The organism is Pelagibius sp., from assembly GCF_028289705.1.
Lineage (GTDB): Bacteria > Pseudomonadota > Alphaproteobacteria > Kiloniellales > Kiloniellaceae > Pelagibius.
The window spans coordinates 54135-95025 of sequence record NZ_JANQOI010000104.1 but is presented as its reverse complement, the minus strand read 5'-3'; the positions used below and the strand labels follow the sequence as shown (position 1 = coordinate 95025).

Genomic DNA, 40891 nt, shown 5'->3' with positions numbered 1-40891 from the left:
AAGAGCCCGGCTCGTAAGACGGCGGCCAAGAAGCGGGTTGTGCGTAAGAGCACCGCTCGCAAGACCACGGCTCGGAAGAGCCCGGCCCGTAAGACGGCGGCCAAGAAGCGGGTTGTGCGCAAGAGCACCGCGCGCAAGACCACGGCTCGGAAGAGCCCGGCCCGTAAGACGGCGGCCAAGAAGCGCATCGTTCGCAAGAGCACCGCGCGCAAGACCACGGCTCGGAAGAGCCCGGCTCGCAAGACGGCGGCCAAGAAGCGGGTTGTGCGCAAGAGCACCGCTCGCAAGACCGCCACTCGTCGGAGCCCGGCTCGCAAGACGGCGGCCAAGAAGCGCGTTGTGAGGAAGAGCACCGCGCGGAAGACCACCGCTCGCAAGAGCCCGGCCCGTAAGACGGCGGCCAAGAAGCGGGTTGTGCGCAAGAGCACTGCGCGCAAGACCGCCACTCGTCGGAGCCCAGCCCGGAAGACGGCGGCCAAGAAGCGCATCGTTCGCAAGAGCACCGCGCGGAAGACCGCTGCTCGCAAGAGCCCGGCCCGGAAGACCGCCGCTCGCAAGACGGTGGCCCGTAAATCGACGACCCGTAGGACCACGGCTCGCAAGTCGATCGCCCGCAAGGCGCCTTCCCGTAAGGCCATTGCGACGCGTCGCCTGATTGCGTCCCGCCTGGCCTCTTCGCGTCCGTCGACGGCCAATCGCATGGCTGCGATTGCCAAAGCGACCCGCATGAGTTCCTATCGGAACGGCATGGCGCGCCGCTGACAACTGACGCGATTTCGGCTTTACTGGTGCAATGCATCCGGAGGCGGGTACCCAGCGGTACCCGCCTCTTGCATTTGGGCTGTCGGCGCTGCGCGCATGCCCGTCTTGTCGGTATTCCAGCTACCTCCAAGGATCCATTTTCAGGCGTTGACCAGCGCGCCGGGTTCGTTTGTCATAGACCGCAACAGGCTGTAATAAGCGGCAACATTTGTTGATTTGCTGCGGAAAATCGGCCTGTGGCAGTCTCCGGGCGGGTTGGAAGAAATCGTACCGGCCATACTGCCGTTTCATGAAATCTCATAGTCCTGGTTCGCCGAATTAACCATGTCAGAACGCAATCTCGCCGTCGTGATTCTTGCAGCGGGCAAGGGCACCCGCATGAAGTCGGATCTGCCGAAGGTGCTGCATCCGGTCGCCGGTAAACCGATGCTCTGGCATGTGCAGGCATCGGTCGCCTCCCTGTCGCCGGAAGAGACCATTGTCGTCGTCGCCCCAGGCATGACCGATGTCGAGGCTGCGGCGGCGCCCAGCCGCTGTGCGGTCCAGGCCAAGCCGCTGGGGACCGGGCACGCCGTGGCGGCGGCGCGCGAGGCGCTGCAGCCGCTGCTCAGCCTCGTCGAGACCGACGTCCTGGTGGTCTTTGGCGACACCCCGCTGCTGACCGGCGATACGCTGCGCCGCATGGTTGACGCGCGCTCTGAGCCGGCTGCGCCGGACATCGTGGGCCTGGCCTTTCGCCCTGACGATCCGGCCCACTACGGCCGCGTGATCCTGGACGCGGCGGGCAGGATCGAGAAGATCGTCGAGTTCGCCGATGCGGACTCCGCCCAGCGCCGGATCGATCTTTGCAACGCCGGCATCGTCATCGGCTCCGGCCGCCGGCTGTTCGACCTGATCGAACGCCTCGGCAGCGACAATGCGCAGGGCGAGTACTACCTCACCGACATCTTCGGCCTGGCGCATGAAGAGGGGCGTCCGGCGGGCGTGGTGGAATGTCCGGCCGAGGAGGTGCTGGGGGTCAACTCCCGCGCCGACCTGGCGCTGGTGGAATCGGTGATGCAGGATCGCCTGCGCCGCCGCGCCATGGCCGAGGGCGCCACGCTGATCGACCCGTCAACGGTCTGGCTTTCCGCCGACACGCGCCTGGGGCGCGATGTGACGGTGCATCCCTCGGTTTGTTTCGGGCCGGGGGTCAGCATCGGCGACCGGGTGGAGATCCGCAGTTTCTCTCATCTGGAGGGGGCGAAGGTCGCCGACGGTGCGGTCCTCGGACCCTTCGCGCGGCTGCGGCCCGGTGCCCGGGTGGGCGAAGATGCCCATGTCGGCAACTTCGTCGAGATCAAGAACGCCGAGCTCGGCACCGGCGCCAAGGCCAACCACCTGAGCTATATCGGCGACGCCAGTGTCGGCGCGGCGGCGAACATCGGCGCCGGCACCATCACCTGCAACTACGACGGCTTCGCCAAGCATCACACCGCCATCGGCGCCGGGGCCTTCATCGGCTCCAACACCGCGCTTGTCGCGCCGGTGTCGGTGGGGCCGGGGGCGCTGGTCGGTGCCGGCAGCACCATCACCCGCGACGTGCCCGGCGATGCCCTGGCGGTGGAACGCAGCGAACAGAAGAACCGTGACGGCCTGGCTGCCCGCTTGCGTGAAGAGCGGCGGGCCGCGAAGAAGAGCAAGGCGGGCTGAGGCCCGCCGCCTAACGGCAGACGACCGCCGACGACCGGCGGCGGAGAGGAACGTCAGACCATGTGCGGCATCATCGGCATCATCGGCACGGCCCCCGTCGCCCCTCTGCTGATCGACGGATTGAAGCGTCTGGAATACCGCGGCTACGACTCCGCAGGGATCGCGACCCTGCAGAACGGCGCCATCGACCGCCGCCGCGCCGAGGGCAAGCTCTTCAACCTGGCCAATCTGCTGGAGACGCAGCCGGTCGAGGGAACCATCGGCATCGGCCACACCCGCTGGGCGACCCATGGACGGCCCAGCGAGACCAATGCCCATCCCCATGCCAACGAGCGGGTCGCCGTGGTCCACAACGGCATCATCGAGAACTTCAAGGAACTGCGCGCCGAACTGGAGGCTGAAGGCCACGCCTTCGAGACCGAGACCGACACCGAAGTGGTGGTCCATCTGGTCCGCGATTTCCTGGAAAAGCAGATGAGCCCGCAGGAGGCCGTCGCCGCCAGCCTCAAGCGCCTGGAAGGGGCCTTTGCCCTGGCGATCATCTTCGCCGGACGGCACGATCTGATGATCGGCGCGCGCCGCGGTTCTCCCCTGGCGGTGGGCTATGGCGACGGCGAGATGTACGTCGGCTCCGACGCTCTGGCTCTGGCGCCGCTCACCGACCGCATCTGCTATCTCGAGGAGGGCGACTGGGTCGAGCTTACCCGGGACGGCGCCCAGGTGCACGATGCCCAGGATCACCAGGTGACCCGCGAGGTCAAGCAGACCGCCCTTTCCGGGGCCATGATCGGCAAGGGCGAGTACCGGCATTTCATGCAGAAGGAGATCTTCGAGCAGCCGGCGGTGATCGGCGACACCCTGCACTCTTTCGTGGACCCGCTAAGCGGGAGCGTCCAGCTCCCGGACCTGCACATCGACCTCTCGGCGATCCCGCGGATCACCATTTCCGCCTGCGGCACGGCGAGCTTCGCGGGCCTGGTGGCCAAGTACTGGTTCGAGCAGATTGCCCGCCAGCCGGTGGAGGTGGACATCGCCTCCGAGTTCCGCTACCGCGAGGCGCCGATGCCTGACGGCGGCCTCAGTCTCTTCATCTCCCAGTCCGGCGAGACCATCGATACCCTGGAAGCGCTGCGTTACACCAAGCGCTGTGGACAGACGGTCCTCTCCCTGGTCAATGTGCCGGAGAGCGCCATCGCGCGGGAGTCCGATGCGGTCCTGCAGACGCTGGCCGGGCCGGAGATCGGCGTCGCCTCGACCAAGGCCTTCACCACCCAGTTGACCGTTCTCGCCTGCCTCGCCCTGGCCACGGCCCGCGCGCGGGGGACCATCGATGCCGCCCGCGAGGCGGCGTTGTCCCAGGCGCTGCTGGAGGTGCCGACGCGGGCGGCCGAGGTGCTCAATCACGACAGCGCCATCCGCGCCATCTCCGTCGATGTGATGGAGGCGCGCGACGTGCTCTACCTGGCCCGCGGCGCGCTCTATCCCATTGCCCTTGAGGGCGCCTTGAAGCTGAAAGAGATCAGCTACATCCATGCCGAGGGCTACGCCGCCGGCGAGATGAAGCACGGGCCCATCGCCCTGATCGACGAGGACGTGCCCATCGTCGTCTGCGCGCCCTCCGGCCCGCTGTTCGAAAAGTCCGCCGCCAACGTCCAGGAGGTGGTGGCCCGGGGCGGCAAGGTCATCCTGATCTCCGATGCCGAGGGCCTGGCCCAGGCCGGCGACCAGGCCGCTCATGTGGTCGAACTGCCGGCGGTGGACCCCTTCGTCGCGCCCATCCTCTACACCCTGCCGGTGCAGCTTCTCGCCTACCACACGGCGGTGCTGAAGGGCACCGACGTGGACCAGCCGCGCAACCTCGCCAAGGCGGTGACGGTCGAGTGAATCTACGGTCCGGCGATGGGGATTGACAGGCATCTGGTCAACGCAAGCGATTTCGCTTCCGGAAGCCTTGTTCCCACCGGCCGGACTCCCGCAAACTCATCATTTAACAGGACGTTAAGGGTATTGGCCGAGCGCCTTAGGCGGGCAGGAGAATTCACCCTGGGATAGCGCATCCTAAGGCGTTGTTAAGCCATTCCGCTTAAAACTAAGGGACATTTTTTGGGGGCTGTCGCGGCAGGTATGCCCGGCGATTGAAACTATTCGGGTCTCTCCTTGGGCGCTGCCCAGGGGCGGGGCCGGGGTCCGTATCCATAGGTAGGAACGATGGCTCTCTCCACCATGTCCTGGGCATCGCTGCGCCGGCAGATCGTGATTCTGACCGGCGTGCTGCTTTTCGCCTTCGCGGTCGCCGCGCTGATTCGCCCGGAACCCGCGGTTTCGGGGTCCGATTGGACGGTTCTGGCAACACAGGGCGAGGCCAAGTGGCGCGAAGACGCGGGGCAGGGCACCTGGCGGCACCTCACGCGCAACGCCCGCCTGCCGGATGGCTCGGAAATCCGCACCGGCAGCGATGGTCGGGCGGTGGTGGCCAAAGGACTCGATCGTATCGAGATCCGCGCCGAAAGCACGCTGGTGGTGGCGGCGCGGGTTACCGCGCGCGGGGCGACGGAGGTCGATCAATCCCGCGGCAGCGCCACCTATACCATCGAGAAGCGCCCGGCGGGCACCTTCTCGGTGCGCACCCCCTATGTGGTCGCGGTGGTGAAGGGCACGCAGTTCAGCGTCGATATCGGCGAAGAGGAAACCAACGTCTCTGTGGACGAAGGCCGTGTTTCGGTTTCGGATCAGCGCAGCCGGGATTCCGTCGATGTGACGCCCGGGCAGACGGCCCGCGCCTCGCGCAACGCTGCGGGCATCGATGTCGGAGAGACCCCGGCGGGTGCCAAGCCGCAAAGCGCCGTCCCCAATGCCGCGCCCACCACGACCACCACGACCGCCCCCACGACGGCGCCCGCTACCGACGCGAAGGTCGGCGCGGAGGCCAGCCCTGCCAGAGGATCGCTTGGCGGTGCGGCAGCCGACGCCGACAGCGGTGCCAGGGGTAACCTCGACGATGCGGACAACGCACGCGACCGGGCCGGGCCCGATCTCGATAAGGGGTCTACTGAAAAAGAATCGGCCGGCCAGGGCGCTACCGACCGGAGTGACCTCGATCGCGGCGGCCTTGACCGGGGTGAGCGCGACGACGGCAGGGCCGACAAAGCGGTCGGTGACAGCAACAAAGACATCAGCGTCGGCGACCGGGAGCCGGCCGGCGCCTCCACGGCGTCCGATGGTGAATGAAGCGGCGATGCGGCGCCCGGTTGACCCGGTGGGCCTATGCTGTCCCTGAATGGGCATTGGCGCGCCTGTGTCCTCGCGGCGGCCGGTACGGTCGCTGCTTTCGCGCTCGGGGCCCTGGAACCTCTTGAGCGGCCCCTGATCGATCTGCGCATGCGCCTCTTGGAACGGCCCGCGGACCCGCGGCCGATCCTGATCGACATCGACGCTAGGTCGATACAGGAGATCGGGCGCTGGCCCTGGCCGCGCTCACTCCATGCCCTCTTACTCGACCGCCTGACGGCGGCCCAAGCCGGCGATGTCTTCTTCGATGTCGATTTCAGCGTCGCCACCGACGAGGCCGAAGATGCGGCGCTTGAAGGTGCGCTCAGCCGCCGTGAGGGGCGTACGGTTCTCGCCGCCTTCCGGCAGTGGAGCGAGACCTCCTCGGCTTACATCGACCTGGGGCCCTTGCCGCGCTTTGCCGAACACGCGCGGCTGGCTTCGGTCAACGCGATTCCCGGCACCGATGGCCGGATCCATGAGATGGCGCGAAGCTACCCCTGGCGCGGCACCCGCTTGCCAAGCCTCGCGGCGGCCATTGCCGCCGCCCCGGCGGCCGAAGAGGGCAGCTTCTTCATCGATTTCGGGATCGATCCGACGACCATTCCCCGCATCTCCTTCGTCGACGTGGCGCGGGGCGATATCGATCCGGCGGTGCTGCGCGACCGCCCGGTGGTCGTCGGGGCAACGGCGATCGAACTGGGCGATATGCTCTCGGTCCCCATTCACCGGGTGCTGCCGGGGGTGATGGTGCAGATGCTGGCGGCGCAATCGATGATGCTCGACCGGGCGCTCTGGCGGCTGCCCTTGTGGATCATCGCCCTCGCGGTGCCGCTCTTTGCCGCGCTTCTCGCTTACTGCAGCCTGAATTGCCGGGCCGGCACGAGCCTTTTCATCATCGCCCTGGGCAATCTGGTCTATTGGGGCGGTGCCCTGGGGGTGCAGCTGACCGCGCCGGTCATCCTGGATGTCGTGCCCTTTACGCTCGCGTCCTTTGGCGCATGCATTCTGTCCTTTCTGATACGCTTTCGCATCGTGGCCGCCAACCTGGTTGCCGAAAGCCTGGCCCGGCGCCGCACCGAGAACTTCATGGGCGCGGTCGCCCAGAACGCCTTCGATGCCCTTGTGACCACCGATCCGAAGGGCCGGGTCCGCTTCATCAACACGGCCGCCGGGCGCATGTTCGGCGTGAAGCTCTCCGAGGCGACCGGCCTGTCCATCGCCGACTTCACGGCGCGCCCCGAGGCCCTTGCCGAACAGGATCCGGGTGAGGTTCTGCAGCGCATCGTCCGTTCCGGCCGTCCCCGTCGCCTCACCTGCCGCAGGTCCAACGGCGAACTTTTCTACGCCGACCTGACGGTCTCTGCCCTGACGGAAGGGGCCCGGCAGATGTTCATCCTGCTGGTGCGCGATATCGACAGCCGGGTCAAAGCGGAGCGGCGCCTGCGGGCGCGCGAGCAGGAGCTGCGCCGGGCCAAGACCGAGGCCGAGCTCGCCAACAAGAGCAAGACCGAATTCCTCGCCAACATGAGCCACGAGCTTCGCACGCCGCTGAACGCGATCATCGGGTTTTCCGAGATGATGAAGCAGCAGGTTCTGGGGCCCATGGGCAACAAGGGCTACCTGACCTACGCCGACGACATCTACGAGAGCGGCCGGCGGCTGCTGGAGACAGTCTCGGACGTGCTGGAATTCTCCCGTATCGAGACCGACGGCACCAAGCTGCAGGAGGCGGAGTTCGACCTGGTGGCGCTCTGCCGGCGCCTGGCCGAGCGGCTGGCCCCGCGGATTAAGGAAAAGGGCCACGGCTTCAACGTTTACCTGCAGGCCGATGAGGCCCGCTACTTCGCCGACGAGCGCCTCATCATGCTGGCGATGGGGCACATCCTGGGCAATGCCATCAAGTTCACGCGGGAAGGCGGGGAGATCTCCTTCATCCTCAACCTGGAAGACGATGGCGCGGTCTCGATCGTGATCGAAGACGACGGAATCGGCATCGAGGCTTCTGAGATCGCCACCTGCTTCGAGGCCTTCGGGCAGGCGGACCGGGGGCTCAACCGCAGCCATGAGGGCGCCGGCCTGGGCCTGACCCTCGCCAGGCGCTTCGTCGAACTGCATCAGGGCCACCTCGATCTCGAGTCCGCGCCGGGCAAGGGCACGCGCGTCCGGCTTTCCCTGCCCGCTGCCCGCGGCCGCCGGGCAGCCGCGCGGAAGTCGGCCTGACGCATCTGGGCCGCATTCCCAAGCGCTGCCGCCGATTTTCGGTGCTGGCTCAGTGGCCTCTTCCACCGACCCCTAAGACGCCGCGTTAACCAGTTCTTTTATTTGCCCCTTCTCACCCCAGGATTGACGCCCGATAGTTCTGGCAAGTCCTCATGGTCGGCTTGGTGCCGGGCCGATGCACTTGCGCTGTTTGCGAAGGGCCCCCTGTGCCGCCGTGGCCGGCGCGCGGGGCTTCCCGGAGGCGGGCAGGAAGGACGCAGGCATGAGGTATCGAGATGGGGTCGGTGCGGTTGGACAATCACCCTTGTGTCGAAGGGGGAAGACCATGCGCTACGCCCGGACGGACCTTTGGCCCCTTGTCGCCATACTCGCCCTCAGCCTTGGTGCCTGTGCGACCGCGGAGCCGCCGCTCACGGAAGCCTTGCCGATTGCCGAGGACCCGCAGGTCGGTGTGCTGCAGCCGCAGCTCAGCGCGCTGCGCGAAGAAAACGGCACTCTCAAGCCAGAACCTGCTGTTCTGGAGGCAGGCCCATCCGTCCCTCGGGAGCCGGCCGAGAGTGCACAGGAGGATGCGCTCTTGCCGCCGCCTGCGCAGCCCGGAGCGTGCCATGCCCGGGTCTTCGTTCCACCGACCTTTCGGACTGTCGCCGAGCAGGTCCTTCAGAGCGAGGCTTCAGAGTCGGTTGAGGTGATCCCCGCGCGCTACGCGATGGTCGATGAGACAATCCTGATCCGCGAGGAAAGCGAGCGGATCGAGGTGATCCCGGCGACCTTCAAGACCGTCGAGGAACGCATCCTGGTTCGAGAGGCCTATGAAAAGATCGAGATGGTCCCGGCCAGCTACGAAACGGTGACGGAACGGGTGGTGGTGAAGCCGCCCTACACCGCCTGGCAAGGCAAGCGGGGGCCCTTCGCGTGCATCGAGGAGACAATCAGCGGGTTCATGTGTCTGGCCGAGGTGCCGGCGGAATACCAGACCGTCACCAGGCAGGTGATGGTCTCGCCCGCCACGACCCGGAAGGTGACGGTCCCCGCCGAGTACCGGACGGTGACCCGCAGCGTCGTCGACCAGCCCGCTCAAACCCGGATCGTCAAGGAGCCGGCCCAATACAGCACCGTCCAGGTGCGCAGGCTGCTGGAGCCGGCAAAGGAGAAACGCCTGGTGATTCCCGCGCGCTTCCAGAAGGTCGCCAAAACGCAGAAGGTCCGGGAAGGCCGGATGGAATGGCGGCCGGTCCTCTGTGAAGCCGATATCACGCCAGACCTCGTATCACGGATCCAGTCGGCCCTGCTGGCAAGAGGCTACCTGCCCGGGGTGGTGGACGGCATCCTCGGCCCGCGTACCCTGGCAGCGGTCACCAGCTTCCAGCAGGACAACAACACGAGCAGCGGCGCCCTCACCATCGAAACCGTAAGGGCCTTGGGCGTGCAGTGACCGGGAGATCCAGAGCCTACCGCACTCAGTAGTTCGGCATGCCGCTGACATTACAGTTGCCTGCGGTGTAGGTATCCTGCACATGGCAAGTGTTTCTCATGAGCACCATGACGTAACCGCTGCAGGAGTTGAGGCGGATCCAGGCGTCCAGATCGTAGTTCGACCCGGACTTTGCGCCTTTGGCGCGGCGGGTCACCTTGATGGACTTCACGTCCTCCTTTGGCACCGACATATCCGCCAGGGCTTTGTTGATCTGGGTTTCGCAGGCGACCGCCTGGGCCGGGGTGCTTGGCGCCACGACGACGGCACCGGCAGTGAGGGCGAATACAATAGCGGGAACGAGCAGACGCATTGGCATGGCTATGCTCCGAAACAGCAGTGTCTGCTTAAGCAAATAGGGCAGGCGGCCCCTCTCCCAAGGGGTCGCAACCCAGCCATGCGCAACTTTCACAGGTAGGCGACGATCTTAACAAAACCGACAAGAGTCTGACATCGGCCTTAGCCCTGACCGCCCGCTTGACGGGTTCCGCCCACCCGCTCCTCTCTAAATCGCTTAGTAGTTCGGGACCCCGGCAATGGAACAGTCGCCGCGGGTATAGCTTTGGCGCACAAAGGCCGCGCGGGTCATCTCGACCACCAGCCAGCCACTGCAGGAATTCAGGCGCACCCAACCTTCCGCACCGATGATGTCGGGTCCGCGGTCGTTCTTGCGGCGGCGCACGACGATGCGGATCGACTTCACATCGCCCTCTTCGACCCCGAGTTGGGCCAGGTGGGCCCGGGTCTTGTTCTCGAATCGATCGTTGCTGCTCTGCGCGCTGGCTGTGGGTGCCGCGCCGAGGGTGGCGGCCAGCAATGCGGCCGCGGCGAAGGTCATGGTAATCGATTTACGCATAAGTTTTGTCCTCAATGACTGTCGCAGTTTCGCTGACAGATAGGGCGCCGGCGCGAAAAGCCCAGTCACGTATGAGCGGAAGCCGCTTCACGCTTCTGTGTGACAGGATATGCGGGAGAGCGGTGAAGGGCGCCGCGCCGCAGGTCAATAGCGGGTCACGCCTTCCACGGAGCAGTCGCCCCGGGTGTAGCTCTGCCGCACGAAGCACGAGCGTGTCATGTCGATCACCAGCCAGCCGGTACAGGACTTGAGACGCACCCAGGCGCGCACGCCGAGGACTTCCGGCCCCTGGTCCGTAGGGTTGAGCTTCCGCTCATAGCGGATCGCCGTCACCGCATCGTCGCCGAGGGGCAGGCGCTGGATCTCCGCATCGGCTTCGGCCGCGCAGCCGCGAAAGATCTGTGCCTGGACCGCCGCCGGTGCAAGGGCGAAAAGCAGCGCGGCGAGCCCAACGGCGGTAAGCCGCCGGCCGCAGGTTGCGGCGGTGAGGCGGCTGCCTGGTTGAACTCTGCTGCGGGTCTCGGTTTGCGCTGACATCAGTATTTGGCGAGGCCTTCTATCTGGCAGTCTCCGCGGGTATAGGCCTGGCGGACGAAACAGCCTTTGCTCATGTTGAGGACCAGCCAGCCGCTGCAGGAGTTGAGCCTGACCCAGGCATCGACGCCGAAGATATCCGGACCGAAGTCGTCGGCGATGTTGACCTTTTCCATCAGGCGTACGCTCTTGATTTCACCTTCTGCCAGCGGCAGCTCCTCAAGGTATTCCGCTGCCTCCTCACTGCACCGCTCTGTGGCCTGCGCCTGCTGAGCCAGAAGCGCGGCAACGAGCAGACAGGCCAACACCAATGGCCCGGTCCGTGGGCCGCGCCACCTCTGTGGGCCCTGGTGGAGGCCCCGGTGGAGGCGCTGATCGCACCCTTGGACCGCGACGGTCATCCCCTCGTTTCTCCCCTTCCGCCACCCCGATCCCGCTCAGGTATCGGCGCTTCCCGGTGGCCGGCCGCCAGGCAATTGTTCTTTCCCCCGACAGGTCTATACTCCGCGCCAAGATCTGACAATGCCGGGGTTGAGACCCGGCTCCGGAGGAGGACCAGCAAGATGACCGCGCAAGCCCAGACCGTCGCGGCCGCCACGCCGCGGCTTTCCGATCCCAAGCTGTTTCGCCAGCTCTGCTACGTCGACGGCCGCTGGAGCGATGCCGACAACGGGGCGGCCATCGAGGTGACCAATCCCGCCAGCGGCGACGTTCTGGGCTCGGTGCCCAGGATGGGCAGCTCGGAGACGCGGCGGGCGATCGAGGCGGCGGAGAAGGCCTGGCCGGCTTGGCGAAATCTGCTGGCCAAGGAGCGCGCCACGATCCTGCGCCGCTGGTACGAACTGATCCTGGAGAACCAGGAGGATCTGGCGCAGCTCATGACCCTGGAGCAGGGCAAGCCACTGGCGGAATCCCGCGGTGAGGTGGTCTACGGCGCCAGCTTCATCGAGTGGTTCGCCGAGGAGTCCAAGCGGATCTACGGCGATACCATCCCCCAGCATCAGCCCGACAAGCGCATCGTCGTGGTCAAGCAGTCGGTGGGCGTGGTGGCGGCCATCACCCCCTGGAACTTCCCCAACGCCATGATCACCCGCAAGTGCGCGCCGGCGCTGGCGGCCGGCTGTCCGGTGGTGATCAAGCCGGCCAGTCAGACGCCTTTCTCGGCCCTCGCCCTGGCCGAACTGGCGGAGCGCGCCGGCATCCCCGCCGGGGTGATCAACATCGTCACCGGCTCGGCCAAGGAAATCGGCGGCGAGATGACCGCTAGCCCCATCGTGCGCAAGCTCTCCTTCACCGGCTCGACCGAGGTCGGCAAGCTGCTGATGGCCCAGTGCGCCAGCACGGTGAAGAAGATCTCCCTCGAGCTCGGCGGCAACGCGCCCTTCCTGGTGTTCGACGATGCCGACCTCGACGCGGCGGTGGAAGGGGCGATCATCTCCAAGTTCCGCAACACCGGCCAGACCTGCGTCTGCGCCAACCGCATCCTGGTGCAGGACGGCGTCTACGACGCCTTCGCGGCCAAGCTCTCGGAAGCGGTGAAAAACCTGAAGGTCGGGGCCGGGATCGAAGACGGCGTCAGCCAGGGCCCGCTGATCGACGTGGCGGCGCTGGAGAAGGTGGAGGAGCATGTCGCCGACGCCACAGGGAAGGGCGCCAAGATCGCCCTCGGCGGAGCCCGCCACGAACGCGGCGGCACCTTCTACCAGCCCACGGTGCTGACCGAGGTCACCACGGATATGAAGGTGACCCGGGAGGAGACCTTCGGCCCCGTCGCCCCGCTGTTCCGCTTCCAGACGGAAGAAGAGGGCGTGGCGCTGGCCAACGACACCGAGTTCGGCCTCGCCGCCTACTTCTACGCCCGCGACCTGGGCCGCGTCTGGCGGGTCAGCGAGGCGCTGGAAAGCGGCATGGTGGGCATCAACACCGGCCTCATTTCCACCGAGGTGGCGCCCTTCGGCGGCGTCAAGGAATCCGGCATCGGCCGCGAGGGCTCCAAGTACGGCATCGAGGAATTCCTGGAGACCAAGTACCTCTGCATGGGCGGGGTGTAGGGCTGGCTGAGCGTCCCCATTCCTGACGGCAGACTCTCGCGTCTCGCCCCCTCACCCAGCTCCGCCTAGGCTCGCTGCGCTCACCAAGGCTGCGCAACCCTCTCCCACGGCGGGGAGAGGGTTTGATGGAGGCGGCTTCAGCGCTTTTTTCCCTCTCCCCAGCGTGGGAGAGGGAGGGGCCCACGTAGTGGGAAGGTGAGGGGGTGTTGCGGCCGGAGGGCAGAGCCCCCCGGTACACTCTCTTCCTTCCGTTACTCCGCTGCCTGGCTGGTCTCGCGGCCGCGTTTGTGTTCCCACTCGTAGATGTAGTCGCGGGTCTGGGGCAGGGCGGTGATGGTCTTGGTGATCTGGATCTGGAACACCATCAGGCCCTGGTAGCGGAAGCCCATTTCGCAGCCGAGCAGGTAGGCCTCCCACATGCGGCAGAAGCGCTCGTCGTAGAGTTTGCGCACCTTCTCGCGGTTGGCCTGGAAGCGCTGCGCCCAGTTCTTCAGGGTCTCGGCGTAGTGTAGGCGCAGCACCTCGACGTCGTTGACGACCAGTTTGCAATCCTCGATCACCGGCAGCACCTCGCTCAGGGCCGGCACGTCGGTCCCTGGGAAGATGTATTTGCGGATGAAGGGGTTCACCGGGCCGCGTTCGTTCACGCGGCCGACGGAGTGCAGGACGAAGACGCCGTCTTCGTCCAACAGCTCGCTGACCTTCTGAAAGAACTCACGGTAGTTCTTCTTGCCGACATGCTCGAACATGCCCACCGAGACGATGCGGTCGTAGCGCTGTTCGTCCTCGCGGTAGTCGCGCAGGTGGAACCCAACATGGTCCGCCAGGCCCGCCTTCCGGGCGCGCTCCCGGCTGACCTTGTGCTGTTCGGTGCTGAGGGTCACGCCGGTGACCTCGCAGTCGCCGGTCCGCGCCAGATAGAGCCCCAGCCCGCCCCAGCCCGAACCGATGTCCAGCACTTTGAGGCCCGGCCGGTTGAGATAAAGCTTGGCCGCCAGGTGCAGCTTCTTGTCGGCCTGGGCCTGCTCCAGGCTCTCCCGGCCGGTGCGGAAGTAGGCACAGGAGTATTGCCGGTCGGCATCGAGGAAGAAGTCGTAAAGCCGGCCGGACAGATCGTAGTGGTGGGCGACGTTCCGCTGCGCCTTGCCGATGGGATTGTATTGCTTCAGGCGACGCGTGTTGCGGCCCAGGGCGAAGCCCAGGGTTACCAGCCAGTTGTCTTCGATGCGGTGATAGGTCCGGGCCATGGTCTCGACGAAGTGGCGCAGGTTGCCTTCCTCGATGGTGAGCGACCCGTCCATGTAGGCTTCGCCGAGATAAAGCGGTGGGTTGAAAGCAAGTGTGTATTCGAGCCGGCGAGAATGAAGGCGCATCGTGCTGCGCGGGCCCGTACCGTCGCCGTACTCATAAGTCCGTCCCGCGGCGTCAATGAGGCGCAAGTTCCCCGTCTTGACGACCGCCTGCAACAGCTTCTGAAACAGCATGGTTCAACTCCGGATGTCCATTCCTTCCGTTAGAGTTCCTTGCCCAGTCAATCTGTTTAGGCGCCTCCCCAGGCGTACCTTCGGTGCAATTGATCGCACCCTTATGAGTATCTTGGCGGGAACCTCGGGCGCGCGCAACTCCCCCAGGCGCGCGCTCCGGTTGAGGCGCTAGAGGGGTCCGGGGGCTCCCCGGAAAGCCCCCCAGAAGGCCCACGGAGGAGCCCCGAAGGACCGTGAAAACCCTGGAACCTTGCGGGCTGTCACGACGCTGCCTAGATTGAGCCTAACCATGCCAGGCCCGCCCCCGGGGCGCTTCGAAGGACGAAAAATGGCCGGATACGACTATGACCTTTTTGTGATTGGCGGCGGCTCCGGCGGGGTTCGGGGCGCGCGGATGGCCGCGGCGACGGGCGCCAGGGTGGGGATTGCCGAGTCTTACCGCTATGGCGGGACCTGCGTGATCCGCGGTTGTGTTCCCAAGAAGTTACTCTCCTATGCCAGCCACTTCCACGAGGACTTCGAGGACGCCGCCGGCTTCGGCTGGTCGCTGCCGGAGCCGAGCTTCGACTGGGCGCGTCTGATCGCCAACAAGGACAAGGAAATCGACCGGCTGGAAGGCATCTACCAGCAGCTCCTGAATGGGGCCGGGGTCGACATCCACAATGGCCACGCGCGCCTGCTCGACGCCCACCGGGTCGAGGTGGGCGAGGCGGTGTTTTCGGCCGAGACCATCCTCATCGCCACCGGCGGCAGTCCGACCTTCCCCATGGAGCCGGGCTGGGAGCACGGCATCTCCTCCAACGAGGCCTTTCACCTGGAAGACCTGCCGAAGCGGGTGGTGATCGCGGGCGGCGGCTACATCGCCGTGGAGTTCGCCGGCATTTTCAACGGCCTCGGCAGCCGGGTGACCCAGATCTACCGCGGCCCGCAGATCCTGCGCGGCTTCGACGACGACGTGCGCAACACCCTGGCCGCGGAGATGACCAAGAAGGGCATCGAGATCATCGTCGAGACCGTCATCGACCGGGTGGAGAAGCGCGAGCACGACCTGTTGCTGCATCTCTCCGACGGTTCGACCCTGGAGACCGACCTGGTGATGGCCGCCACCGGCCGCAAGCCCAACGTCGCCAACCTGGGGCTGGAGACAGCAGGGGTCGAGCTGGACGAACGCGGCGCTGTCAAGGTGGACGCCTATTCCCGCACCACGGCGGAGAACATCTATGCCGTGGGCGACGTCACCGACCGGATCGCGCTGACCCCCGTGGCGATCCAGGAGGCCATGGCCTTCGTCGACACGGTCTACCGCGGGACGCCGCGGGCCATGGACCACGCCGATGTGCCCTCTGCGGTCTTCAGCCATCCGCCGGTCTCCACCGTCGGCCTCACCGAGCTGCAGGCGCGTGAGAAACACGGTGCCCTCGACATCTACCGCTCCACCTTCCGCCCGCTGAAGCACACGCTTTCGGGCCGCGACGAGAAGACCATGATGAAGCTGATCGTCGAACGCGCCGGGCAGAAGGTGGTGGGGGTCCACATGGTGGGTTTGGATGCTCCGGAGATCGTCCAGGGCATGGCCGTCGCCATCAAGGCCGGCGCCACCAAGCAGATCTTCGACGCCACCGTCGGCATTCACCCCACCGCCGCAGAAGAGTTCGTCACCATGCGCGAGCCGGTGCCGGAGCCGGAGGCCAAGGCAGCGGAGTAGGGGGCGGGTAGCTCCCCCTCACCCAGCTCCGGCTAGGCTCGATCTGCGATCTCACCAAGCCTGCGCAACCCTCTCCCGCGCTGGGGAGAGGGATTTCTGAGGCGGCTTGAATTTGGTCCCCTCTCTCCAGCGTGGGAGAGGGAGGGGCCCGCGTGAGCCGGAGCAGGTCTTCGACGCCACCTTCGGCATCCACCCCACTGCCGCCGAAGAGTTCGTCACCATGCGCGAACCCGTCCCGGAATCGGAAGCCAAGGCGGCGGAATTTGGGGGCGGGTAGCTCCCCCTCACCCAGCTCCGGCTAGGCTCGCCCCATGGGCTCACCAAGCCTGCGCAACCCTCTCCCGCGAGGGGAGAGGGGTTTCTATTTGGGGCGCTGCGTTTGCCCTCTCCCCAGCGCCGGAGAGGAAGGGGCCCGCGTGAGCGGGAGGGTGAGGGGGGCCTCAGTCCGCCCGCTTCCAGGTGGTGCCGGCGGGGCCGTCGTCCAGCAGGATGCCCTGGGCCGTCAGCTCGTCGCGGATGCGGTCGGCCTCGGCGAAGTCCCTGGCTTTGCGCGCAGCGGCGCGCGCTTCGATCATGGCATCGATGGCCTCGACCGAAAGGCCGTCTTCGGCCTCCCCACCCTTAAACCAGGCCTCCGGGTCGTCCCACAGCAGGCCGAGCAGAACGCCACCGGCGAGCAGTGACCCGGCCAGGGCCTTGCGTTCGCTTTCATCCGTCGCCTTGTTCAAGGCGCCCGCAACCTCATGCAGTTCGGCCAAGGCCAGCGGCGTGTTGAGGTCGTCGGCGAGGGCCGTCACCAGCTTCGGCGGCGGTTCCGAGGCAGTCGCCTTCACGCCCCGCAGCGCGCCGTAGAGGCGGTCGAGCTGCGCCTTGCACTCGGCGAGTTTCTCGCGGGTGATGTCCAGCGGCGCGCGGTAGTGGCCCGACAGCAGCGCGAGGCGGATGGCCTCGCCGCGGAAGCCCTCCTCCAGCAACTGCCGCACGGTGAAGAAGTTGCCCAGGGACTTGGACATCTTCTCGCCGTTCACCACCACATAGCCGTTGTGCATCCAGACCTTGGCCATCATCGCCGTGCCGTGGGCGCAGCGGCTCTGGGCGATCTCGTTCTCGTGGTGCGGGAAGACCAGGTCGAGGCCGCCGCCGTGGATGTCGAAGGTTTCGCCCAGGTGCTCCGCCGCCATGGCCGAGCACTCGATGTGCCAGCCCGGCCGCCCGCGGCCCCAGGGGCTCTCCCAGCCCGGCTGCTGGTCGTTGCTGGGCTTCCACAGTACGAAGTCCGCCGGGTCCTTCTTGTAGGGCGCCACCTCGACCCTTGCGCCGGCGATGATCTCGTCGCGGTTATGGCCGGAGAGGCGGCCGTAGTCGGCCATGGAGGCCACTGCGAAGAGCACGTGGCCCTCGGCCTCGTAGGCGTAGCCCTTCTCGATCAGGGTCTCCATCATGACGATCATCTGGCCGATGTGCTGGGTCGCGCGGGGCTCCACCGTGGGGGAAAGTGCGCCGAGGGCCGCCATGTCGTCGTGATAGGCCTGGGCGGTGCGGCTGGTGACCTCCTCGATGGTCTCGCCGGACTGCTTGGCGGCCTCGATGATCTTGTCCTCCACGTCGGTGATGTTGCGCGCGTAGGTCACCTTGTCGGCGCCATAGACGTGGCGCAGCAGGCGGAACAGCACGTCGAAGACGACGACGGGCCGTGCGTTGCCGATGTGGGCGAAGTCGTAGACCGTGGGGCCGCAGACGTAGAAGCGGATGTGCTCGGGGTCGAGGGGCTCGAAACGCTCCTTGCGGCGCGTCAGCGTGTTGTGAAGCTGCAGGTCCATGGGGAAGTGATCCGGATCGTCAAGGGACGCGGCCCGCTTGCCGGAGCCGCATGCAAAAAGGCTGCCTCAGGCCGCGGGGGCCCGGCAGCAGCAACATCGCGCAACAGCGCCGATCTGGATCAAGATAGTCATGGCGTGCAATCTACGGCCCTCCCGGCTGGGGTCAAGGGGTCTTTAGGGTCAGGCGCTTTCCCCCGAAAGGCGGGCCAGGGCCCGCGCGCGCCCGATCAGCGGCAGCAGGGCCTTCAGCTCCGGCCCGTGGTCGAGGCCGGTGAGCGCCTGGCGCAGCGGCAGGAAGAGGGCCTTGCCCTTGTGGCCGGAGGCCTCCTTGACGGCGCCGGTCCAGGCCTGCCAGGTGGTCTCATCCCAGGGCTCCGGCGGCAGCAGCTCGGCGGCCTGGCGCGCGAAGGCGGCATCGGCGATCACCGGGGCGACCGGGCCACGGCAGATGGTCTGCCAGACCTGCGCCTCGGAAAGCCGGGTCAGGTTGGGCCGCACCGCCTCCCAGAGCGTGGCGTCGAAGCCCTCGGGCAGGCGCGCTACCGCGGCCTCGAAAGCCATGCCGTGGAGGATGCGGGCGTTCAGATGCTCCAGGTCCTTGGGGTCGAACTTCGGCGTCGCCCGGCCGAAGCGCGAGAGATCGAAACCGGCCACCAAGTCGTCCAGGCTCTGCAAAGCCTCCACCGGGTCCGGCGTGCCGAGGCGGGCGAGATAACAGGTGAGCGTCATCGCCTCCAGGCCCTGCGCGCGCAGGGCGGCGACGGAAAGCGTACCGAGGCGCTTGGAGAGGGTTTCGCCAGCGGCCCCGGCGATGAGGGAGAGATGACCGAAGGTCGGGACGGCACCGCCGAGCGCTGCGAAGAGTTGGACCTGCACTGCCGTGTTGGCGACATGGTCCTCGCCGCGCAGGATGTGGGTGATCGCCAGTTCGATGTCGTCGACCACCGAGGTCAGCGTATAGAGCGGCCGCCCGTCCTCGCGGATCAGCACCGGGTCGCTGAGGTTTTCGCCCTCGAAGGCGACGGAGCCGCGGATCAGGTCTTCCCAGGCGATGGCGCTGTGTTCGAGCTTGAAGCGCCAGTGGGGCCGGCGGCCCTCGGCCTCCAGGGCTGCTTTCTCGTCGTCGCTCAGCGCCAGGGCGGCGCGGTCGTAGATCGGCGGGCGCCCGGCGGAGAGCGCCACCTTGCGCTTGAGACCGAGTTCCTCCGGCGTCTCGTAGCAGGCATAGAGCCGGTCGGCCTGCTTCAGGCACTTCGCGGCGGCGGCGTAGCGGTCCAGGCGCTGCGACTGCACCGCCTTTTCATCCCAGGTGAGCCCAAGCCAGGCGAGATCCTCTTCGATGGCCGCGGCGTATTCGGCGGTCGAGCGCTCGCTGTCCGTATCGTCGATGCGCAGCAGAAAGCGTCCGCCCCGGGCGCGGGCATAAAGCCAGTTGACCAGGGCCTGCCGCAGGTTTCCGACGTGGATCAGGCCCGTCGGGCTGGGGGCGAAGCGCAGTTTCATGGAGGCCGCGGCCTGGCTCAGGCCGGTCCCTTGAAGGCGTTGGTGATGGGATAGCGGCGGTCGCGGCCGAAGGCGCGGCGCGTGATCTTGACCCCGGGGCAGGCCTGGCGGCGCTTGTACTCCGCCAGTTCCAGCATGCGCCAGACGCGGTTCACCGTCTCGCGGTCGTGGCCGCGCCCGACGATGGCGGCGATGCTCTCCTCGTCTTCGATGAGCGCCTTCAGGATGTCGTCCAGCACGTCGTAGGGCGGCAGGCTGTCTTCGTCCTTCTGGTCCGGCTTCAGCTCCGCCGAGGGCGGCTTGGTGATGATCCGCTCCGGGATCACCCGGCCGGCCGGCCCCATGGCGTCCGGCGGCAGCACCTGGTTGCGCCAGCGCGAGAGGGCGAAGACCAGGGTCTTGTAAACGTCCTTCAGCACGTTGTAGCCGCCGACCATGTCGCCGTAGAGGGTGGCGTAGCCCACCGAGACCTCCGACTTGTTGCCGGTGGAAAGCACCATGTAGCCCAGCTTGTTGGAGATCGCCATCAGGGTGAGGCCGCGCGAGCGGGCCTGGATGTTCTCCTCCGTGGTGTCGGCAGAGTTGGTCTCGGAGGCATAGCCGTTCAGCATGGGGGCCAGCATCTCCCCGAAGGCCTGCATGGCCGGCTCGATAGAAACCCGGTCGAGCTTGATGCCCATCAGCCCGGCGGCTTCCGCGGCATCGTCCAGGCTCTCCCGGCTGGTGTAGGGCGAGGGCATCATCACGCAGTGCACCCGCTCCGGCCCCAGGGCGTCGACGGCGATGGCCGCCGAGAGGGCGGAATCGATGCCGCCGGAAAGCCCGAGGATGACGCCGGGAAAGCGGTTCTTGTTCACATAGTCGCGCAGCCCCAGCATCAATGTGCGGTAGATCGGCTCCATGCCGGCATCGGGGCTGCCGTCGAGGCTGCTGTCCGGCGCCTCGCGCAGGCCGTTCTGGCAGATCCAGCCGCCGTTTTCGCGCTGCCAGTCGCTGACCTCCACCGCCTCGACGAAGGCCGGCAGGTGGATCGGCAGGGAGTTGTCGCTGTTGAGGGCGAAGGACGCGCCGTCGAAGACCAGCTCGTCCTGGCCGCCCACCTGGTTCACGTAGACGATCGGCAAGCCCGTCTCTGTGACCCGCTGGACCGCGAGCTGGATGCGTTCCTCGGTCTTGTTCAGCTCATAGGGCGAGCCATTGATCACGATCAGGATCTCGGCGCCGGACTCCTCCAGGCACTCGCTGACCTCGGTCGTCCACATGTCCTCGCAGATCATCACGCCCAGGCGCACGCCGCGATAGTTGACCGGGCCGGGCAGGGGCCCGGCGCCGAACACGCGCTTGTCGTCGAAGACGCCATAGTTCGGCAGGTCGTACTTGGAGCGCAGGGTGAGGATCTCGCCCTTGTCGAGGACATAGGCGGAGTTCAGCACCTTGCCGAAGAGCGGCGCCCGGGCCCCGGGCTCTTTCAGCGAGGGGCCGCCGACGATCATGCCGGGGCCGCCGTCGGCGGTGTCCCCGGCCAGTGCTTCGATGGCCGCATGGGCAGCCTCCAGGAACATCGGCTTCAGCACCAGGTCCTCGGTGGGATAGCCAGTGATGACCATCTCCGAGGCGACCACAAGGTCGGCGCCCTTGGCCGCGGCCTCGGCCCGTGCGGCGCGCAGCCGGGCCAGATTTCCCTGGATGTCGCCCATGGTGGGATTGGTCTGCGCCAGGGCGATTTTCAGACGGTCAACCATGGTCCCTTCTTACTCCCGCACCGGTGCCGCGACAAGCGCGCCCGGCGCCCTCAACCGCTCTGCTGCGCCGGGGCACAGCCGGCGGCTTCCTGGGCGGCAAGGGCCCGGATGCGCTCGACCATGGAGAACAGGCCGTTGGCCCGGTTGGGGCTGAGATGCTGGGCGAAGCCGAGTTCGCCGATGGCCTGCTTGATGTCGATGGCGAGGATCTCGGCGGGGCTGCGGCCGTCATAGATGGTGAGCAGCACGGCGATCAGCCCCTTGACGATGTGGGCATCGCTGTCGGCCTTGAAATGCAGGGTCGGCGGCGTGCCCGGCGCCACCTCGTCGACGATCCAGACCTGGCTGGTGCAGCCGCGCACCTTGGTTTCCTCGGTCTTCAGCGACTCGTCCATGGGCGGCAGCTTGCGCCCCAGGTCGATGAGATAGCGGAAGCGGTCCTCCCAGTCTTCCAGGAAGGAGAAGTTCTCGATTATTTCTTGCACGCGCGTGTCTGTCATGACTTCTCAGGTAGACGCCGATGGAAGGGTCTCAAGGCCTGCGCCGGTAGCGTGGCTTCGGGTTATCGGTGACGGGCCCTACTTTCGCAACAGGAACTCGCGGCCGACCTTCACCCGTGCTGCGCCGTCGTAGTCCACGATGTCCGCCGTCGCATAGGTCTCGGTCCACTTCACCGGCAGGTAGGACCCGGTGCCGATGACGTCGACGGGGGCCTTGGCTTCGGCCATCAGCCGGCACTTGGCTGGGCCGAAGCCGGAGGAGGCGACGATCTTCACCTTGTCGAAGCCCTCCGCGTTTAGGCATTCGCGCATGCGCCAGATGGCGGCGGCCGAGACGCCGGCCCCCACGAGGTAGCGCAGTTCGTCGTCGGTGCGGTAGCCGCGCAGCGCTTCCGGCGCGTTGCGTTCCACCACGGCGTAGGAGCCCGGCGGGTCCAACCCCTCGATGAAGCGGCCGCCCGGCGTGTCGATGCGCACCGCCAGCTTGCCGGCGCCGGCACGGCCGGGAAAACGCCGGCAGCAGGTCAGGGCATCGGTGACCTCCCGCGCGAAATAGTCGACCAGAACCGTCATCGGTTCGTCGGGGAAGGTCTCGTCGTACATCTCCGCGGCGCGCAGGGTGCTGCCGGCATAGCCGATGAAGGCATGGGGCATGGTGCCCATGCCGCCCTCCTGGCCGAAGTAGTGAGCCGTGGCGTCGGTGGCATTGCCGATGAAGCCAACGGCACCCACCTTGCGCCGCGCCCGCTCCGAGCCGACCGAGGCCGCATAGGCCATGGACTCGGCCATCTCCGCGCCGGCGCAGTGCCGCGCGTCCATGGCCAGGAAGGCGGTCTTGGGCAGGTCGGCGCACATGGTGTAGGCGTTGTAGGCGGCCACGCAGGCCGGCCCCAGCTTCTGCAGCAGCAGGGTTTCGAGATCGGCGAGCAGGGAAAGGCGTCCGGTGACGTAGAAGATCGGCTCGCCGGCGCCGACCCACTTGCCCTCCGGGTAGCGCAGGTCGAATTCAAAACTGGTGTTGCGCCGCTCGGCGATCTGTTTCAGCCATTCGATGGCCAGGCAGGGGGCGGAGACCACCGGCCGGCGCATGAAGACCGCATAGGTGACCTCGGTATCGCCGAAGCGTTCCACCGCCGTGCGGGTGCGTTTGAAGTAGACATCGGTCCAGGCGGCGATGTCCGGCTCGTCCAGTGGCCAGCGATCCATTCTCGCCGGCGATTTCGGGATCTCGGTGCGGCTGGGACCTTCTGGCATCTCCCCTTCCTTCGGGCGGTTTCCCGTGCAGGCAGACCTAGCCTAGCGCCAAGCCGCGGGCCGGCGCCAGTGCCCTGGGCCGGGGGCAGCCATGCGCTCTGCGGCGAACCGCCCGGGCGGCCACCCAAACGGCATTAGAGTCTGACCTGAAATGAGGGATTTCATTTCAAAGGTTTATCTGCGTCACTCCGACCCACATCGTCACCCTCGGACTTGTTCCGAGGGTCCATCGCACGGCCCGCTGGGGCTTCACCGGCATGGTTCCGGTCTGGCCCGCCCATGGATGCTCGGGACAAGCCCAAGCATGACAATGAGTATCGGCACCGGCCCTCAGAAGGCTGCCGCCACCTTGCCGTCCTTGCGGCCGTTGCCGTTCTGGCGCGCGATCCGTTCGTCCTTCAGAGCCTCGGAGATCAGGAAGGCCAGCTCCAGGGATTGCTTGGCGTTGAGGCGCGGGTCGCAGTGAGTGTGGTAGCGGTCGCCCAGGCGCTCGTCGCTGATGGCCTGGGCCCCGCCGATGCACTCGGTCACGTCCTGGCCGGTCATCTCGAAGTGCACGCCGCCGGCATAGCTGCCCTCTGCCCGGTGGATGGCGAAGAAGTTCTTCACCTCCGCCAGGATGTGGTCGAAGGGCCGCGTCTTGTAGCCGCTGGAGGACTTGATGGTGTTGCCGTGCATGGGATCGCAGGACCAGACCACCTGTTTGCCCTCCCGCTCCACGGCACGGATCAGGGCCGGCAGATGGTCGCCCACCTTATCGTGGCCCATGCGGGCGATGAGGGTCAGGCGCCCCGGCTCGTTGGCGGGGTTCAGAACGTCGATCAGACGCAGCAGCTCGTCCGGGTCCGAGCTGGGCCCGCACTTCATGCCGATGGGGTTATGGATGCCCCGCATGAACTCAACATGGGCCTCGTCCGGGTTGCGGGTGCGGTCGCCGATCCAGACCAGATGGGCCGAGCAGTCGTACCACTGGCCGGTCAGGCTGTCGACGCGGGTCAGGGCCTGCTCGTACCACAGCAGCAGCGCCTCGTGGCTGGTGTAGAAGTCGGTTTCGCGCATCGGCTGCACGGTTTCCGGCGCCAGCCCGCAGGCCCGCATGAAGGCCAGGGCCTCATCGATGCGCCCGGCCAGTTCCTCATAGCGCTGGGCCGTGGTGCCCTCGGAGACGAACTCCAGGTTCCACTGATGGACCTTGTGCAGGTCGGCGAAGCCGCCCTGGGCGAAGGCGCGCAGCAGGTTCAGGGTGGCGGCGGCCTGGTTGTAGGCGCGCAGCAGGCGCTCCGGATCCGGCTCGCGGGCCTCGGCCTCGAAGTCGATGCCGTTGATGATGTCGCCGCGGTAACTCGGCAGCTCGGTTTCACCCTTGGTTTCCGTGGGGGCGGAGCGCGGCTTGGCGAACTGGCCGGCCAGGCGGCCCACCTTCACGATGGGGCAGGCGGCGCCGAAGGTCAGCACGACGGCCATCTGCAGCAGCACCCGGAAGGTGTCGCGGATGTTGTTGGGGTGGAATTCGGCGAAGCTTTCCGCGCAGTCGCCCCCCTGGAGCAGAAAAGCACGGCCCTGGGCCACCTCGCCCAACTGCTGGCGCAGACGGCGGGCCTCCCCGGCAAAGACCAGGGGCGGATAGCCGGCAAGCTGCTGCTCGACGCTCTCCAGCGCGGCTTGGTCGCGGTACTCCGGCACCTGGCGGATCGGTTTGCTGCGCCAGGACTCGGGCGTCCAGGTGGTGGCCATGACGGACCCCTTTTTTACGGCTCGGTTATCTCGGATCGCCGGTTTTACGCGCCTTGACCCGCTTTTTCCACAGGAAAAGCGGCCTTTTGCCGGGCCCGGGGCGCCGTTAACCCTGGAATCGCAGGGGATCGCTGGACCAGCGGGTCCAGCGCGCTGATTTGGCTCATGGTTTCCGCAAACCTCCGGCGACCCGGGCCTTCCGGCGCTCACGCCAGGGTTCTCGACTGTCTTGCAACGTTGGGTTAGACCTTCGGCCATCGCCTGACGCGCATCGTCGTGAGGTAGGGACCGGCAAGCAGGCGAACGATCGCGGGTACAAAGTTAAGGAGGAGCGGAGATGTTCAAAACCATTCTCGTTGCGGTCGACGGTTCCGGCCACGCCAGCAAGGCGGTGCGCTGTGCCGCCGACATCGCCAAGACCTATGGCGCCACCCTCATCCTGATGGCGGTGGACGGGCACCGGCCGCTCAAGGGGCCGCTGGAAGAGCTCTCCCGCTCGGAGGATCTGAGCCGCAGCGAGGTTTTTGACCGGATCCTCTCCTCCGCCAAGGCCCTGGCTTCAGTGCCCAAGGATGTGAAGGTGGAACAGCGTGTCGGCCATGGCGATCCGGCGGACGAGATCCTGGCCGAGGCCGGGCGCAGCGGCGCCGACCTCATCGTCGTCGGCAGCCGCGGCCTGGGCGAATACGCCGAACTGCTGCTTGGCTCGGTCTCGCGCAAAGTGCTGCATCTCGCCAAGGTTCCGGTGTTGGTGGCACACGACTAGGGCGCAGGCGGCACGCGAGGATGACGCGCATAGACCCAGCGCCGAACGGCGATCCCCTTGAAACGGCCCGGCAGGCCCTGGAGCCGGGCGAACGGCTGGTCTGGGCCGACCGCCCGGACCCGCGCGCCTTTGCCCGCACCAAGCTGCCGTCCCAGATCCGCGGGGTGCTGGGTCTGGCGTTGATTGCCGTCCTCCACTGGTACGGGCTCATGCCGCCTTGGACTGGCAGCCCGCAGTCGATGCTGATCTACGGCTTTGTCGTTGCCGCGGCGCTGTTCTGCGTCCTGCTCATTACGATCCCCAGCCTTGCCAGGGTCTCGGCACGCAGCATGGTCTACGCGGTCACCGACCGGCGGGTGATGAGCCTCGGGTTCTGGCCGTTCCGGCTCAGCCGTGTCTTCACCGCGGCGCAGCTCGACAGCCCTCGGGTCATCGCCAACGAGCAGGGCTGGGGCAGCGTCCTCTTCGTCGAGCGCAAGCTGCCCTGGTGGCAGCGCAGCGCCGGCGGCAGCTATCAGATCGAGGGATTCTATGGCGTCGCCGATGCTCCGCAGGTGGCCGAAGCCATCGAGCGGGTGATCGGTGGAGGCCAGCCCGCCGATGACTGAGGGCGGCTCGGTGCGGCGCAGCGGCCCTCGGCCGCTGGGTGCGCCCGCCGATGACCAGCTTGTTGCGCAGCTACGCCCCGGCGAGAAGCTGCGTTGGGCCGGCCGGCCCGATCCCCGCACCTATGCCGCCAGCAAGGCCCAGCCGGGATTCTACGGCCTCATCATTGTCGTCCTCTGGCTGCTGTGGCTGGTGATCGCTTTGTTCGAGGAGGGGCACGCGCAGATCGGCAAGCTGGAGGTCATTGGCTACAGCTTGCCGTTCCTGTTGCCGGGGCTGGTTCTGATGCTGATCCCTCTGCGCAGCGCTCTGCACGCCCGCAGCATGGCCTATGGCATCACCGACCGTCGATTGCTGATCGTCGCGGAAAAGCCCAGGCGCGCGGTGCTTTCTTTCGCACCCAACGACATCGAAGTCATCGAACGCTTCGACTATGAAAATGGCTTGGGCAGCATCTTCTTCCACTACACCGTCGCGCACTCGCGCAAGGCCTGGCGGCACTACTTCCGCTGGGGCCGGGTCGGCTTCTTCGGTGTGGACGAGCCCGCGGCCGTGGAGGCGATGATCCGCGACCTGGCGCGCTTGAGAACCCAACGCTGACGCTCAAAAAAAGACGGACGGCGAGCCCTGAAATTCGGGGGGATGGGCCCGCCGCCCAGTTGCAGGGTCAGTTGCAGGGTAAAGGGGGTATCGGGTTAGCGGGGCCAGTCCAGGAGGTCCGAGTCCACGCCCAGATCGGCGCGGGTGAGGCCGACGTCGCGCAGCAGATAGTCGGGCATGCGGCGGATGCGGTCCCGCTCTTCCACACGCTTCTGCCAGGCGATCAGCGGTTTCACCAGCAGGAGGACTCCGCCCGTCAGCGCTTGCAGCAGCAGGCCTCGGCCCTCGGGCCAGGGCAGCGCCGGCCGCTGCAGATCGATGGGTGCCCCAGGACCTGATGCTGGCCCGGATGCGGGGATAAAGGAGGGGCTTGCGGGAACCCTCGGTGAGGCCCCGTGTGTTAGGCTCGTCATTAGGTCACCTGATCGGCTAGGGTTGGTGGTCGGGTTGACAGAACGAATCTTTTCTGACCAGAAATATTGGTGATTTGGCTCAGATCCACAAACGACGATTGATAATGGATCTCATGAGCTGACCTAATGAATGGATAAACGAGGAGTGGGCCATGGCGCCGCCGCCCCTGGCCGCCTTGCGGACCTTCGAAGTGGCCGCCCGGCACCTCAGTTTCACCCGGGCGGCGGCCGAACTTCATGTCACCCAGGGCGCCGTCAGCCAGCAGATCAAGCAGTTGGAAGCGAACCTCGGCTTTGCCTTGTTTCACCGCGGCGCCCGGGGCCTGAGGCTGACCGACAAGGGCGAGGCGCTGGCCGAGACCGCCCAGGCCGTGTTCCGCCGCCTGTTCGACAAGGTGGAGGAACTGCAGCAGCCGGAGGAGGGGGGAATCCTGACAGTCACTGCCAGTCCCTCCCTGGCGGTGAAGTGGCTGATTCCGCGGCTCGGGCGCTTTCACGAGCGCCACCCCGAGATCGACGTGCGCATCCGGCCGACCGGCGATCGCATCGATCTGGTGGCCGAGGCGGCGACCATCGATCTGGCCATCCGCTTCGGCCAGGGCCCTTTCCCCGGGCTGGTGTCGAAAGCGATCATGCACGAGACGGTCTTTGCCGTCTGCAGCCCGGACCTCTTGGCCAAGGGCCCGCCGCTGCGCCGGCCGGAGGACCTGAAACACCACACCCTCCTGCACACGGAATCGGCACGCATGGAGGTGAACTCCATGGCCACCTGGTCGGTCTGGCTGGGCATCCTGGGGGTCAAGGACGTCGATGCAGCCGCGGGACCCAGCTTTCCCAACAGCTACATGCTGATCCAGGCCGCGATTCACGGCCAGGGCGTCGCGCTCACCTGGGCGACCCTGGCGGAAGACGACCTGCGTGCGGGACGCCTGGTGCGCCTCTTCGACCGCGCCGTGGAGGGCTCCATGGCCTACTTCATGGTCTGCACCGAAGCCGCCGCCAAGAAGCCCAAGGTGATCGCTTTTTGCGACTGGCTGGCGGAGGAGGGCCGGGACCTCACCCGCGACGAGGCGGCGGGCAAGCTGGCTTCCGACTGAGCTGCTGCCTCCTTTTCCGGCACCTGTCAGGAGCCGACAGCAGAAGCACGCTCCCATGCGGTAGTGGGTCACTTTGAAAATGACCTGGGTGGACAGGCGTTGGCAACCGCTTATGGCAGATGCCATATTAGGGTATGGCCAATGGAAACGCAGTGCTCGTGTACACTAAACGCCTAGCTGGAAATCCGCGAGCTTGGGATTTGTACTATGTCGCCGAACCGGACCCTCAGAAGGCGGAGGCCATAGTTCAGCGAGCCACATCGGCGACGCCCGATAAAGAGGTTAGGGCCACGCATCCTATTCCAGAGCAGTTCGTACGGTTCCTTGGATTGAACGATGCTAGTTGGTGCCATTGGCGGCGTGCATGATGACTGGTTCCCGCAAGAAGCGCCCCCGCGACCCGAACCAGCTTGCCAAGATGATGGTGGACTTAGCTACCGGTGAAGCACAGGAGCAAGAGATCAACGAGGCGCGCAGTGAGGCCGGGAAAAAAGGCGCTAAGGCGCGCGCAAGATCATTGACGCCAGAGCAAAGGTCGGAGATTGCTAGAGCCGCAGCTCAGAGCCGATGGAAGAAGGGGAATTAACTGGCGTCCTTCTGATCTTTTTCTAAAGCTTCCAGTGCCTTACGTTCTTCGTAATCCTCAGTGAAATCTAACTCAAACTGAAGTGGTTCGTCTTCGGGGTAAACAAGGTTCATGTGCTCTACATCGCTCATTGCACGATAGATATCGTTGGCAATGGAATCTCTTCTCTGACGCACAGCTTTCTGACGAAGTTGGGGCGTGCCGCCTCGATCAACATCAAACCATAGTGTTCTTTGTTCCCCATTCTCCATGATCGAAACGCACTGTTTCGCTCGGTAGGTTGTTCCCTCTTCGTCAATGCGCATCGCTTGGCGCAATGCAGTAGATAGTTGGCGACGGAAGATTTTCCGAATGTCTTCGGGGCGTGGCGCTAATTTCCCATTGGAGATTGCCCAGTCTATAAAGTCATTCGGATTGTTCGCGTCTTCTCCAGTGGTCGTTTCCCACTCTTCCCAGGCGCGCAAAATCTGTTCGTTAAAGGTAGCCAATTAAACCTCCTATAGACCAACAGAAGCGACGTGACCCCATCCGTCACGATATTCCCAATCCTGCAAATAGCCGCGAATCCCGGTTAGATACTTCCGCAACCAGCTATAGGCTCTGTCATCACCTTCTAGATGGCGCCTGTACTGTATCTGGCCTACGACAACAGATGGGTGAATGTGGTGTCGTGCTGCAAAAGCCAATACGTCCCGTTCGGAGATAAATTTTCCCTTTCGAGCCATGAACGACGCCAGCTTGTCTTGAGGAATCAGAAATTCTGCAGCCGCCTCATCTGCACGGCGCTCCTCCTCGGGCAGCTCATCAAGATTTCTGTCGGGCTCAAATACATCAACGTGCGAATAGGTAGTCTGTTTTCCGTCTTCTCGAATAACGTGCTCGATCTCGTGCCTGATTACGAAACATAGATTATCCATGCGGTTCAATCGGGTAGAAATACCGATCACGGGCTGACCATCTAACCATGTACAGACACCATCAATCTTGGAACCATCCAACGGCTCTACGATAACAAATCTGACGCCACACTTCCAAAGTAGGTGCGGTAAATTCGGCAAATCGTCTTTGTCATTCATGTGCGCACGCAAATCGGAAAGCGTCCGGATTAATGATTCTCTTGAATAGGCCGGGCAGTCCATCGTTCTCGCGATGACGCGGACCCTGTGGAGCCAAACAAGCTGAGTTGGAGTGATCTCTTCATAGGCGGACTTCTTGGCTGCATGCCCGCAAACATCGCCTGCGCCGATGAAGGGAATTTCCTGTACGCTATTTGTATTAAAAAACCGCATCATCTGTAGGTCCAAAAGATCCGGCTCCGTATCTTCTATCCAACCCCTTCGGATCATTTCTCGAATCGGGAATGTACTTATCCAATTGGCCCTGGTCCGTACTCCGGGATCTGGTTTTTTGGCTTTGTTTAGGTCGTACAGCATCTGCAGGTTTGCAAAAAATTCACCGGGAACGTCGAAGGCGTCGCCCAAAGCCACGGCCATATCTGGCGAAATGTCGCGCTTACCGTTTAACAATGGACTCAACTGCTGAGTGCTAATTCCCAGGATGTAGGCGAGGTCTACCTGACTCCAACCGCGCGCCTCCAATTCTTCGCGAATGAACACGCTCGGATGCTCAACTGCCATAGTCGCTGCATTTGACATTAGTGGTAGTCCTCTATGGCTAATATCGTCGCCTTCTGCGGTTCGGCCTCACTATCCAAAATAAAGACAATTCGATACTTGTCATTTACTCTGATTGAACGTTGACCTTTCCGGTCTCCTTTCAGTTTTTCGTAGTGCAAGCTTTTCCAGTTCCTCAGGGTTCTGTCGTCTGTGGCCGCGCGAAGGATCGTTAGTTTCCGCCGAGCCGCTCGAATCACAGCTACTGGCAACCGGGTTGCTCCCGCGTTGTCCGTTTCGATGTGGGCCAGCGACGGGTTCGCAAACTCGATCTCCATACGTCTTTGTAATCACTGGAAAACAAGGAATCAAGTCCATTTTAACGCGATAGATTAAATTGACGTTTATGCTTGGCAAAAATAGAAGGCATCTTATCTATGAAGTATGAGAAAGCTCGACCCTAAGACCCGCGCGACGATCCTCCACCTACTCTGTGAGGGCCAGTCCATCCGGTCTGTGGCTCGGGTAACGGGTGCCAGCAAGAACACCATCACCAAGCTCCTGATCGATGCTGGCAAGGCCTGCATGGCCTACCACGATGAGCATGTTCGCAACGTGGAAGCCAAGAGGGTGCAGGTCGATGAAGTCTGGAGCTTCACCTACGCTAAGCAGAAGAACGTTGCGAAGGCCAAGGCCGCGCCTGCCGATGCCGGCGATACCTGGACCTGGACGGCCATTGACGCCGACTCAAAGCTGATCGTTTCCTACTTCGTCGGTGGGCGGGATGCCGAATGCGCCCTGTGGTTCATGGACGATCTGCGCTCCCGTCTGGCGAACCGCATGCAGCTTACCAGCGACGGGCATCTTGCCCATCTGGGCGCGGTTGAAGAGGCTTCTGGCGGGGATATCGACTACGCCGTACTGGTCAAGCTCTACGGGGCCGTGCCGGAGGCCGCAAAGGGCCGCTACAGCCCCGCGCAGTGCGTCGGCGCCCGCAAGGATCGCGTGGAAGGCAACCCCGACCTGAAGCACGTCAGCACGTCCTACGTGGAGCGTAACAACCTGACCATGCGGATGCACATGCGCCGGTTTACCCGCCTGACGAACGCTTTCTCAAAGAAGGTCGAGAACCACGCCTACGCCGTGGCGTTGCACATGATGTATTACAACTTCGTGCGGATGCATTCGAAGCTGCGCATGACCCCGGCTATGGCTGCTGGCGTGTCTGACCGACTCTGGGAGATCGGGGATATCGTGAAGCTGGTTGAGGTTGCGGAGCCTGCTCCGAAGAAACGCGGCCCATACAAAAGATCGACAAGCAAGTAAATAGCAGAAGGGGGCGGAACTCCGCCCCCTTCTGACTAGATTAGTACTGTAAAAATCATCTGCAAAATGGTCGCTATGTTCGCGGCAATTGCGACCCACATTATCCACTTCTTTTTCATCTGCCTTGTGCTCCGGGAAGCGTTACCGCTTTCGGCGCACAATTGCGAAATGCCCCTAACGGGTTGGAACGCCCCGCACCCTAGGGATGCTCGTTTCAACTCCCCGCGCTAGGAGCACCCGGCAGGGTGCCCAACGAATGTAGGGCCGATTGTCTAACAATTCAAACTGACCCACTACCCCTCATGCCCCCAAGTTGACGTCCGGGCGCGCCTGTGCTGAATAGCGCCCTCCATAAGGGCGGACAAACGTTATGGTTAATGACAGGCGGGTCTATCTTTTCGACACGACGTTGCGCGACGGCGCGCAGACCCAGGGTGTCGATTTCTCCGTGTCGGACAAGCAAGCCATCGCCCGTGCGCTGGACGGTCTGGGCCTCGACTATGTCGAAGGCGGCTGGCCCGGCGCCAACCCCACCGACGACGCCTTTTTCGCCGAGCCGCCGGGCTTCGAGAGCAGCCGTTTCGTCGCCTTCGGCATGACCCGCCGGGCGGGCCGCAGCGCTGAAAACGACCCCGGTCTCGCGAGCCTGCTGAATTCATCGGCAGATTCTATATGCATTTTCGGCAAGGCCTGGGACTTCCACGTCGATGTCGCCTTGGGGATCGAGCGTGCCGAGAACGTCGCCATGATCGGCGAGTCGGTGGCCCACGCGCTGACCCGCAAGGCCGAGGCGATGTTCGATGCCGAACACTTCTTCGACGGCTACAAGGCCAACCCGGCCTTCGCCATGGAATGCGTCGAGGCCGCCCACAAGGCCGGCGCCCGCTGGGTCGTGCTCTGCGATACCAACGGCGGCACCCTGCCGGACGAGATCGAGCGCATCGTCGGGGAGGTCTGCGAGAAGATCCCCGGCAGCCATATCGGCATCCACTGCCACAACGACACCGAGAACGCGGTGGCCAACACCCTGGCCGCACTGCGTGCCGGGGCACGGCAGGTGCAGGGCACCATCAACGGCCTTGGCGAACGCTGCGGCAACGCCAACCTGATCACGCTCATCGCTAACCTGATGCTGAAGAGCGACTACGACGTGGGTCTCGACGATCACGCCCTCGGCCAACTCACCCATGTCTCGCGCCTGCTGGACGACCGCCTGAACCGTCAGCCGGCGCGTCATGCCGCCTACGTCGGGGAGTCCGCTTTCGCCCACAAGGGCGGCACCCATGTCTCCGCCGTGGCGAAAGACCCGCGCACCTACGAGCACATCGATCCGGCGCAGGTCGGCAACCGCCGGCACATCGTGGTCTCAGACCAGGCCGGCCGCGCCAACATCCTGGCGCGCCTGGCCGAAATCGGCATCGAGCTGAACGCCGACGACCCCGGCGTCAACAAGCTGGTGGAGGTGGTGAAGGCGCGGGAGTTTGAGGGCTTCGCCTACGACGGCGCCGAGGCCTCCTTCGAGCTTTTGGCGCGGCGCGCCCGCGACGAAGTGCCGAACTACTTCTCCCTCGCGCGCTTTCGCATCATGGACGACCGGCGCTGGAACGCCCGCGGCGAACTGGTCACCGAGTCCGAGGCGACCGTCACCCTGGAGGTCGGCGGCACCGCGAAGATGGAGGTGGCCGACGGCAACGGCCCGGTGAACGCCCTCGACACCGCCCTGCGCAAGGCGCTGGTGCCGCTCTATCCGCAGCTCGAGGACATGCGCCTGGTGGACTTCAAGGTGCGCATCCTGACGCCCCAGGCCGGCACCCGCGCGGTCACGAGGGTAATGATCGAAAGCGCCGACTCCCAGGGGCGCCGCTGGAACACCATCGGCGTCTCCACCAACGTCATCGACGCCTCCTTCAACGCCCTGCACGACGGCATCACCTGGAAGCTGTTCAAGGATGACGCCGAGGTGCCGCAGGCCGCGCAGTAGCGTGGCCCGGAGGTCACGCGCGCGGGGCGGCAATGGCCGGGACTGATCGAACCGAGGCCGGCACCGGGGGCGAGGACAGCGGCGCCGCGCCGGTGATCGTCCTGGTGGCCCCGCAGCTCGGCGAGAACGTCGGCATGGTGGCGCGGGCTATGCTGAACTGCGGGCTGACCGAGTTGCGCCTGGTGCGCCCCCGCGACGGCTGGCCGAGCGAGAAGGCGGAAGCCGCGGCCTCCGGCGCGCTGGAAGTGATCCAAGGGGTGTGCCTGTTCGACAGCACCGAAGCGGCGGTTGCCGACCTGCAGCGGGTCTACGCGACCACCGCCCGGCCGCGGGGCATGGTGAAGCCGGTGGTGACCCCGGCCGAAGCGGCCAGAGAGCTGCGGGCCGCCGCGGCGGCGGGCGAAAGAACGGGCCTGCTGTTCGGGCCGGAGCGCTCAGGCCTCGTCAACGACGACATCGCCCTGGCCGACGCGGTGCTGACGGTGCCTCTCAATCCCGCTTTCTCCTCGCTCAATCTCGCGCAGGCGGTCCTCCTGGTCGGGCATGCCTGGTTCCTCGCCGCCGACGCGACCCCGCCGCGCAAGCTGGAGACCGGCGGGGCGCAGGCGGCTAGCAAGGCGGAGCTGGTGAACTTCTTTGAGCGCCTCGAAGCGGCCCTCGACGAGACCGGCTTCCTCTATCCGCCGGAGAAGCGCCCGACCATGGTGCGCAACCTGCGCAACCTCTTCCAGCGCATGGCCCCCACCGAAGCCGAGGTCAACACCCTGCACGGCATCGTCTCGGCGCTGCGCGGCAAGCGGGACGAGTCCTCGAACGAATAAGCCTTGGGCCCCCGGCCCTCTTGTCTCTAAACTGCCGCCGCCGGGTCCGGCGGTTCAAAACTCCAATTCAGAAGAGCGGGGAGGTTCGTTATGGCGAAGACGGCATTGGTGACGGGTGCGGGATCGGGCATCGGCCGGGCGACGGCCCTGGCCTTCGCCAAGGCGGGCTATAAGGTTGCCCTCTGTGGGCGCCGCGAAGAAGCGCTGAAGGAGACGGACAGCGCAGCCGGCGGCGGTATGCTGGCGCTGCCCTGCGACGTCACCGACCCGGAGGCGGTGGAGGCGATGTTCGCCAAGATCGAAAGCGACCTCGGCCGCCTCGACGTGATCTTCAACAACGCGGGCACCAACATCCCCGCCACCTCCTTCGGCGACCTCACCTGGTCGGGCTGGGACAAGGTGGTGGGCGTGAACCTGAACGGCGCCTTCCTCTGCGCGCTGGGCGCCTACAAGCTGATGCAGCGCCAGTCGCCCCAGGGCGGGCGCATCATCAACAACGGTTCAATCTCCGCCCATGTGCCGCGGCCAGGCTCGGCTCCCTATACATCGTCGAAGCATGCCATCACCGGGCTCACCCGCAGCATCTCCCTGGACGGCCGGCCCTTCGACATCGCCTGCGGGCAGATCGATATCGGCAACGCCGCCTCCCACATGACCGAGGCCATGTCCGCCGGGGTGCCCCAGGCCGACGGCAGCATGAAGCCGGAGCCCACCATGGACGTGACCCACGTCGCCGACGCGGTGGTGCAGATGGCCGCCCTGCCGCTGGACGTCAACGTGCAGTTCGTCACCATCATGGCCACCAAGATGCCCTTCATCGGGCGGGGTTAGTCGGGAACAGGGACTCGATCAATCACCTCAAGCGTCCCGCTGTCGTCGACAGTGACGAGGATGAACTCGCCGGAACGGGGAAAGATCCCGGTGAGGGCGGTGATGTTCACCTGATGGGTGACCAGCACCGCGGTTTCCTCTGCTGGCAGGCTGGCGAGCAACTGGCGCACCGCCTCGGTCTGGTCTTCGGCGGTGCTGCGGTCCCGGAAGAAGGAGTTGAGGGCCGGTTCTTCGATCACCGGACCCAAGTCAAGCAAACGCGCAGTTTCTTCGCAGCGGCACCACTGGCTGGTGAGCAGGTGATCGACGGTGACACCCGCAGCGCGGACCGCTGCACCGGCAGCCCGGGCCTGGGCGCGGCCGGCGTCGTTCAGGTTGCGCTGGGTCGTGCAGTCACCGAGGGCGAAGTTCGCCGGATCGCCCGTGCCCGGCGCCAGGGCGTGGCGCATCAGGGCATGGGTGCGCGGTTCGGCCAAGCGCTGCAGTGCCACGACGTCTTGCGCGGCGGTGCCCGAACTCCAAATTGACCCAACAACACTCAGCGCAATGGCAAGAAATGCGGCGCGCATGGCAACTTCCTTCCGGCTGTTCTTTGCAAACAGCTAGAAGTCCCGCTGCGCGGGGCAAGGGGTTCAGTCCTCTCGCGGCGGCGCGCGGCGCGTCCGCTTCAGGCTGCCGCGCTGGGCCTTGTCCTTCATGCGCTGTTCGCGGGCGGCCCGGGTCGGCTTCGTGGCTTTGCGTGGCCGCGGCGGCGTGGCCGCTTTCTGCAGCAGGGCGACGAGGCGCGCGCGGGCGTCCTCCCGGTTGCGTTCCTGGCTGCGGAAGCGGGCGGCGGTGATGACCAGCACCCCCTCCTTGGTGAGGCGCCGGCCGGCCAAGCGCTCGGCACGGCGGCGCACCGCCTCGGGCAGCGACGGAGACTGGCGCAGGTCGAAGCGCAGTTGCACCGCCGTCTCCACCTTGTTGACGTTCTGCCCGCCGGGGCCGGAGGCGCGCAGGAATGACTCCTCAATCTCCTCCGGGTCGATGGCGATGGTTGCGGTGATGCGGATCACGGCCGCGCCGGTTCCGTGCTGACGGTCTTGGCCCGGCGGGCGCCCGCCAGCGCGTGTCCGGCCAGAGTGGCCACCACGACCGCACCGCCCGCCAGCGCCCAGGGCCCGGGATCTTCACCGAGTGCCAGCCAGACCCAGAGTGGCCCCAGCACGGTTTCGAGGAGCATCAGCAGGCCGACCTCCGGGGCCGGCAGGTAGCGCGGGCCCACGGTGATGAGGGCAAAGGAAATCGGAACCACCAGCAGACCCATGGCCAGGATGTAGCCGAGCTGCAGGCCGCCGGCGGCGATGCCGCCGCCCTCCAGCCAGAATGCCAGCGGCAGGGCGATCACGGCGGTCATCGCCCCGGCCAAGGCCATGGCCGGGACCATGCTGACGGCCCGCTGACGGCGGGTGATGGTCAGGGAGATGCCGATGCAGACTGCACAGCCGAGGGCGGCCAGATCGCCGTAGAGGGAGCCGCTGCCCAGGTCCTCGAAGACCAGCAGGCCGATCCCCAATAGGGTAAAGACGATGGCCAGCCAGGTCCGGCCCGGCACGGCCTCGCCCAGGAAACTGCGGCTAAGGAGCGCGGCCACCAGGGGCGCCACGGCGACGATCACCAGCACGTCGGCCACAGCGGTATGGGCTAGGGCCAGGATGAAGAGGAGGGTGCTGCCGGTGAAGACCGTGGCCAGGAGAATTCCCCACTTTCCAATGGCGTAGATCTGGTCCAGGGCCCGGCTGCCGTAGAACAGCCGCAGGATGATCAGCACCCCCACCGCCTGGAGGACGCCGCGCCAGACCAGCAGGGAAAAGGGCTCCATCCCGATCAGCCGCACCAACAGGCTGTCCGGGGTCAGAACCAAGACGCCGAGGGTGGTGATCAGGAGGCCGCGCTGGTGGTCTGCGAGGCTTGAAAAATAAGACATTCCGGGTCCCTGGGGGGCGTTCGTCCCCTTATCACTCATGGTTTGACATTCCGGCGCCTCTGCCTATAGTCCGCGCTTCCTTCCGGGAAAGCGGGCGGGCTGAGGGCCCTGACCCCGTTCGGGACCACCTGACGGCCGTTGCGGCCGGTTCTGAAACTACCGGGACAACAGAGCCGATCCTCAATACAGGACGGCGCCAAGCAATGAAAGGAGCCGCGCGGCCATGTCCAAGCGCCTGGCATCGAAGTACAAGATCAACCGCCGCCTCGGGGTCAATCTCTGGGGCCGTCCCAAAAGCCCCGTCAACCGCCGCGAATACGGCCCCGGCGAACATGGCCAGCGCCGCCGCAAGCCGACCGACTTCGGTATTCAGCTTGCCGCCAAGCAGAAGCTCAAGGGCTATTACGGGAACATCGGGGAAAAACAGTTCCGCCGCTACTACCAAGAGGCTTCCCGGCGCCGCGGCGACACCGGCGAGAACCTGATCGACCTGCTGGAGCGCCGCCTCGATGCGGTGATCTACCGCTCCAAGTTCGTGCCCACGGTCTTTGCCGCGCGCCAGTTCGTGAACCACGGCCACATCACCGTGAACGGCACCCGCGTCAACATCCCCTCCTTCAATGTGAAGGACGGCGATGTGGTGCAGATCAAGGCCAGGAGCCGCGAGCTGCCGCTGGTGCTGCAGGGTATCGAGTCGGTGGAGCGCGACCTGCCTGACTACATCGAGGTCGACCACAACCAGATGAAGGCGACCTTCGTGCGCTCGCCGAAGCTGGCGGACGTGCCCTATCCGGTCTCCATGGAACCGAATCTGGTCATCGAATTCTATTCGCGCTGACCCCCGATCAGAGCGACCGCGGCCGAGGCCGCGGTCCGCAAAAGAGAGAGCCGCCCCGCACACCGCCGGGCGGCTCTTTGCTATTGTGGAGTAGTCCTGAAGAATGCGCTCAGGAGGACGGTCCAGATGGCAAAGCTGAAAGTCACCGCGGGATCGGTCGCCGTGCTGATCGAAACCCGCGACACGCCGACGGCGGCGGCAATTCTCGCGGCCCTGCCGATCCGCTCCACCGCCCGCACCTGGGGTGAGGAGGTCTATTTCAACATCCCCGTGAGTATGCCGCGGGAAGCCGAGGCCAAGGCGGTGCTGCAGCCCGGCGAAATCGCGTTCTGGAACGACGGTGACGCCATCGCCATCGGCTTCGGGCCGACGCCGGTCTCGCAAGGCGAGGAGATCCGTCTCGCCTCGCCGGGAAACGTCTGGGCCGATGCCCTCGACGATGTACGCGCCTTTGCCGCCGTGCGGGGCGGGGAGAACGTGACGGTCGAGCGCGCGGAAGACTAGCCCGCATTTCTCACCCTCTCCATGATCTGCGCGGCGCTGTGCTATCGACAGGATAGGAAGGCCGCGCGGCGCGATGTGGGGCATCGTGCAAGCGGCTTGACGCAGCCTGTCGATAGCACGGCGCCGCCCGCAGCGTCGTGTTCAGGCGCCCGTCCGCGGCGTCGCGGTCCTCAACCGTAGTCCCCGCTACGCTTTTCGGACCGCTCCTGGCGGCCCGGACGCCTGAACACGACGCAGACCGTGGAGAGGGTCAGAGATGCGGGCTAGATCGGCGGGTGCGGCTGGGGCGGTCCCGGGGGATGCACGGAGATGTAGAAACAGCCGCCCTGGGGCAGGCCGATGAGGATCTCCGGAGCGAAGGCGGCCCAGGCGCCGGCGGCCTTCAGCGCGCCGACGAAGCCGGGGCTGTCGGACTGGGCGAGCCAGAGCCGCCCGCCCAAAAGGCTGCGGATCGGCCGGCCGTCGGCGGCGGCCACGCTGAGCAGGTTGCGGTCCTCCGGCAGTGCCCCGGGAAAGACCGCCAGCACCAGGCCGCTGTCGGCGTCGTCGAGGGCGGCCCGGGGCAGGGCGATGGCCATGGCCGCCAGCCAGAGCGCAAGAAACAGCAGCAGGATCTTGAGCGCGATCCGGTGCGGGGCCGCGGCCATGGGCGCCGGCTAGCCGGCCTCGGCCAGGCGGGCCACGCCCTGCTCGCGGATTGGCCAATGGATCAGCGCCGCGAAGAGCCCGAGGGCCACGCTGATCCACCAGACCAGGTCGTAGGAGCCCGTCTCGTCGAACAGATAGCCGCCCATCCAGACCCCCAGGAAGGCGCCCACCTGATGGCTGAAGAAGACGATGCCGAACAGCATGGCCATGTGCTGGGTGCCGAAGAACTGCGCCACCAGGCCGGAGGTGAGCGGCACGGTGGAGAGCCAGAGCAGCCCGATGGCGACCGAAAAGGCGAGCACCGTCACCTCGCTGATAGGCAGCAGCACGAAGAGGGCGATAACCGCGGCGCGGGCGGTATAGAGGCTGGAGAGCAGATACTTCTTGCTGAAGCGCCCGCCCATGACGCCGGAGGTATAGGCGCCGACGATGTTGGCGCCGCCCACCAGGGCCAGCGCCCAGGCGGCAAGGCCGGCGTCCAGCCCCATGTCGGTGATGTAGGGCGGCAGGTGGGTCTGGATGAAGGCGACGTGGAAGCCGCAGACGAAAAAGCCGGCGGTCAGGTAGTTGTAGCTGGGGTGGCGGAAGGCCTCGGCCAGGGCCGCGCGCACCGTCTGGTGCGCCTGCCGCGTCACCGAGGGGCGCCCGGTGAGGGCCGCCGCGCAGGGCACCATGATGAGGGCGATGAAGCCGAAGAGGGTCAGCGCCATGGACCAGCCGTAGGCGGTGATGAAGCCCTGGCCCAGGGGCACCATGAAGAACTGCCCGGCGGAGCCGGCCGCGGTGCCGATGCCGAGCGCCCAGGAGCGCTTGTCCTCCGAGACCAGGCGGGTGAAGGCGGCCAGCACGATGGCGAAGGAGGCGCCGGCCACGCCGAGCCCCACCAGGATGCCGGCGGAGAGGGTCAGCAGCGCCGGCGTCGACGACTGCGCCATGATGAACAGGCCGGCGGCGTAGATCAGCGCGCCGATGGTGAGCACCCGCCCGGAGCCGTAGCGGTCGGCAAAGGCGCCGGCCACCGGCTGTGCCAGACCCCAGAGCAGGTTCTGCAGGGCGACGGCGACGGCGAAGATCTCCCGCCCCCATCCGTAGGTGCTGGACATGGGCTCGAGGAACAGCCCGAAACTGGAGCGCAGGCCGAAGGAAAGCAGGGCCAGCAGACAGCCTGCCGCGATGACGAAGCCGGTCATGCGCCAGAAGGGCCGCGGGTCCTGTTCGGGGTTGGAAAGGGACATTGGCGGGCAGCTCCCCGTTCGAAATGGCGGCGCCATGAGTCTAGGGACTGCGCCAGCCTGGGGCAAACCCGGGTGGCTGGTGGGTGCTATGCCTGCAAGGCATGGCTGACCAAGGGAAATGCGCGGTTTGTGGGCGCTGCATCCCCAGATTTTTGCGAGATCGTGCTTGAGGCTTGGAAGGCGCAGGCCGGTGACCCGTCTGCGCCCTCACGACCAAGTGAAGCGATCCAACCCAGCAAAGGCCTTCGTCGGGCTCTGCTGATCGGGCTAAGCTAACGGACTAGCCGAACCGGGACAGTTTCCGGCAAGAACAACACCCCGAGAGCAGAGGAGCAGCGTGATGATCCCATGGGCAAGGTCGGTTTTCATCATCCTGGCAATCCTGATGGCGGGCTCGCCGGCGGCCGCGCAGTTGGGCGACACCAAGCGCTCGATCACCCCGATCGCCGGCGATCTCTA

The 40891-nt window shown here is 65.8% G+C and carries 39 protein-coding genes (1 of these 39 running past the window's edge); 19 read left to right on the top strand and 20 right to left on the bottom strand.

Annotated features, from left to right (window positions below):
* From Q0996_RS14410 to Q0996_RS14385, 6 genes are all read left to right on the top strand, one after another.
* On the top strand, positions 1-762 hold a 762-nt coding region (locus Q0996_RS14410; RefSeq protein WP_299620947.1), incomplete at its 5' end, for a histone H1-like repetitive region-containing protein.
* Between the two features lie 324 nt (positions 763-1086).
* Complete coding sequence (glmU, locus tag Q0996_RS14405; RefSeq protein ID WP_299620944.1) at positions 1087-2454, top strand: bifunctional UDP-N-acetylglucosamine diphosphorylase/glucosamine-1-phosphate N-acetyltransferase GlmU; 1368 nt, start codon at positions 1087-1089, stop codon at positions 2452-2454.
* A gap of 60 nt (positions 2455-2514) precedes the next feature.
* Positions 2515-4338, top strand: a complete 1824-nt coding sequence (gene glmS / locus Q0996_RS14400) for a glutamine--fructose-6-phosphate transaminase (isomerizing) (RefSeq protein ID WP_299620941.1) — start codon at positions 2515-2517, stop codon at positions 4336-4338.
* Positions 4339-4662: 324 nt separating this feature from the next.
* Complete coding sequence (locus Q0996_RS14395) at positions 4663-5682, top strand: FecR domain-containing protein (RefSeq protein WP_299620938.1); 1020 nt, start codon at positions 4663-4665, stop codon at positions 5680-5682.
* Positions 5683-5718: 36 nt separating this feature from the next.
* Positions 5719-7944, top strand: coding sequence for a CHASE2 domain-containing protein (locus tag Q0996_RS14390; RefSeq protein WP_299620935.1), 2226 nt, complete (start codon positions 5719-5721; stop codon positions 7942-7944).
* 325 nt (positions 7945-8269) lie between these two features.
* Entirely contained in the window at positions 8270-9379 is a 1110-nt protein-coding gene (locus Q0996_RS14385) for a peptidoglycan-binding protein (RefSeq protein WP_299620932.1), read from the top strand.
* Positions 9380-9404: 25 nt separating this feature from the next.
* Here the strand turns inward: Q0996_RS14385 and Q0996_RS14380 are convergent, their stop codons facing one another.
* From Q0996_RS14380 to Q0996_RS14365, 4 genes are all read right to left on the bottom strand, one after another.
* A complete protein-coding gene (locus Q0996_RS14380) occupies positions 9405-9737 on the bottom strand; it encodes a hypothetical protein (protein WP_299620929.1) in 333 nt (110 codons plus the stop codon).
* 195 nt (positions 9738-9932) lie between these two features.
* On the bottom strand, positions 9933-10274 hold the full coding sequence (locus tag Q0996_RS14375) for a hypothetical protein (RefSeq protein WP_299620926.1): 342 nt from the start codon (positions 10272-10274) through the stop codon (positions 9933-9935).
* A 144-nt stretch (positions 10275-10418) separates the two neighbouring features.
* Positions 10419-10811, bottom strand: coding sequence for a hypothetical protein (locus Q0996_RS14370; RefSeq protein ID WP_299620923.1), 393 nt, complete (start codon positions 10809-10811; stop codon positions 10419-10421).
* Positions 10811-11209 (bottom strand): hypothetical protein, encoded by a 399-nt coding sequence (locus Q0996_RS14365; protein WP_299620920.1) that lies wholly within the window; start codon positions 11207-11209, stop codon positions 10811-10813. Before Q0996_RS14365 ends, Q0996_RS14370 begins: the two co-directional genes overlap by 1 nt.
* A 162-nt stretch (positions 11210-11371) precedes the next feature.
* Between Q0996_RS14365 and gabD the strand changes: the two genes are divergently transcribed.
* Positions 11372-12859 carry an NADP-dependent succinate-semialdehyde dehydrogenase gene (gene gabD, locus Q0996_RS14360; protein ID WP_299620917.1) on the top strand — a complete coding sequence of 496 codons (1488 nt, stop codon included), beginning with the start codon at positions 11372-11374 and terminating at the stop codon, positions 12857-12859.
* Between the two features lie 251 nt (positions 12860-13110).
* Here the strand turns inward: gabD and Q0996_RS14355 are convergent, their stop codons facing one another.
* Complete coding sequence (locus Q0996_RS14355) at positions 13111-14343, bottom strand: cyclopropane-fatty-acyl-phospholipid synthase family protein (RefSeq protein WP_299620913.1); 1233 nt, start codon at positions 14341-14343, stop codon at positions 13111-13113.
* A 328-nt stretch (positions 14344-14671) separates the two neighbouring features.
* On the opposite strand from Q0996_RS14355, the gene gor reads away from it, so the two are divergent.
* The gene (gene gor / locus Q0996_RS14350; RefSeq protein WP_299620910.1) at positions 14672-16048 is read left to right on the top strand and encodes a glutathione-disulfide reductase; all 1377 of its coding nucleotides are present in this window, start codon (positions 14672-14674) and stop codon (positions 16046-16048) included.
* A 440-nt stretch (positions 16049-16488) separates the two neighbouring features.
* Here the strand turns inward: gor and cysS are convergent, their stop codons facing one another.
* The 6 genes from cysS to Q0996_RS14320 form a co-directional block, all read right to left on the bottom strand.
* Positions 16489-17868: a cysteine--tRNA ligase gene (cysS, locus tag Q0996_RS14345; protein WP_299620907.1), complete on the bottom strand. Its 1380-nt coding sequence runs from the start codon at positions 17866-17868 to the stop codon at positions 16489-16491.
* 180 nt (positions 17869-18048) lie between these two features.
* The gene (gene gltX / locus Q0996_RS14340; RefSeq protein WP_299620904.1) at positions 18049-19371 is read right to left on the bottom strand and encodes a glutamate--tRNA ligase; all 1323 of its coding nucleotides are present in this window, start codon (positions 19369-19371) and stop codon (positions 18049-18051) included.
* Between the two features lie 17 nt (positions 19372-19388).
* Positions 19389-21113, bottom strand: coding sequence for an NAD+ synthase (locus tag Q0996_RS14335; protein ID WP_299620901.1), 1725 nt, complete (start codon positions 21111-21113; stop codon positions 19389-19391).
* A gap of 50 nt (positions 21114-21163) precedes the next feature.
* The gene (locus tag Q0996_RS14330; RefSeq protein ID WP_299620898.1) at positions 21164-21613 is read right to left on the bottom strand and encodes a SufE family protein; all 450 of its coding nucleotides are present in this window, start codon (positions 21611-21613) and stop codon (positions 21164-21166) included.
* A gap of 78 nt (positions 21614-21691) precedes the next feature.
* Positions 21692-22819 (bottom strand): nicotinate phosphoribosyltransferase, encoded by a 1128-nt coding sequence (locus tag Q0996_RS14325; RefSeq protein WP_322096717.1) that lies wholly within the window; start codon positions 22817-22819, stop codon positions 21692-21694.
* Positions 22820-23197: 378 nt separating this feature from the next.
* Positions 23198-24601, bottom strand: coding sequence for a class II 3-deoxy-7-phosphoheptulonate synthase (locus Q0996_RS14320; protein ID WP_299620892.1), 1404 nt, complete (start codon positions 24599-24601; stop codon positions 23198-23200).
* Positions 24602-24938: 337 nt separating this feature from the next.
* On the opposite strand from Q0996_RS14320, the gene Q0996_RS14315 reads away from it, so the two are divergent.
* The 3 genes from Q0996_RS14315 to Q0996_RS14305 are packed head-to-tail and all read left to right on the top strand — an operon-like array spanning position 24939 to position 26573.
* Entirely contained in the window at positions 24939-25367 is a 429-nt protein-coding gene (locus Q0996_RS14315) for a universal stress protein (RefSeq protein WP_299620889.1), read from the top strand.
* A 20-nt stretch (positions 25368-25387) separates the two neighbouring features.
* Positions 25388-25975, top strand: a complete 588-nt coding sequence (locus Q0996_RS14310) for a hypothetical protein (RefSeq protein ID WP_299620886.1) — start codon at positions 25388-25390, stop codon at positions 25973-25975.
* Entirely contained in the window at positions 25968-26573 is a 606-nt protein-coding gene (locus Q0996_RS14305; protein WP_299620883.1) for a hypothetical protein, read from the top strand. Before Q0996_RS14310 ends, Q0996_RS14305 begins: the two co-directional genes overlap by 8 nt.
* Positions 26574-26668: 95 nt before the next feature.
* On the opposite strand, the gene Q0996_RS14300 is transcribed toward Q0996_RS14305, so the two are convergent.
* Entirely contained in the window at positions 26669-26809 is a 141-nt protein-coding gene (locus tag Q0996_RS14300) for a DUF1127 domain-containing protein (RefSeq protein ID WP_299620880.1), read from the bottom strand.
* Between the two features lie 329 nt (positions 26810-27138).
* Between Q0996_RS14300 and gcvA the strand changes: the two genes are divergently transcribed.
* Positions 27139-28083, top strand: coding sequence for a transcriptional regulator GcvA (gene gcvA / locus Q0996_RS14295; protein ID WP_299620877.1), 945 nt, complete (start codon positions 27139-27141; stop codon positions 28081-28083).
* A gap of 582 nt (positions 28084-28665) precedes the next feature.
* Here the strand turns inward: gcvA and Q0996_RS14290 are convergent.
* From Q0996_RS14290 to Q0996_RS25490, 3 genes are read right to left on the bottom strand one after another with little or no spacing between them, the layout of a single operon-like run.
* A complete protein-coding gene (locus Q0996_RS14290) occupies positions 28666-29157 on the bottom strand; it encodes a hypothetical protein (protein WP_299620874.1) in 492 nt (163 codons plus the stop codon).
* Between the two features lie 9 nt (positions 29158-29166).
* Positions 29167-30324, bottom strand: coding sequence for a HigA family addiction module antitoxin (locus Q0996_RS14285; RefSeq protein ID WP_299620871.1), 1158 nt, complete (start codon positions 30322-30324; stop codon positions 29167-29169).
* Positions 30324-30620 carry a type II toxin-antitoxin system RelE/ParE family toxin gene (locus Q0996_RS25490; protein WP_322096715.1) on the bottom strand — a complete coding sequence of 99 codons (297 nt, stop codon included), beginning with the start codon at positions 30618-30620 and terminating at the stop codon, positions 30324-30326. The genes Q0996_RS14285 and Q0996_RS25490 overlap by 1 nt, the downstream gene beginning before the upstream one ends.
* 106 nt (positions 30621-30726) lie before the next feature.
* Here Q0996_RS25490 and Q0996_RS14280 point away from each other — a divergent pair, with 106 nt between their 5' ends.
* The 4 genes from Q0996_RS14280 (at position 30727) to Q0996_RS14265 (ending at position 35241) form a co-directional block, all read left to right on the top strand.
* Complete coding sequence (locus Q0996_RS14280) at positions 30727-31608, top strand: IS1 family transposase (protein ID WP_299620868.1); 882 nt, start codon at positions 30727-30729, stop codon at positions 31606-31608.
* Between the two features lie 370 nt (positions 31609-31978).
* On the top strand, positions 31979-33589 hold the full coding sequence (gene cimA, locus Q0996_RS14275; RefSeq protein WP_299620865.1) for a citramalate synthase: 1611 nt from the start codon (positions 31979-31981) through the stop codon (positions 33587-33589).
* 32 nt (positions 33590-33621) lie between these two features.
* On the top strand, positions 33622-34410 hold the full coding sequence (locus Q0996_RS14270) for an RNA methyltransferase (protein WP_299620863.1): 789 nt from the start codon (positions 33622-33624) through the stop codon (positions 34408-34410).
* A 90-nt stretch (positions 34411-34500) separates the two neighbouring features.
* The gene (locus Q0996_RS14265) at positions 34501-35241 is read left to right on the top strand and encodes an SDR family oxidoreductase (protein WP_299620860.1); all 741 of its coding nucleotides are present in this window, start codon (positions 34501-34503) and stop codon (positions 35239-35241) included.
* On the opposite strand, the gene Q0996_RS14260 is transcribed toward Q0996_RS14265, so the two are convergent.
* From Q0996_RS14260 to Q0996_RS14250, 3 genes are all read right to left on the bottom strand, one after another.
* The gene (locus Q0996_RS14260; RefSeq protein ID WP_299620857.1) at positions 35238-35810 is read right to left on the bottom strand and encodes a histidine phosphatase family protein; all 573 of its coding nucleotides are present in this window, start codon (positions 35808-35810) and stop codon (positions 35238-35240) included. The two genes, Q0996_RS14265 and Q0996_RS14260, sit on opposite strands and share 4 nt — an antisense overlap.
* A gap of 63 nt (positions 35811-35873) precedes the next feature.
* Complete coding sequence (gene arfB, locus Q0996_RS14255) at positions 35874-36296, bottom strand: alternative ribosome rescue aminoacyl-tRNA hydrolase ArfB (protein WP_299620854.1); 423 nt, start codon at positions 36294-36296, stop codon at positions 35874-35876.
* The gene (locus Q0996_RS14250) at positions 36293-37207 is read right to left on the bottom strand and encodes a DMT family transporter (protein WP_299620851.1); all 915 of its coding nucleotides are present in this window, start codon (positions 37205-37207) and stop codon (positions 36293-36295) included. Before Q0996_RS14250 ends, arfB begins: the two co-directional genes overlap by 4 nt.
* A gap of 223 nt (positions 37208-37430) precedes the next feature.
* On the opposite strand from Q0996_RS14250, the gene rpsD reads away from it, so the two are divergent.
* Both rpsD and Q0996_RS14240 read left to right on the top strand, forming a co-directional pair.
* Complete coding sequence (gene rpsD, locus Q0996_RS14245; RefSeq protein WP_299620847.1) at positions 37431-38045, top strand: 30S ribosomal protein S4; 615 nt, start codon at positions 37431-37433, stop codon at positions 38043-38045.
* Positions 38046-38171: 126 nt separating this feature from the next.
* Positions 38172-38549 (top strand): cyclophilin-like fold protein, encoded by a 378-nt coding sequence (locus Q0996_RS14240; RefSeq protein WP_299620843.1) that lies wholly within the window; start codon positions 38172-38174, stop codon positions 38547-38549.
* A 263-nt stretch (positions 38550-38812) separates the two neighbouring features.
* Here the strand turns inward: Q0996_RS14240 and Q0996_RS14235 are convergent, their stop codons facing one another.
* Both Q0996_RS14235 and Q0996_RS14230 read right to left on the bottom strand, forming a co-directional pair.
* A complete protein-coding gene (locus tag Q0996_RS14235; protein WP_299620840.1) occupies positions 38813-39196 on the bottom strand; it encodes a hypothetical protein in 384 nt (127 codons plus the stop codon).
* A gap of 9 nt (positions 39197-39205) precedes the next feature.
* Entirely contained in the window at positions 39206-40432 is a 1227-nt protein-coding gene (locus tag Q0996_RS14230; RefSeq protein WP_299620837.1) for an MFS transporter, read from the bottom strand.
* Positions 40433-40772: 340 nt separating this feature from the next.
* Here Q0996_RS14230 and Q0996_RS14225 point away from each other — a divergent pair, with 340 nt between their 5' ends.
* Positions 40773-40891, top strand: the start of a protein-coding gene (locus tag Q0996_RS14225; protein WP_299620834.1) for an MBL fold metallo-hydrolase. Its footprint extends 745 nt past the window's final position; the window shows 119 of its 864 coding nt (coding positions 1-119); the start codon lies at positions 40773-40775; its stop codon lies beyond the right edge, outside the window.

Excerpts from the sequence above, each read along its gene's own strand:
- Q0996_RS14320 (WP_299620892.1), bottom strand. The coding sequence starts at position 24,601 with ATGGCCACCACCTGGACGCCCGAGTCCTGGCGCAGCAAACCGATCCGC.
- gor (WP_299620910.1), top strand. The coding sequence starts at position 14,672 with ATGGCCGGATACGACTATGACCTTTTTGTGATTGGCGGCGGCTCCGGC.
- gabD (WP_299620917.1), top strand. The coding sequence starts at position 11,372 with ATGACCGCGCAAGCCCAGACCGTCGCGGCCGCCACGCCGCGGCTTTCC.
- gcvA (WP_299620877.1), top strand. The coding sequence starts at position 27,139 with ATGGCGCCGCCGCCCCTGGCCGCCTTGCGGACCTTCGAAGTGGCCGCC.
- Q0996_RS14335 (WP_299620901.1), bottom strand. The coding sequence starts at position 21,113 with ATGGTTGACCGTCTGAAAATCGCCCTGGCGCAGACCAATCCCACCATG.
- Q0996_RS14250 (WP_299620851.1), bottom strand. The coding sequence starts at position 37,207 with ATGTCTTATTTTTCAAGCCTCGCAGACCACCAGCGCGGCCTCCTGATC.
- Q0996_RS14235 (WP_299620840.1), bottom strand. The coding sequence starts at position 39,196 with ATGGCCGCGGCCCCGCACCGGATCGCGCTCAAGATCCTGCTGCTGTTT.
- Q0996_RS14270 (WP_299620863.1), top strand. The coding sequence starts at position 33,622 with ATGGCCGGGACTGATCGAACCGAGGCCGGCACCGGGGGCGAGGACAGC.
- cysS (WP_299620907.1), bottom strand. The coding sequence starts at position 17,868 with ATGGACCTGCAGCTTCACAACACGCTGACGCGCCGCAAGGAGCGTTTC.
- Q0996_RS14385 (WP_299620932.1), top strand. The coding sequence starts at position 8,270 with ATGCGCTACGCCCGGACGGACCTTTGGCCCCTTGTCGCCATACTCGCC.
- glmU (WP_299620944.1), top strand. The coding sequence starts at position 1,087 with ATGTCAGAACGCAATCTCGCCGTCGTGATTCTTGCAGCGGGCAAGGGC.
- rpsD (WP_299620847.1), top strand. The coding sequence starts at position 37,431 with ATGTCCAAGCGCCTGGCATCGAAGTACAAGATCAACCGCCGCCTCGGG.
- Q0996_RS14395 (WP_299620938.1), top strand. The coding sequence starts at position 4,663 with ATGGCTCTCTCCACCATGTCCTGGGCATCGCTGCGCCGGCAGATCGTG.
- Q0996_RS14285 (WP_299620871.1), bottom strand. The coding sequence starts at position 30,324 with ATGTCAAATGCAGCGACTATGGCAGTTGAGCATCCGAGCGTGTTCATT.
- glmS (WP_299620941.1), top strand. The coding sequence starts at position 2,515 with ATGTGCGGCATCATCGGCATCATCGGCACGGCCCCCGTCGCCCCTCTG.
- Q0996_RS14325 (WP_322096717.1), bottom strand. The coding sequence starts at position 22,819 with ATGGATCGCTGGCCACTGGACGAGCCGGACATCGCCGCCTGGACCGAT.
- Q0996_RS14315 (WP_299620889.1), top strand. The coding sequence starts at position 24,939 with ATGTTCAAAACCATTCTCGTTGCGGTCGACGGTTCCGGCCACGCCAGC.
- Q0996_RS14305 (WP_299620883.1), top strand. The coding sequence starts at position 25,968 with ATGACTGAGGGCGGCTCGGTGCGGCGCAGCGGCCCTCGGCCGCTGGGT.
- Q0996_RS14365 (WP_299620920.1), bottom strand. The coding sequence starts at position 11,209 with ATGACCGTCGCGGTCCAAGGGTGCGATCAGCGCCTCCACCGGGGCCTC.
- Q0996_RS14330 (WP_299620898.1), bottom strand. The coding sequence starts at position 21,613 with ATGACAGACACGCGCGTGCAAGAAATAATCGAGAACTTCTCCTTCCTG.
- Q0996_RS14380 (WP_299620929.1), bottom strand. The coding sequence starts at position 9,737 with ATGCCAATGCGTCTGCTCGTTCCCGCTATTGTATTCGCCCTCACTGCC.
- Q0996_RS14355 (WP_299620913.1), bottom strand. The coding sequence starts at position 14,343 with ATGCTGTTTCAGAAGCTGTTGCAGGCGGTCGTCAAGACGGGGAACTTG.
- Q0996_RS25490 (WP_322096715.1), bottom strand. The coding sequence starts at position 30,620 with ATGGAGATCGAGTTTGCGAACCCGTCGCTGGCCCACATCGAAACGGAC.
- Q0996_RS14375 (WP_299620926.1), bottom strand. The coding sequence starts at position 10,274 with ATGCGTAAATCGATTACCATGACCTTCGCCGCGGCCGCATTGCTGGCC.
- Q0996_RS14265 (WP_299620860.1), top strand. The coding sequence starts at position 34,501 with ATGGCGAAGACGGCATTGGTGACGGGTGCGGGATCGGGCATCGGCCGG.
- Q0996_RS14310 (WP_299620886.1), top strand. The coding sequence starts at position 25,388 with ATGACGCGCATAGACCCAGCGCCGAACGGCGATCCCCTTGAAACGGCC.
- Q0996_RS14390 (WP_299620935.1), top strand. The coding sequence starts at position 5,719 with ATGCTGTCCCTGAATGGGCATTGGCGCGCCTGTGTCCTCGCGGCGGCC.
- Q0996_RS14370 (WP_299620923.1), bottom strand. The coding sequence starts at position 10,811 with ATGTCAGCGCAAACCGAGACCCGCAGCAGAGTTCAACCAGGCAGCCGC.
- Q0996_RS14230 (WP_299620837.1), bottom strand. The coding sequence starts at position 40,432 with ATGTCCCTTTCCAACCCCGAACAGGACCCGCGGCCCTTCTGGCGCATG.
- Q0996_RS14260 (WP_299620857.1), bottom strand. The coding sequence starts at position 35,810 with ATGCGCGCCGCATTTCTTGCCATTGCGCTGAGTGTTGTTGGGTCAATT.
- Q0996_RS14280 (WP_299620868.1), top strand. The coding sequence starts at position 30,727 with ATGAGAAAGCTCGACCCTAAGACCCGCGCGACGATCCTCCACCTACTC.
- cimA (WP_299620865.1), top strand. The coding sequence starts at position 31,979 with ATGGTTAATGACAGGCGGGTCTATCTTTTCGACACGACGTTGCGCGAC.
- Q0996_RS14240 (WP_299620843.1), top strand. The coding sequence starts at position 38,172 with ATGGCAAAGCTGAAAGTCACCGCGGGATCGGTCGCCGTGCTGATCGAA.
- gltX (WP_299620904.1), bottom strand. The coding sequence starts at position 19,371 with ATGAAACTGCGCTTCGCCCCCAGCCCGACGGGCCTGATCCACGTCGGA.